At 61.3% G+C, this 42,287-nt stretch carries 51 protein-coding genes (1 of these 51 running past the window's edge); 28 read left to right on the plus strand and 23 right to left on the minus strand.

Annotated features, from left to right (window positions below):
* Positions 1-87: the 5' end (the start) of a KpsE/RkpR family capsule polysaccharide export protein gene (locus tag M3P21_RS07670; protein WP_249708374.1), read on the minus strand. Its footprint begins 1,503 nt before the window's first position; 87 of the gene's 1,590 nt are visible here — the first part of the coding sequence; it begins with the start codon at positions 85-87; its stop codon lies beyond the left edge, outside the window.
* Positions 65-724, minus strand: coding sequence for an ABC transporter ATP-binding protein (locus tag M3P21_RS07675; RefSeq protein ID WP_249708375.1), 660 nt, complete (start codon positions 722-724; stop codon positions 65-67). The genes M3P21_RS07670 and M3P21_RS07675 overlap by 23 nt, the downstream gene beginning before the upstream one ends.
* Positions 725-953: 229 nt before the next feature.
* On the opposite strand from M3P21_RS07675, the gene M3P21_RS07680 reads away from it, so the two are divergent.
* Positions 954-1,556, plus strand: coding sequence for a uracil-DNA glycosylase family protein (locus M3P21_RS07680; protein WP_249708377.1), 603 nt, complete (start codon positions 954-956; stop codon positions 1,554-1,556).
* The gene (locus M3P21_RS07685) at positions 1,549-2,337 is read left to right on the plus strand and encodes an SseB family protein (RefSeq protein ID WP_249708391.1); all 789 of its coding nucleotides are present in this window, start codon (positions 1,549-1,551) and stop codon (positions 2,335-2,337) included. Before M3P21_RS07680 ends, M3P21_RS07685 begins: the two co-directional genes overlap by 8 nt.
* 54 nt (positions 2,338-2,391) lie before the next feature.
* Here the strand turns inward: M3P21_RS07685 and yghU are convergent, their stop codons facing one another.
* Positions 2,392-3,270, minus strand: a complete 879-nt coding sequence (yghU, locus tag M3P21_RS07690) for a glutathione-dependent disulfide-bond oxidoreductase (protein ID WP_249708393.1) — start codon at positions 3,268-3,270, stop codon at positions 2,392-2,394.
* Between the two features lie 258 nt (positions 3,271-3,528).
* Here yghU and M3P21_RS07695 point away from each other — a divergent pair, with 258 nt between their 5' ends.
* Both M3P21_RS07695 and M3P21_RS07700 read left to right on the plus strand, forming a co-directional pair.
* Positions 3,529-4,050, plus strand: coding sequence for a YHS domain-containing (seleno)protein (locus M3P21_RS07695; protein WP_249708395.1), 522 nt, complete (start codon positions 3,529-3,531; stop codon positions 4,048-4,050).
* Positions 4,051-4,264: 214 nt separating this feature from the next.
* A complete protein-coding gene (locus M3P21_RS07700) occupies positions 4,265-5,242 on the plus strand; it encodes a Hint domain-containing protein (RefSeq protein WP_249708405.1) in 978 nt (325 codons plus the stop codon).
* An 81-nt stretch (positions 5,243-5,323) separates the two neighbouring features.
* Here the strand turns inward: M3P21_RS07700 and M3P21_RS07705 are convergent, their stop codons facing one another.
* Positions 5,324-5,896, minus strand: coding sequence for a GcrA family cell cycle regulator (locus M3P21_RS07705; protein WP_249708407.1), 573 nt, complete (start codon positions 5,894-5,896; stop codon positions 5,324-5,326).
* A 126-nt stretch (positions 5,897-6,022) separates the two neighbouring features.
* Between M3P21_RS07705 and M3P21_RS07710 the strand changes: the two genes are divergently transcribed.
* On the plus strand, positions 6,023-6,826 hold the full coding sequence (locus tag M3P21_RS07710) for an ABC transporter permease (protein WP_249708409.1): 804 nt from the start codon (positions 6,023-6,025) through the stop codon (positions 6,824-6,826).
* A gap of 6 nt (positions 6,827-6,832) precedes the next feature.
* Here M3P21_RS07710 and M3P21_RS07715 read toward each other — a convergent pair whose 3' ends face one another.
* A complete protein-coding gene (locus M3P21_RS07715; protein WP_249708411.1) occupies positions 6,833-7,717 on the minus strand; it encodes a DMT family transporter in 885 nt (294 codons plus the stop codon).
* 311 nt (positions 7,718-8,028) lie between these two features.
* On the opposite strand from M3P21_RS07715, the gene M3P21_RS07720 reads away from it, so the two are divergent.
* The 4 genes from M3P21_RS07720 to M3P21_RS07735 all read left to right on the plus strand — a co-directional run bounded on the left by M3P21_RS07720 (position 8,029) and on the right by M3P21_RS07735 (position 11,219).
* Positions 8,029-9,216 (plus strand): aspartate aminotransferase family protein, encoded by a 1,188-nt coding sequence (locus M3P21_RS07720; RefSeq protein WP_249708421.1) that lies wholly within the window; start codon positions 8,029-8,031, stop codon positions 9,214-9,216.
* Positions 9,217-9,294: 78 nt separating this feature from the next.
* Positions 9,295-10,221: an ornithine carbamoyltransferase gene (gene argF / locus M3P21_RS07725; protein ID WP_249708423.1), complete on the plus strand. Its 927-nt coding sequence runs from the start codon at positions 9,295-9,297 to the stop codon at positions 10,219-10,221.
* Positions 10,222-10,353: 132 nt separating this feature from the next.
* The gene (locus M3P21_RS07730) at positions 10,354-10,692 is read left to right on the plus strand and encodes a hypothetical protein (RefSeq protein WP_249708425.1); all 339 of its coding nucleotides are present in this window, start codon (positions 10,354-10,356) and stop codon (positions 10,690-10,692) included.
* A 44-nt stretch (positions 10,693-10,736) separates the two neighbouring features.
* Positions 10,737-11,219, plus strand: a complete 483-nt coding sequence (locus tag M3P21_RS07735) for a copper chaperone PCu(A)C (protein ID WP_249708427.1) — start codon at positions 10,737-10,739, stop codon at positions 11,217-11,219.
* A 73-nt stretch (positions 11,220-11,292) separates the two neighbouring features.
* Here the strand turns inward: M3P21_RS07735 and M3P21_RS07740 are convergent, their stop codons facing one another.
* Positions 11,293-11,991 (minus strand): NAD-dependent deacylase, encoded by a 699-nt coding sequence (locus tag M3P21_RS07740; RefSeq protein WP_249708443.1) that lies wholly within the window; start codon positions 11,989-11,991, stop codon positions 11,293-11,295.
* Between the two features lie 45 nt (positions 11,992-12,036).
* On the opposite strand from M3P21_RS07740, the gene M3P21_RS07745 reads away from it, so the two are divergent.
* On the plus strand, positions 12,037-12,483 hold the full coding sequence (locus M3P21_RS07745; protein WP_249708445.1) for a low molecular weight protein-tyrosine-phosphatase: 447 nt from the start codon (positions 12,037-12,039) through the stop codon (positions 12,481-12,483).
* On the opposite strand, the gene M3P21_RS07750 is transcribed toward M3P21_RS07745, so the two are convergent.
* From M3P21_RS07750 to M3P21_RS07765, 4 genes are all read right to left on the minus strand, one after another.
* Positions 12,484-13,104, minus strand: a complete 621-nt coding sequence (locus M3P21_RS07750; RefSeq protein ID WP_249708447.1) for a class I SAM-dependent methyltransferase — start codon at positions 13,102-13,104, stop codon at positions 12,484-12,486.
* Positions 13,101-14,066 carry a LysR family transcriptional regulator gene (locus M3P21_RS07755; protein ID WP_249708449.1) on the minus strand — a complete coding sequence of 322 codons (966 nt, stop codon included), beginning with the start codon at positions 14,064-14,066 and terminating at the stop codon, positions 13,101-13,103. The genes M3P21_RS07750 and M3P21_RS07755 overlap by 4 nt, the downstream gene beginning before the upstream one ends.
* A gap of 148 nt (positions 14,067-14,214) precedes the next feature.
* Positions 14,215-14,526: a hypothetical protein gene (locus M3P21_RS07760; protein ID WP_249708451.1), complete on the minus strand. Its 312-nt coding sequence runs from the start codon at positions 14,524-14,526 to the stop codon at positions 14,215-14,217.
* A 152-nt stretch (positions 14,527-14,678) separates the two neighbouring features.
* A complete protein-coding gene (locus M3P21_RS07765) occupies positions 14,679-14,957 on the minus strand; it encodes an acylphosphatase (RefSeq protein WP_249708453.1) in 279 nt (92 codons plus the stop codon).
* Positions 14,958-15,207: 250 nt separating this feature from the next.
* Between M3P21_RS07765 and lepA the strand changes: the two genes are divergently transcribed.
* From lepA to M3P21_RS07790, 5 genes are all read left to right on the plus strand, one after another.
* Positions 15,208-17,007, plus strand: coding sequence for a translation elongation factor 4 (gene lepA / locus M3P21_RS07770; RefSeq protein WP_249708468.1), 1,800 nt, complete (start codon positions 15,208-15,210; stop codon positions 17,005-17,007).
* A complete protein-coding gene (socA, locus tag M3P21_RS07775) occupies positions 17,000-17,596 on the plus strand; it encodes a type VI toxin-antitoxin system SocA family antitoxin (RefSeq protein WP_249708470.1) in 597 nt (198 codons plus the stop codon). The genes lepA and socA overlap by 8 nt, the downstream gene beginning before the upstream one ends.
* Positions 17,559-18,293 (plus strand): type VI toxin-antitoxin system SocB family DNA replication inhibitor toxin, encoded by a 735-nt coding sequence (socB, locus tag M3P21_RS07780; protein WP_249708472.1) that lies wholly within the window; start codon positions 17,559-17,561, stop codon positions 18,291-18,293. Before socA ends, socB begins: the two co-directional genes overlap by 38 nt.
* A gap of 235 nt (positions 18,294-18,528) precedes the next feature.
* Positions 18,529-18,843: a hypothetical protein gene (locus tag M3P21_RS07785; protein ID WP_249708474.1), complete on the plus strand. Its 315-nt coding sequence runs from the start codon at positions 18,529-18,531 to the stop codon at positions 18,841-18,843.
* 116 nt (positions 18,844-18,959) lie between these two features.
* The gene (locus M3P21_RS07790) at positions 18,960-19,409 is read left to right on the plus strand and encodes a hypothetical protein (protein ID WP_249708476.1); all 450 of its coding nucleotides are present in this window, start codon (positions 18,960-18,962) and stop codon (positions 19,407-19,409) included.
* A 1,079-nt stretch (positions 19,410-20,488) separates the two neighbouring features.
* Here the strand turns inward: M3P21_RS07790 and M3P21_RS07795 are convergent.
* Complete coding sequence (locus M3P21_RS07795) at positions 20,489-20,638, minus strand: entericidin A/B family lipoprotein (RefSeq protein WP_308445927.1); 150 nt, start codon at positions 20,636-20,638, stop codon at positions 20,489-20,491.
* 318 nt (positions 20,639-20,956) lie between these two features.
* Here M3P21_RS07795 and M3P21_RS07800 point away from each other — a divergent pair, with 318 nt between their 5' ends.
* From M3P21_RS07800 to M3P21_RS07825, 6 genes are all read left to right on the plus strand, one after another.
* Complete coding sequence (locus tag M3P21_RS07800; protein WP_249708478.1) at positions 20,957-21,589, plus strand: ATP-dependent Clp protease proteolytic subunit; 633 nt, start codon at positions 20,957-20,959, stop codon at positions 21,587-21,589.
* A 117-nt stretch (positions 21,590-21,706) separates the two neighbouring features.
* Entirely contained in the window at positions 21,707-22,975 is a 1,269-nt protein-coding gene (clpX, locus tag M3P21_RS07805) for an ATP-dependent Clp protease ATP-binding subunit ClpX (RefSeq protein WP_249708479.1), read from the plus strand.
* A 65-nt stretch (positions 22,976-23,040) separates the two neighbouring features.
* On the plus strand, positions 23,041-23,412 hold the full coding sequence (locus M3P21_RS07810) for a Rid family hydrolase (protein ID WP_249708509.1): 372 nt from the start codon (positions 23,041-23,043) through the stop codon (positions 23,410-23,412).
* Between the two features lie 77 nt (positions 23,413-23,489).
* Positions 23,490-23,873, plus strand: coding sequence for an NADH:ubiquinone oxidoreductase subunit NDUFA12 (locus M3P21_RS07815; RefSeq protein ID WP_249708593.1), 384 nt, complete (start codon positions 23,490-23,492; stop codon positions 23,871-23,873).
* Positions 23,874-23,885: 12 nt separating this feature from the next.
* Complete coding sequence (gene mlaD / locus M3P21_RS07820) at positions 23,886-24,341, plus strand: outer membrane lipid asymmetry maintenance protein MlaD (protein WP_249708511.1); 456 nt, start codon at positions 23,886-23,888, stop codon at positions 24,339-24,341.
* Positions 24,338-24,697 carry a DUF2155 domain-containing protein gene (locus tag M3P21_RS07825; RefSeq protein WP_249708513.1) on the plus strand — a complete coding sequence of 120 codons (360 nt, stop codon included), beginning with the start codon at positions 24,338-24,340 and terminating at the stop codon, positions 24,695-24,697. The genes mlaD and M3P21_RS07825 overlap by 4 nt, the downstream gene beginning before the upstream one ends.
* On the opposite strand, the gene aat is transcribed toward M3P21_RS07825, so the two are convergent.
* The 10 genes from aat to M3P21_RS07875 form a co-directional block, all read right to left on the minus strand.
* On the minus strand, positions 24,661-25,293 hold the full coding sequence (gene aat, locus M3P21_RS07830; protein ID WP_249708515.1) for a leucyl/phenylalanyl-tRNA--protein transferase: 633 nt from the start codon (positions 25,291-25,293) through the stop codon (positions 24,661-24,663). The genes M3P21_RS07825 and aat overlap by 37 nt on opposite strands.
* Positions 25,294-25,308: 15 nt before the next feature.
* On the minus strand, positions 25,309-26,658 hold the full coding sequence (accC, locus tag M3P21_RS07835; protein WP_249708517.1) for an acetyl-CoA carboxylase biotin carboxylase subunit: 1,350 nt from the start codon (positions 26,656-26,658) through the stop codon (positions 25,309-25,311).
* Between the two features lie 9 nt (positions 26,659-26,667).
* Positions 26,668-27,150: an acetyl-CoA carboxylase biotin carboxyl carrier protein gene (gene accB / locus M3P21_RS07840; RefSeq protein WP_249708519.1), complete on the minus strand. Its 483-nt coding sequence runs from the start codon at positions 27,148-27,150 to the stop codon at positions 26,668-26,670.
* A gap of 147 nt (positions 27,151-27,297) precedes the next feature.
* The gene (locus M3P21_RS07845) at positions 27,298-27,834 is read right to left on the minus strand and encodes a helix-turn-helix domain-containing protein (RefSeq protein WP_249708521.1); all 537 of its coding nucleotides are present in this window, start codon (positions 27,832-27,834) and stop codon (positions 27,298-27,300) included.
* Positions 27,835-27,962: 128 nt separating this feature from the next.
* Complete coding sequence (locus M3P21_RS07850; RefSeq protein WP_373319974.1) at positions 27,963-28,808, minus strand: glycosyltransferase family protein; 846 nt, start codon at positions 28,806-28,808, stop codon at positions 27,963-27,965.
* A gap of 86 nt (positions 28,809-28,894) precedes the next feature.
* Positions 28,895-29,650, minus strand: a complete 756-nt coding sequence (locus M3P21_RS07855) for an ABC transporter ATP-binding protein (protein ID WP_249708526.1) — start codon at positions 29,648-29,650, stop codon at positions 28,895-28,897.
* Between the two features lie 69 nt (positions 29,651-29,719).
* Positions 29,720-30,475 carry an ABC transporter ATP-binding protein gene (locus tag M3P21_RS07860; RefSeq protein WP_249708528.1) on the minus strand — a complete coding sequence of 252 codons (756 nt, stop codon included), beginning with the start codon at positions 30,473-30,475 and terminating at the stop codon, positions 29,720-29,722.
* 12 nt (positions 30,476-30,487) lie between these two features.
* Entirely contained in the window at positions 30,488-31,687 is a 1,200-nt protein-coding gene (locus M3P21_RS07865; protein ID WP_249708531.1) for a branched-chain amino acid ABC transporter permease, read from the minus strand.
* 3 nt (positions 31,688-31,690) lie between these two features.
* Positions 31,691-32,722 (minus strand): branched-chain amino acid ABC transporter permease, encoded by a 1,032-nt coding sequence (locus tag M3P21_RS07870; RefSeq protein ID WP_249708533.1) that lies wholly within the window; start codon positions 32,720-32,722, stop codon positions 31,691-31,693.
* A 98-nt stretch (positions 32,723-32,820) separates the two neighbouring features.
* The gene (locus tag M3P21_RS07875; protein ID WP_249708535.1) at positions 32,821-34,167 is read right to left on the minus strand and encodes an ABC transporter substrate-binding protein; all 1,347 of its coding nucleotides are present in this window, start codon (positions 34,165-34,167) and stop codon (positions 32,821-32,823) included.
* Positions 34,168-34,395: 228 nt separating this feature from the next.
* On the opposite strand from M3P21_RS07875, the gene M3P21_RS07880 reads away from it, so the two are divergent.
* The 5 genes from M3P21_RS07880 to M3P21_RS22640 all read left to right on the plus strand — a co-directional run bounded on the left by M3P21_RS07880 (position 34,396) and on the right by M3P21_RS22640 (position 40,310).
* Positions 34,396-35,697, plus strand: a complete 1,302-nt coding sequence (locus M3P21_RS07880; protein WP_249708614.1) for a helix-turn-helix domain-containing protein — start codon at positions 34,396-34,398, stop codon at positions 35,695-35,697.
* A gap of 86 nt (positions 35,698-35,783) precedes the next feature.
* Positions 35,784-36,164, plus strand: a complete 381-nt coding sequence (locus tag M3P21_RS07885) for a response regulator transcription factor (RefSeq protein ID WP_249708537.1) — start codon at positions 35,784-35,786, stop codon at positions 36,162-36,164.
* Complete coding sequence (locus tag M3P21_RS07890) at positions 36,161-36,466, plus strand: hypothetical protein (RefSeq protein ID WP_249708539.1); 306 nt, start codon at positions 36,161-36,163, stop codon at positions 36,464-36,466. Before M3P21_RS07885 ends, M3P21_RS07890 begins: the two co-directional genes overlap by 4 nt.
* Positions 36,466-39,141 (plus strand): sensor histidine kinase, encoded by a 2,676-nt coding sequence (locus M3P21_RS07895; protein ID WP_249708548.1) that lies wholly within the window; start codon positions 36,466-36,468, stop codon positions 39,139-39,141. Before M3P21_RS07890 ends, M3P21_RS07895 begins: the two co-directional genes overlap by 1 nt.
* Positions 39,142-39,215: 74 nt before the next feature.
* Positions 39,216-40,310 (plus strand): FliM/FliN family flagellar motor C-terminal domain-containing protein, encoded by a 1,095-nt coding sequence (locus tag M3P21_RS22640; RefSeq protein WP_249708566.1) that lies wholly within the window; start codon positions 39,216-39,218, stop codon positions 40,308-40,310.
* A gap of 17 nt (positions 40,311-40,327) precedes the next feature.
* On the opposite strand, the gene M3P21_RS07905 is transcribed toward M3P21_RS22640, so the two are convergent.
* Positions 40,328-40,768, minus strand: a complete 441-nt coding sequence (locus M3P21_RS07905) for a protein tyrosine phosphatase family protein (protein WP_249708577.1) — start codon at positions 40,766-40,768, stop codon at positions 40,328-40,330.
* 308 nt (positions 40,769-41,076) lie between these two features.
* On the opposite strand from M3P21_RS07905, the gene M3P21_RS07910 reads away from it, so the two are divergent.
* Positions 41,077-41,292: a hypothetical protein gene (locus M3P21_RS07910; protein ID WP_249708579.1), complete on the plus strand. Its 216-nt coding sequence runs from the start codon at positions 41,077-41,079 to the stop codon at positions 41,290-41,292.
* A gap of 23 nt (positions 41,293-41,315) precedes the next feature.
* Here M3P21_RS07910 and M3P21_RS07915 read toward each other — a convergent pair whose 3' ends face one another.
* A complete protein-coding gene (locus M3P21_RS07915; protein WP_249708581.1) occupies positions 41,316-41,534 on the minus strand; it encodes a hypothetical protein in 219 nt (72 codons plus the stop codon).
* A 155-nt stretch (positions 41,535-41,689) separates the two neighbouring features.
* On the opposite strand from M3P21_RS07915, the gene M3P21_RS07920 reads away from it, so the two are divergent.
* Positions 41,690-41,950 carry a DUF2312 domain-containing protein gene (locus M3P21_RS07920; RefSeq protein ID WP_249708583.1) on the plus strand — a complete coding sequence of 87 codons (261 nt, stop codon included), beginning with the start codon at positions 41,690-41,692 and terminating at the stop codon, positions 41,948-41,950.
* The last annotated feature ends 337 nt before the right edge of the window (positions 41,951-42,287 follow it).

Consider the following 42,287-nt stretch of genomic DNA (forward strand, 5'->3'; position numbering starts at 1 on the left):
ACCGGCGGCCTCCGGTGCCTCGGGCTTTGCGCTGCCGGTTGCGGTGCGCCGGATGCGGAATTTTCTAGCCTTGGGTTTCGTAGTCATAGAGCTGCTTCGCTTCTTCCAAGGTGTCGAACATATAAAGTTGGCCATCCAACAGGACAGCGGCCTGCCGGGCGAATTTTTCAAGCACGGACGGGCTGTGCGAGACGATCACGATCGTGGTGGTGCGCAAACGCTCCTCCAGAATGGCACCGGCTTTGCGGTTGAACTCCACATCGGTGGAGCCGGGCATCCCCTCATCGATCAGATACATGTCGAAGTCCAGCGCAAGCATCAGGGCAAAGGAAAACCGCGCCCGCATTCCCGACGAATAAGTGCCCAGAGGCTGGTCGAAATACTCCCCCAGATCACAGAGCCAGCGGCAATACGCCTCGACATAGTCGGGATCCATCCCATAGAGCCGCGCGATATATCGGGAATTCTCCATCGCAGAGACGCGCGAGACGACCCCACCCATGAAACCCAGCGGAAACGAGATGTTGCATTCGCGACGGATCGTCCCGTCATCGGGCTTTTCCAGCCCGGCGATCATGTTGATGAGGGTGGTCTTTCCGGTGCCGTTGGGGGCCAGCACGCCCAGCGATTTGCCGACCTCGACCCGGAACGACACCCGGTCGAGGATCACCTTGCGCTGCGATCCCGTCCAGAAGGACTTGCTGACAGTGTCAAATTCAAGCATCGGTGGTCTGCTTCGGCCTGCGTCACTCATCCGGGAACGCGGTTGCGGCCCCTGTTGCACTCCCGTTTTCGGGTTTGTTCCAGCCTATGGGCTGATATGGGCCACATTATGTCGAAATATGAAACAAATAATCAACGCGAAACCGTCTGCCGTCGCAGATGTGAACAGCAGCGAGGTGGATTCGGCTTTATGATAGGCCGCACTTCGACTTCCCCACCTGAAAGATTTCATGAGCACATCTGACCCGACCCACCTGAGCGCAGAGATACGGGCCTGCCGTCTTTGCGCCGACCGATTTGCCGCCACCCACACGGCCCACGAACCGCGCCCGGTAGTCTGGTTCCGTCCCGGCGCGCGGGTGCTGATTGCCGGGCAGGCACCCGGTGCGCGGGTGCATGCCTCGGGGCGGCCATTCACCGATCCGTCAGGCGACCGGCTGCGCGACTGGTTGGGGTTGGACGAGGTCCAATTCTATGACCGTGACCGCGTCGCCATCGTGCCCATGGCGTTCTGTTTTCCCGGCTATGATGCGCGCAAGGCGGATTTGCCGCCGCCACCGATCTGTGGCGAGACCTGGCATCATCGTGTGATGGACGCACTGGGTGATGTGCCGCTCACCGTGCTGGTCGGCGGGCATGCGCATAAATACCATCTGGGTGTCAGGACCGGTGTGACCGAAACGGTCGCGGCGTGGCGCGATCGGGCGCCGTCGGTTTTCACCTTGCCCCACCCGTCCTGGCGCAATACGGCTTGGCTCAGGAAAAACCCCTGGTTCGAGGGCGATCTGCTGCCGGTTCTGCGGCAGCGTGTGCAGGACGTGATACATGACTGACGTAACAGCGCTGGATGCCGCCCACACGGCGATGGAGCGGGACGGCGCAGACGATGCCGCCCGGCTGAGGTTCTTTGAACGGCTTGCCGATAGCGAGCTGTTCCTGCTGCTGACACAGGAGGCGCAGGGCGAAGAGGTCTCGCCCGAGTTGTTTGATGTGGCAGACGGCCGCTTCGTCCTCGTATTCGACCAAGAAGAAAGGCTGGCCCGTTTTGCCGGGCGTCCCGCGCCTTATGCCGCGCTTTCGGGCCGGGTGCTGGCGGGGATGCTGGCGGGGCAGGGGATCGGGCTTGGACTCAATCTGGATGTGGCCCCCTCGGCCCAGTTGATCCCTTCCGAGGCGGTGGACTGGCTGCTGGACACATTGGGTCAGGTGCCCGATCAGGTCGAGGACCATTTCGCCGAACTGCACGCGCCTGTGGGATTGCCGGATCGCCTGCTGACGGCGCTTGACGCCAAGCTGGCCACTGCCGCAGGCCTGGCTCAGGCAGCCTATCTGGTCGGTGTGACCTATCAGGGCGGCGGGCGGGGTCACCTTCTGGCGTTCGTAGAAGCCCATGACGGCGCGCGCGATGCGCTGGCCAAGGCGGTCTCAGAGGCGCTGACCTTTTCCGGCATCGAAGCCGGGTCGATGGATGTGGGGTTCTTTGCCGCAACTGATCCCATGGCGGCAAAGCTGGCCCGGCACGGGTTGCGCTTTGATTTGCCGCAGCCAGAACCGCTGACGGCACCTCCCGCAGCGCCGGGTATGGACCCGGAAAAGCCGCCAGTGTTGAAATAGGAAATACGCTCTCACCGCAGGCGCGACCGGTCAGGGCCGCGCCAAGGGGGCAGATTATTCTGCCGCCGGTTCCAGTTTGTCCTGCGTGCGATGCTCGAAATCGCTGGCGTCATGGCGCTCGTGCAACTGCCTATGCGGCTCGCCAAAGGCCCGGTTGACCATCCGACCACGGCTGACCGCTGGGCGCGCGTCGATCTTCCTGGCCCAACGCAGCACGTTTTCATAGCTTTCCACATCCAGGAATTCCGCCGCATCATAGAGACGCCCGAGCACCAACTGCCCGTACCACGGCCAGATCGCCATGTCGGCGATGGTATAGTCATCGCCCGCAATAAAGTCCTTGTCGGCCAGTTCACGCTCCAAAACATCGAGCTGACGCTTGGCCTCCATCGCGAAGCGGTTGATCGGGTATTCCCACTTCTCGGGCGCATAGGCATAAAAATGGCCAAAGCCGCCGCCCAGATACGGCGCGCTGCCCATCTGCCAGAACACCCAGTTCATCACCTCGGTCCTTGCCGGGCCATCCTTTGGCAGGAATTCTCCGAACTTCTCGGCCAGGTGAAACAGGATCGAGGCGCTTTCGAACACCCGCAGTTCGTCCTTGTCCGAGCGATCCAGAAGGGCGGGAATTTTTGAGTTCGGATTGACCCCGACAAAGCCGCTGGAGAACTGGTCGCCTTCGCCGATATCGATCAGCCAGGCATTATATTCGGCACCGGAATGACCCAGCGCCAGCAACTCCTCCAGCATGACCGTGACCTTCACGCCGTTTGGCGTCGCCAGCGAATAAAGCTGCATCGGGTGATCTCCGACCGGCAGGTCCTTGTCATGGGTCGCACCGGCGATGGGCCGGTTGATGCTGGCAAAGCGGCCGCCGCTTTCGGCATCCCAGGTCCAGGTCTTCGGAGGGGTATAGGTCGATTGATCGGTCATCAGCAGGTCATCCGTTTCTTGCCGGGCATAACCTGCCCGAGACCCGCAGCTAATACCGCGATGGCCAAAGTCCAACCCCCGGCTGTCGCATAACCCGCCATATTGAAACATTTCGGCGGATGGCGCTCACGAATTCTCGTGCCATGTCACAGCGCCGCGAGCGGGGCTTCGCAGGGGCCGCAAAGGTACTATTGTCGGTGTCACGCCGGTGATGTGCCGGCATCTGATCGAGACACAGCCCCTCAGAGGACCCGCCACATGAAACGTTTTGCCCTTGCTCTTGCGACCGCCGCCACCACCGCTCTGACCCTTCCCGCCTTTGCCGGACCGCAATTTATAGACGACACAGGCTTTGCTGTATCCGGCTACGATGTCGTGGCCTATCGCGCCCTGCCGCAGGGAAATGTCGGCGAGGCACAGCCCGAAGGCGTCAAGGGCAGCACCGAATTCACCGCCGAATACAACGGCGCGACCTTCGCCTTTGCCAATTTGGAAAATCGCGACAAGTTTCAGGCCAACCCGGCCTATTACGCGCCGCAATATGATGGGCATTGCGCCTATGGCGTCTCGCGCGGCGGCAAAGTGCCGGGCAATCCGAACCTGTGGCGGATCGTGGATGACAAGCTGTTTCTGAATATCACGCCGAACGTTGTTATGTTCTGGGAAGAGGACATTCCCGGCAATATCGACCTGGCACAAACCAACTGGCCCGGCATCGAAGCGGACACCGCATCAACCAACCCGATTCCAAACTTCGAGTCAGCGGCCCCGGTCAAATAGCAGACTTGTCGTTTCCCAGGCGACCTCGCAAGCGCCCGGTTCGCGACCGGGCGCTTTTTTGTGGTTTGGCAACACTGCTTGCACCTGGTGGCAGGTCCCGATTGTGCGTTTGCGATAAGAGTGTAGTCTGCACGGAGGGGTCAGAAGGTTTTACCGTTTGGCCATAAAGACCGGGTAACGTTATCTTCCAGCAACACTCCAATGGGTGGCGGACATGAAGAAGCTAACCATATACGAGTTGGACGGTGATCCGCTCAGCAACACCAATGTCACGGTGCTGAACGCGTTTCAGGTCGATATCATCGATACGGATGACTTTCTTCAAAACCCCGACGCGGATGGCAACCCGCAATTGGATGTAAGCGGCGTTCCCGGATTCATCGGGAATACAACGTCGTTCCAGGTTTTCGAGACCTATAGCGGCGATGTCGGTGGGAATCCGGTGACTTTCACGCTTCTGCAGTGGCAGGGCACGCAATATATGATCCTGACCGCAGGTTCGGTGGACGTTGGCGAGACGATCGCGAACACCAACAACAACATCGATCCGGCGGGGCCCTCCGAATATGATACGCTGCCGGATTTCGTGTGTTTCGTCGCGGGCTCGCTGATTCTGACCCCGGAGGGGGAGCGCCGGATCGAGACACTGAAACCCGGTGACGCGGTCATAACCGCCGACGGTTCCGCCAAGCAGGTTCGTTGGGTAGGCAGGCGGCGACTGACCGCTGCGGATTTGCGGCGCAATCCGCATCTCAGACCAGTGCGAATCAAAGCGGGCGCGTTCGGGCCGGGATGCCCGGTGCGTGACCTGAAGGTCTCGCCGCAGCACCGCCTGTTGGTCACTGCCGCCGAGCTGGAAATCTGTTTCGGAGCGCCTGTCATGCTTGCCCCCGCCAAGGCAATGGTCGACGGAGTGCGGGTCAGTCATGACCCTGCTGAGGCCGGAGTGGATTATGTTCACATCCTCTTCGACCAGCATGAATTGGTGCAGGTCGAAGGGATTTGGTCGGAATCGCTCTATCCCGGGGATTGCACAATCGACGCCATGCCGGAGCAGTCTCTGCGCGAACTTGATGCGCTTTTTCCCGATCTCAGGGCGACCGCCGGATCGGTGGTCTTTCCGGTTCTGAAACCGTTCGAGGCCAATATCTTCAAGACCAAATTGCGGGTGTGCGAGCCTCGGGTTCGCTGACGCGCGGCACGGTCCCGCGAAACGCAAACAGCCCGCGCAGGGTCGGGCACGGGCTGTTCGGCGTATTTCTGCGGTAGCGTCTCAGCGGCGGCGGTCGCGACGGGCGCTCATCGGCTGGAAGGCCACGCCCACATGCGCCTCGCAATAGGGTTTGCCCTGCTGGACCGGCAGGCCGCAGAACCAGAAATCCTCGGTGGCGGGGTCGCCCACGGGCCATTTGCAGGTGCGCTCGGTCAGTTCCATCAGGCTGATCTTCTTGGCTTTTTTCTCGACTTCATTGACCTTGGCCAGCGCCTCGGGGCTGATTTCATTGGCCGAAGGTTGCGGCGGCAGCGGCTGGCCGGCCGGAATGATCTGCTTGCGCGGCGGCAGCGGTTTGACCTCGGCGGCGGCGGCAGGTTCGGGGGCCGGGCGCGCCGGTTCGGTCTTGGGTGCCGGTTTCGGCTTGGCCTCGGCCTTGGGCGCGGGCTTTTCCTTTGGCTCGGCTTTGGCGGGGGCGGCCCCGCCGGTGCGGTTGGACAGGCCCAGACGATGCACCTTGCCGATCACGGCATTGCGCGTGACACCACCCAGTTCCTTGGCGATCTGACTGGCCGACTGACCCTCGCCCCACATTTTCTTGAGCAGTTCCACACGCTCGTCTGTCCAGGACATGGCTTGCCTTTCAAAGCGGGAAAGCGGCCCCTGACGGCGCCGCCTTCGAAATATTACCTGACGCCCTATTCTAATCACTGCCGCCTGAGTTACAAGGCAGATCGGCATCAGATTCGGAGCCAGACCATGCACGACCCTTCAGCACTTGGCGAACGCCGCTTCGGGCGGGTGAACTGGCTGGGCCTCTATACGCTGGCACAGCGCGAGACGATCCGCTTTCTGTCGGTCTGGACGCAGACCATTCTTGCGCCGCTGGTGACGGCGGGGCTGTTCATGCTGATCTTCTCGATCGCCATCGGACCGGGGCGACCCGATGTGATGGGTGTGCCGTTCCTGACCTTTCTGGCGCCGGGCATTCTGACCATGACGGTGATCCAGAACGCCTTTGCCAACACGTCATCCTCGGTGATGATTTCCAAGGTGCAGGGCAATATCGTGGATACGCTGATGCCGCCGCTGTCGGCGACCGAGACCTTGTTGGGTTACCTGGCGGGCGGCATGGCGCGCGGTGTGCTGGTGGCGCTTGCCATCGCAAGCGGCATGGCGCTGGTACTGGGCGTGGTCCCGCATCACCCACTGCTGGCGCTGGTTTTCATTGCGCTGGGCTCGGTCTTCATGGGCGCGCTGGGGCTGGTTGCGGCGATCTTTGCCACCAAGTTCGACCAGATGGCGGCGATCACCAATTTCATCGTTACGCCCCTGGCGTTTCTGTCTGGCACTTTCTATTCGGTCCAGGCTCTGCCTCCGGTGCTGAACGTGATCACCCATATCAATCCGGTTTTCTATCTGATTGATGGCGTGCGGTTCAGCGTGATCGGCGTCTCTGACAGCTCTCCTTTGCTGGGTCTTGCGATCTGTCTGCTGGCGGCACTGGCGGTCTGCACCCTTGTCTGGCGGATGCTGCACAGCGGATACCGCCTCAAGGCGTGAGGGCGGTCAGGCCCGCGCCAGCCGCGCCTCGCGCAGGGCCAGCAGCAGCGCGCCCGCGACAATGATCGCCGCGCCGGTCAGGCTGACTGCATCGGGGATCACGCCGAACACCGCAAAGTCGATCAGGGCGACAAAAACCAGCGTGGCATAGCTGAACGGTGCCACGAAAGACGCATCTGCCCGCGCCATTCCATTCACAAAGCAGAACTGCGCGCAGGCCATCAGCCCACCCAGGCTGGCAAGGGCCGCCCATTGCGCGCTGTTTGGGGACTCCCAGACCGGCAGCACCGCGACCGAGGCAATGGTCAGCCCGATGCAGTTATTGACCAGCAACACCTGAATGGGCCGTTCGCGCCCCGAAAGCGCCTTGATGAAGATCAGTTCCAAACCGATCACCACCGCCGCCGCCAGGGCGAGCAATGCGGCGGGCTGAAAACTGGACGGTGCCGGGCGCAGCAGCACCAGCGCACCCACCAGCGCAATGCAGGCCGCCAGCCAGCGAACCGGTCCGACCCGCTCGCCCAACAGCGGAATGGCCAGCAACATGCCAAAGACCGGATTGAGGAACGAGATCGCGGTGGCGTCGGTAACCGGAATATAGGCCACAGCTGCAAAGATCAGCGTGATGCCAACCCAGCCACAGCTGGTCCGGCCCAGATGCAGCCGCCAATGCACCCGGCTCAAGCGGGGCCGCGTCGTCAGCACCACGCTGGCGACCAGCAGGAACGCAAACAGGAACCGCCCGTGGCTGACCTGCATCGGATGCAGCGCCGGGCCAAGCGCGTCCGTCCCAAGCGCCTTGGCCAGCAGGGTCGTGCCCGCCAGAAAGACCGAAGCGGCGACGATCAGCAGGGCCGCAAGGGCCGGGTTCTGGCGGGGGACATGGATCATGCGCAAGCCGTGCGGCAAGCGGCAGCCCGGCGCAAGCGGAAAATACCCCCGCATCTGGGGCACACCAGTTCAGGGGCAAAAGACCAAAAGGGGTTTCCAAACCCGCTTTGCTTCGTTATGCAGCGCGACATGTTCAAACGCACCCATATCCGCTTGCAGCGACGCCGACGCCTGACCGCGTGATCCGGCCCGTTTGAACCTGCGCCCTGTTTGGCGCACCCTTTCACCAAATCAGTTGACGAACCCGGCCCCGGTGTATCACTCATGTGTTTCACGCGCCTGGGCCTACCTTAGATGAAAAGGATGATCCGATGATCCCGTCCGTTCTGCCGACCTATAACCGTGCTCCGCTTGAGTTTGTGAAGGGCGAAGGCGCCTGGCTGATCGAAGCGGATGGCCGACGTTTCCTTGATCTGGGGGCGGGGATCGCCGTGAACGCACTGGGCCACGCCCATCCGGCGCTGGTCATGGCGCTGACCGGGCAGGCGCAGAACCTGTGGCATGTCTCGAACCTCTACCAGATCCCGCAGCAACAGGCCCTGGCCGACAAACTGGTGGACGCCACCTTTGCCGATACCGTCTTTTTCACCAATTCCGGCACCGAGGCCTGCGAATTGGCGGTCAAGATGGCGCGCAAGCATTTCCACGACAAGGGCCAGCCCGAGAAGGTCGAGATCATCACCTTCGACGGCTCGTTCCACGGCCGTTCTTCGGCGGGTATCGCGGCGGCGGGGTCAGAGAAAATGACCAGGGGCTTCGGCCCCCTGCTGCCGGGTTTCGTGCATCTGAGTTTCGGAGATCTGGACGGCGTCACCAACGCCATCACCGACACAACCGCCGCGATTTTGATCGAACCGGTTCAGGGCGAAGGCGGCATCCGCCCGGTGCCTGATGCCGAGATGAAAGCCCTGCGCCAGATTTGTAACGAAAACGGCCTGCTGCTGATCCTCGACGAGGTGCAATGTGGCGTCGGTCGGACCGGCAAGCTCTTTGCCCATGAATGGGCGGGGATCACCCCGGACATCATGATGGTGGCCAAGGGCATCGGCGGCGGCTTTCCCCTGGGCGCGGTGCTGGCCACGGAAGAGGCGGCATCGGGTATGACCGCAGGCACCCATGGTTCAACCTATGGTGGCAACCCGCTAGGCTGCGCGGTGGGTTGCGCGGTGATTGACCATGTCGCCGACCCCGAATTCCTTGCCGAGGTGAACCGCAAGGCGGGTCTGCTGCGTCAAAAACTCGAAGGGCTGGTCGCCGATCACCCCGAGGTTTTCGACGAGGTCCGCGGCACCGGCCTGATGCTGGGCATCAAATGCAAGGCGACCAATATTGACGTGGTGAATGCAGGCTATGACAATCAGGTCATCACTGTCCCCGCCGCCGACAACGTGATCCGGCTGCTGCCACCGCTGACCCTGAGCGAGGACGACATCGCCGAGGCGCTCACCCGTCTCGACAAGGCTGCGCTGCAGGTCGAAGCCAGCCTCGCATCCGCCTGACCCTTCTTCTGTTCCAAAATACCTCGGGGGTGTGGGGGCTGGCCCCCACCTGCCGTCACCAGCCAAAAGCGAAACGCAATGAACCACTTTCTTGACATCCACAAAACCGACTCCGCGGCCCTGCGGGCCATGATCGATCAGGCCGGGGCGATGAAAACGGCCCGCATGGGTCAGCCCAAGGCCGCGCTGGATGCAGACCAGCCGCTCAAGGACCAGATGGTCGCGCTGATCTTCGAAAAGCCCTCGACCCGCACGCGCGTGTCCTTCGACGTCGGCGTGCGCCAGATGGGCGGCCAGACCATGGTGCTGTCGGGCAAGGACATGCAACTGGGTCATGGCGAGACCATCGCCGACACTGCCCGCGTGCTCAGCCGTTATGTGGACATGATCATGATCCGCACCTTTGATGAAACCATTCTGACAGAGATGGCTGAATATGCCGATGTGCCGGTGATCAACGGGCTGACCGACCGCACCCATCCCTGCCAGATCATGGCCGACGTTCTGACCTTCGAGGAACATCGTGGGCCGATCGCGGGCAAAAAGGTGGTCTGGACCGGCGACGGCAACAATGTCTGCGCCTCGTTCCTGCACGCGGCAGGACAGTTCGGTTTCGATTTCACCTTCACCGGCCCGGCCCAGTTTGATCCGGAAGAGGAATTTATTGGCTTCGCCCGCCAGAAGGGCTCGAAAGTTGTGACCGAGCGCGATGCGTTCAAGGCAGTCGAGGGGGCCGATCTGGTGGTGGCCGACACCTGGGTCTCGATGCATGATGCGCAATCGGCCAAGGAACGCCGCCACAACATGCTGCGGCCCTATCAGGTCAATGCCGAGCTGATGTCCCACGCCAAGCCCGACGCGCTGTTCATGCATTGCCTGCCCGCGCATCGCGAAGAAGAAGCGACATCCGAGGTGATGGATGGCCCGCATTCGGTGATCTTTGACGAGGCCGAAAACCGGCTGCACGCGCAAAAGGCGATCATGCGCTGGTGCCTCGGCCTCTGACGCGGTCCCGGGGCTGACCCGCCCCCCGACAGTCAGTGGGGGCGGGTCAGTGCGGCGGATTGTTTCAAGGCCGGGATTCGGCTTGCGCGGGCGCGATTGCCCTTTCATACCGGGCTGCGAATGGGACACCCTGTGCGCATATCTCTTGCCTTTGTGATCTCGGCGCTTCTGGCGCTGACCGGGCAGGGGCTTGCCATGTCGCGAGGGGTCTCGGCTTCGGTGGGACAGATGGTGATCTGCACCGGAACCGGGCCGGTCATGGTCTATGTCGATGAGGACGGCCAGCCCACCCGACCGCCACATTATTGCCCCGACCACGCGCTGTCGTTGCTTGGAGCGCTTGGGTTGACCGAAATGGCACCCGGTGTGGATTCGGTCCCCGCCTCTGATCGATTGCGTATTTCCAAGGCGTTGGAGGTGCAATCCCGGATGCGGACGACGCTGGCGCGGGCGCCACCTGCCGTGATCTGACACCCCATCCTCAGATATCAGATTTCAAAACAAGGAGAGACGACATGTCTTTCAAATCTCTGCTCCTGTCCGTTCCTGCAATTGTTGCCATGACCGGCACCGCGATCGCGGGTGGTATCAGCGTCGAAGATGCTTACGCCCGGTCGTCGGGTAAAAGCGCCAAAGCCGGCGCGGCCTTTATGGTGATCGTGAATGAGACCGATCAGGATGATCGCTTGATCGGCGTTGCCGCTGACATTTCGTCGCGCGCCGAGTTGCACACCCATCGCGAAAGCGGTGATGGCGTGATGCAGATGATCCATGTGGAAGAGGGCTTTGAGATACCGGCGGGTGAGAGCCACGCTTTGCAGCGGGGCGGCGATCACGTGATGTTCATGGGGCTGACCCAGCCGATGGAACACGGCGATACGGTTCCTGTGACGCTGATTTTCGAGCGGGCGGGAGAGGTGCAGGTTGACATCCCTGTCGATCTGGAACGCAAACCCGAACATGGCGGCATGAAGCACCAGACCCACAGCGGCGGTTGAACCGGGGACGCGCGGGCTCGGGCCGCGCTGCGGCCGTCGCCCGCACGTCGGTCCGGGGCCTTGCCCGGACCGGTCAGCGCCCTTTGGTCAGTAACCTGTCCACCCAAGCGGGGACTGCCCTGGTCGCGGGACCGGTCAGTACCTGATCGAAGGCCGAGGCTCCGTCCGAGGGGGCGAGGTTGATTTCTACCGTTGCGGCACCGGCGCGGCGGGCTTCCTGAACGAAGCCTGCCGCCGGATAGACCTGACCCGAGGTGCCGATTGCGGCAAAGAGATCGGCGCTTTCCAGGTGATCGAATATCTCGTCCATGAAATAGGGCATCTCGCCGAACCAGACCACATCAGGCCGCCCGGCGGTGGCCTGGCAGACCGGGCAGGGCTGTCCGCTTTGCATCTCGGGCTGGGCTTGCCAGCGGTGATCGCATTCAGCGCAGAGCGCGCCCGCCAGCGTGCCGTGCATGTGGATCACGCGCTGGGATCCGGCGGCTTCGTGCAGGCTGTCCACGTTCTGCGTGACGATCACCACGTCGCCCGGCCAGTCTCGTTGCAACCGTGCCAGCGCTTCATGCGCCGCATTTGGTCTGGCTGTGGCCGCCTGCACCCGGCGCGCGTTGTAAAAGGCGTGTACGAGTTCGGGATTGCGCGCGAACCCTTCGGGTGTGGCCACATCCTCGATCCGGTGCCGCGCCCAGAGGCCATCTTCGTCGCGAAACGTGCCCAGCCCGCTTTCTGCGGAAATTCCTGCCCCGGTGAGGATCACCATCTTTTCCATGTCGGTCTTTCTGGTCTATTTCTGTCCGGCAAAGGAGCCGTGCCCATGACCCATCGTATCCTGTTTGTCTGTCTTGGAAACATCTGCCGTTCGCCCGCCGCCGAAGCCGTGTTTCGAGCGTTGATGCCCGAGGCCCATACCGATAGTGCCGGAACATCGGATTGGCACGTGGGCAAGCCACCCTATGCGCCGATGCAGGCGGCGGCCAGGGCGCGCGGGATCGACATGTCGGATTTGCGGGGACGCCAGTTCTCGGGCGCGGATTTCAAACGGTTCGACCTGATCATTGCCATGGATGCAAACAACCTGGCCGATATCGAGGCGCAGCGCCCTGTGGGACACGCGACGCCGGTGCACTTGCTGACCGATTTTGCCCCCGAAACCGGTATGGATCACGTACCCGATCCCTACTACACGCGCGATTTCGATCAGGCGCTTGATCTGATTGAGCGGGGCGCGCGGGGTCTGCAACACTCCCTGCGAGGGGGATAATCAACCCCGCTTTTGCGCCAGCAGCACGGTCATTCCATAGCACTCGGGGTCCTGCCGGGTGAAGGCCACGATCTGCAGACCTTGCTCTGCGAGAATGTCGGCATATTCCCGTGGCGACAGGCTTGCGTGATACACCGGGTCATTCCCGACTTTACCGGCAACCTCGCCCGCTTCGGGCCCCACCGTCAGCAACAGCGCACCGTCTGTGCGCAGGTGACGGGCCAGGCGCGGAAGCACGTCCCGTTGTTCAGCCTGCGTCAGGTGGAAAAAGCTGTTCCAGCCGATGATCCCGTCAAACTGCCCGGCCAGATTCAGCGTCCGCATGTCACCTAGCAGCCAGTCCCCTTCAGGGTGCCGTTGCCGGGCGATGCGGATCATGGCATTCGAGGCATCGATCCCGACGACACGGTGCCCCAGCCCCAGGAAATAGGTCGCGATGGGCTCGCCGGATCCGCAGCCAAGATCCAGGATGTCGGCCCGATCGGGCAGCAGCGCGCCGAACCGGTCGAGCCAGGGCCTTTCCTCCAGTGTCCGGGGGCGCGCGCGCACAAACCTTTCGGCATTGCGTTCATAGACCTGCTGCGTCCGCCGCGCGAGATCCGAGAGCGCCTTGCCACTCATCCCGCGATGACCTTGAATTGATCGCCCAGCCACGGCATCTGCGCCACCGCCGGGTCGATCATCTGGCTTTGCACCAGCCGCCGCATCATCTGCGCCACATCGCGCGGCACGGTATCGGCCCAATCGGCCCCGGCGAAGAGCGAGATGGTTCGGGCAAAAGGCGCGTCCGGCAGGGGGAAGGCCTCGATCTGATCATGGAACCGGCCCGCCCGCATGAAGCCCAGCGGCGTGGTCACCGCCCAGCCCAGACGCCGCCCGGCCATGGCCATCAGCGCCAGATGCGAGCCGATCTCGAAACGATGTTCGAAATGCAGGTTCTGGCGGGACAGATAGCCCTCGATCTGATGGCAGATCAGCTGCTCGTCAGTATAGCGCAGCAAGGGCAGGTCACGCAGCTGGTCGAACACAGACATATCGTCCGAGATCATGCCCCTGGGTGCCACCACCATGAACGGGTCGCGGACCAGCGGGTATTCTGTGACACCCTCAAGCGGCTCGCCGGGGCTGGCGGCCACCGCGATATGCAGGTCCTGTGCACGCATCGCCGCGCTGATCTCGCGGCTGGGTGCCGTGATCAGCTTGAACCGGCATTGCGTCAGGCTGTTGGCCAGCATGGTGGCCAGGCGTGGGGTCAGGTCGTTGTCGAAATCGTCGATCAACCCGATAGACAGCGTGGTCAGATGGCTCAGGTCCATCACCGTCAATTCGCTCTGCGCCAGCCGCAGCTCACCCAGCGCTGCCTCGGTGCGCGACAGATAGGACCGCCCCGCCGGGGTCAGCCGCATGGGGCGCTTGCCGTGATCCACCAGATCGACGCCCAGCGCTGTTTCCAGATTGCGCAGTTGCTGGCTGACGGCGGGCTGGCTCAGCCCGGTGGCCTCGGCGGCCTGCGCCACCGATCCGGTCCGCGCCAGCGCCTCGAATACTTCGAGGCCGCGCAATGTCACGCCTTTGGTCAGCATGTTCTCTTCGCCCACAGTTTCCGGTTTTCTTAACCTTTGGCGCGCACCCGTCAAGAAAATCCGGCGGGTGGGCGCCGAGTGTATAAGTTTTGCGAAATCAGATCGGCAATCAGGGAAAAGGCCTCGCCCTGTCCACCCTCAGCCCCGGTCAGCGGCAGGAATTCTGCGCTCGCGCGCCAAAGGCCTTGTAGCGCCGCCAGAGCCGCTCATCACTGCTGCGGTCCGACATGCGGATTTCCTGCGCCTCATGCGGGTCCGAGAACCATTTGGCCACTTTGCGCCGCTCCGACGCGCTGAGCGACTGGTTCGCCACCCGCTGGATGCAGTTGCACAACCGCGTATTGGCGGCAGGCCGGTCAGAGGCCCGGCACGCCTTGCTGATCGCCCCGGCTTCCGCAGGCAATGGTGCCATCGCGACCAGACTGCCCGCACATAGTATGACTGTCAGAAATTTCTTCATCTCGCACCTCAAACTTCACGACGGAGTTTGCCCCCATTCGAATTAACAAAGAGTATGTCGCAAAGTGATTCGCCGATCAACGCCCTTGTCGCCGCAGGGGTGTCATCTTGGCGACAGGAAGCGGCCCTGTAACGTGCAACGACCCGGGCAGTTCACCGCAAAACAACAAACCCTTGTGTCGTCGGAGCGGATGAAGCTCGAACCTCTACCGCATCGACCCGCGCCGCAGGCGGCCTTTTGTGCAAGAGTGCCACCATCTCGCTGACTCGCTCTGCAGGCCCGGACAGGCAGGCCATAACCGACCCTTCAACCTCATTGCGGACCCACCCCTCCAGCCCCAGCCGCAGCGCTTCCTGCCGGGTCCAACCCCGAAACCAGACGCCTTGAACACGCCCGGTGACTGTTGCGGTGACGGTACGGGTGATGGTCATTGCAATTGTCCCTATCAGGCTCTTGCTAACAGTAGCAGCCTATCCCGGCGGGGGGCCACATCGGTGTAACGCGGCTTGATCCCAGATTTCCAACGCGTCGTCCCGAGGGCAGTTTCACAGACCATCCTGAAAAACCCTGATGCGGCCCGAGCGCGCATCAGCAATCTTCATCGTATCATCTTATGCGCCCTTGTTCCCAAGGCCCGATCCCGCTTGACCAGCCTCGCGTTCCCCTCCATATCCCCAACCCATGACAGACCTCGCCCATATCCGCAATTTCTCCATCGTCGCGCATATCGACCATGGCAAATCCACCCTTGCCGACCGGCTCATCCAAGAGACCGGGACCGTCAAGGATCGCGACATGAAGGAACAGCTGCTCGACAGCATGGATATCGAGCGCGAGCGTGGCATCACCATCAAGGCCAACACCGTCCGCATCGACTATACCGCCGACAATGGTGAGCATTACGTGCTGAACCTGATCGACACCCCCGGACACGTGGACTTCGCCTACGAGGTCTCGCGGTCCATGCGCGCGGTCGAGGGGTCGCTGCTGGTCGTCGACTCCACCCAGGGGGTCGAGGCGCAGACGCTGGCGAATGTCTACCAGGCCATCGAGGCCGATCACGAGATCGTGCCGGTGCTCAACAAGATCGACCTGCCCGCCTCCGATTGTGACCGCGTCGCCGAACAGATCGAGGATGTGATCGGCATCGACGCCACCGATGCCATTCAGGTCAGCGCCAAAACCGGGCAGGGCATCCATGCGACGCTGGAATCCATCGTCACCCATCTGCCCGCGCCCAAAGGCAATCTGGACGCGCCGCTCAAGGCGATGCTGGTGGATTCGTGGTACGACGCCTATCTCGGCGTCATCGTTCTGGTCCGCATCATGGATGGCACGCTGAAAAGGGGCATGCGGGTCAAGTTCATGTCCAACAACACCCTGCACCATGTCGACCGCGTCGGCGTCTTCCGCCCCGAGATGGAGATGGTCGACAGCCTTGGCCCCGGCGAGATCGGCTTTCTCACCGCCTCGATCAAACAGGTCCGCGACACTCGCGTCGGCGACACCATCACCAATGACCGCAACGGCACAGAGGTGGCGCTGGACGGCTTCAAACCGGCGCAGCCGGTGGTGTTCTGCGGCCTCTTCCCGGTCGACAGCTCGGAATTCGAGGACCTGCGCGATGCGATCGACAAGCTGGCACTCAACGACGCCAGCTTCAGCTTTGAAATGGAAACCTCGGCCGCGCTGGGCTTTGGCTTCCGCTGCGGCTTTCTGGGTCTCTTGCATCTTGAGGTCATCCGCGACCGGATCGAGCGCGAATATGATATCGAGCTGATCACCACCGCCCCGTCGGTGGTCTATCACATCTTCATGCGCGACGGCGCCATGACCGAGTTGCACAACCCCGCCGACATGCCCGACATGACGCTGGTGGATCATCTGGAAGAGCCGCGCATCAAGGCCACCATTCTGGTGCCGGATGAATACCTGGGCGACGTGCTGAAACTGTGTCAGGACCGGCGCGGCATCCAGGAAGACCTGACCTATGCCGGCACGCGCGCCATGGTGGTCTATGACCTGCCGCTGAACGAGGTGGTGTTCGACTTCTACGACCGGCTGAAATCGGTGACCAAGGGTTATGCCAGCTTTGACTATCACATGACCGGATATCGCGAGGACAATCTGGTCAAGATGTCGATCCTGGTGAATGACGAGCCGGTGGATGCGCTGTCGATGATGGTGCACCGCGACCGGGCCGAGATGCGGGGCCGTGCCATGTGCGAAAAGCTCAAGGACCTGATCCCGCGCCACATGTTCAAGATCCCGATCCAGGCGGCCATCGGCGGCAAGGTCATCGCGCGCGAGACGCTGTCGGCGCTTCGCAAGGACGTGACCGCGAAATGCTACGGAGGCGACGCCACGCGCAAACGCAAACTGCTGGACAAGCAGAAGGCTGGGAAAAAGAAGATGCGCCAGTTCGGGAAGGTTGATATACCTCAAGAAGCATTTATTAGCGCACTGAAGATGGATGGCTGAGCGAAATAATGATCCAAGGGTTGTCGCCAACTTCATTTTGAAGACGCGAAAACACCTCGGCTTGGATACAACCAACTTAGAGTTGCAGAAGATTCTGTTCTTTTGCCACAGCAACTATTTGCTGGCACGAAGAGAACGTCTCATGTCGGGTCACTTCGAAGCATGGGACTATGGACCGGTCCATCCAATCGTCTACCGAGCATTCAAGGGCTTCGGGGGTAATCCAATTCAACACGAAGCTGAGGGTCGTGATCCGTTTACAAAACAGCCGGTGTATTTGGATGGTATTGCCGATTTCCAACAAAGGCAGATCATAACGGCTACCGTTGCAGACCTATCCAAAATGAATGCGTTCCAGCTAGTGGAGCTTTCACACAAGAAAGGCGGCGCTTGGGCGTCAACCGTTTCCCAAGCAAAGGCTGGTGGCGCGCTTGGAATGCGTATTACCGACGAAATGATCGTCTCTTGTGCTACGAGAACAAAACTAGTACCTTACGACTCTAAGGCAAGAAAAACTAATAACTTTTCGGCAGAAGATGAGGTAAGGTACTATGTCGAAGCGCCAATTGCCGGTTACGGATCTGGCTAACTCTGCGACGCTCCCCGTGGAAGCTCGCTGGAGTATGCTTGAACGGAAGCAAGATTTCGTTCCGCCACATTCTTTAGAACCTACGCGACGCAACATCGCGATGTTGCTTGGCGTTACCGATCCTTTGTTTCCGGATCATCCGAGACCGTCAAAAGACGAAATCATAGCTACGTTTGAACAGACGTTGCCAAAGGGTGGTAAGAGGGCTCAACGCGACAGAGAACAAAACCTTCTCAGGGCTCGGGCACTTCTGGATTTTGGCGAGACTTCCGTCGCCCGTGCTGCGATTGAGCACCACAAATCGTTTGCGGTGGCAGAAAACACCTATATTCGTACTGCCGATCCTTTGGTTTTGGAAGTTGACGGGCGACCTTGCATCCCTTCTACAGATTTTAGGAAGTCTGGGGCGCTCACGCGACGCGGTTTGGATTTTGTATTCTCACTGAACTTCCATATGATAGTGGACTATGATCCTGCGTTCTCTGACTTCGATTTAGTGCACTTAAATTATTGGCAGGATAAAGAGGGTGCCGTGGGCATCACCCCTGAGTTTCATGCTGGCGAGCCAGTTTTTTCTTATGATGATCTCAATACTATGATTAGAGAAACCCTTGATATCTGGGATGCGATTGTTGCTGGTCGCCGAAAGAAGTCAAAAGACGAGGACGACGGTTTCTGGTTCGGGGAAACGGCTTGATGGCAAACTCGAGATCGGTTTCGGCGGTAGTTTGAGTCGATAGACAATCCACCCGCCCGGCGACACCACCGGGCCGGGTCCACCCGCCCCTAAAGGTCGGCGCGGCCCTCAGTTCTGCTGGACAGCCGTTAGCGCCCCTATGCACCACCCATCTGCGGTTGTGACCCACATTACAGCCAAGCCTCGTCCCCTTTGCTACGCTTGACCCTACGTAACCAGTCAGCGAGGTGCCGAGATGTCCATGATCCCTGTCATCGCCCTCGGCTCGGCTGGTCTCTATGCCCTTGCCATGATCGGTATGAAACTGTGGTGGAGTGCACCCGGTCCGGGCATCGCCCTGCTGATCATCGCGGCGATCATGGTGGGCGCGCTGCTGGAAATGACGGCGCTGCGCAGTGAACGGCTGGGCCTCATCTATGTCTCCATTCTGGGTGCCGAGGTGATCCTGATCGCCGGGGCCTCGCTGCTCTATTTCGGAGAGAGCTTCTCGACCCGCGAAGTGGCGGGGATCGGGTTTGTTCTGCTGGGCGCGGCGCTGGCCTGGACGTGACGCGCCCGGCATGAAGGCCGGGTTAAGATCCGTTCATATCGACATCCACAGATTGCAAACGCCGCCGCCCCTCCCAACCTTGAATACTGACAGACGCCAAGGAAGAGGAGGAAACCATGACACGGATCAAAGCCATAGGTGCGGCAGCCCTTGCCGGAACGCTCGCAATGGCCACCAGCGCCTTTGCCAGCGACACCCCGGATCTGCGCGGCACCTGGAGCGGCAGCCACACGGTTGCGGCCCTGCCCAATGAGCGCAGCGATGGTGCGCCGCGGTTCAACGAATCCGAGTGGGTGATGGAGATCAGGGAGCAGCAGGACAACGTGTTCTGGGGCACCAGCAAGTGGAGCCGCACCAGTTCGGATCAGTGGAACGAAGGTCAGATGACCGGCACGATCAGTCTGGACAGCTCGGGCAATATCGCAATGGTGGAAAGCCTGCCCGGACAAGATCGCGAAGTGAACGGTCTGATCGACGCGACCTATGAGGACGGCAAGATCTATGCCGATTTCCGGAGCCTGCGCAGTGGCATCACATATAGCACGGTTCTTGAACGGGTGAATTGATGCGTCAGACCCTGGCGGGGATGTCATTCCCGGATCTTTAGCGGGACCCTCGCCAAGGCAGCACCCAGGGGTCCCGGTTCAAACCGGGGCAGGGGCGGAGGCGGCAGGCGGACCTTTAGCGAGTTTGGGGGTTAGCGTCGCGATACCCGGTTCGTTATTCATCGGAACGGATATTCGGCAAGTTCTCCGCTTATGATCGGCTCCGCCCCACCATCTTCTTTCAGCCGAATGCTCCCGGCACAGTCCGGTGCAACATGGGCAGCCGCGAATCTCTGTTCTGTAAATCGGGTGGAAATGGGGGCATAGCCGGTTGAGTCGGGGCGCACCGGATTTGAATGGCCTGTGCAGGTGCAGAAAACGTTCGAAATTCACCGACCTGTGCCGGTTTTTTGTTTTCCCCTCGCAAGGTGATTTGCGCGGCGCGGTTTTTGGAGTTTTCCACATGTCTGTCCCGGCGGATATCTACAGGTTATCCCCGTCTAAATGTCATGCTGCAGTGCTATTTTCTTGCCCGATCGAGCGGGTTTTGTAACAGTTTCCTTACTGCAGCGGACCTTCGGGAACGAAGCAGGGCGCAGCGGCCAGGGGGTCATGGCGGGTCAGAATAGGGCTTCGGTTTTACTCTGATATGTCAGCGGCTTACCGGGAGTGCGCCAGTCGCGAAGGGTCTCAGGACCTGGGGCGGAGGGCGTGCTTTTCAAACAGTCGGTGTGCGTCGGGCGAAGCCTTCGGGCGGTGTCCGACAGCGGCGGCTCTTCGGGGCGGTCGTGACTGGTTCGGACGCGGCCCTCGGGTTGCCATGGATCGGCAAGGCGTCAGGGGCGTCCGCAAGGGCGCATGCAAGGACCGCGTCTGAGCACCTGGCGCCTTTTCTAATTCCTCAACGAAAACAAGAAACGGGGCCTGCCTGGGTGATCCAAGCAAGCCCCGTCGTCAGTTGATGCGTACCGCGTCTATGCACCTGTACCTGTCAGATATCGGTTCGGTGCGCCAAAATCAACAATATCTTGTGTGATATCGCCTTTTGTATCGGTGTTGCGGCAGGGCCCCTGCTATATGTTGTGATCGGATCGCCCCGGTCAGAGGTTTTCCTGAACATCGGTTGCGGTGTTCGTGATCGCATCACCGGCCTTTTCAATATCACGTCCAGCGCCTTTGGCGGTTTCGCAGGCGGCCAGGGTCAGGGTCATCAGCCCAATTACCAATACTCGGGTCATCATCGTCTCCATTTCTGCTCAATTGCCCTATCTTTAAGCGCTTCCGTCTTTGCAATGCAAGGCGCTCAACGGGCGCGCGGCGGCGGGCGGAATCCCCAACATTCAAAGACCACACAGGTTGCCATTCGGGGTTCGATCATCATGGCCAATAAATCCGGGATCCGGCGCGCAGTTCCAAACCGACTCTGCGGGTTGATCGCCGGGCAGGGGCGGCAAGGCGCGATCAATCGGGCCGCCACCCCTTGCAGCCCCCCGGCGCCGACACTAAGACTCGGGTAACCCGGCCCCGGTATCGTTCCGGCGCACCCTTCAAGAGCAGGCAGGTCTTCCATGTTCGATCCCGTTGATACTTACGCCAATACCCTTGTGCCCATGGTCGTTGAACAGACCAGCCGGGGCGAACGGGCATACGACATCTTTTCGCGCCTGTTGAAGGAGCGGATCATTTTCATCAACGGGCCGATTCATGACGGGATGAGCCATCTGGTGGTCGCCCAACTGCTGCACCTTGAGGCCGAGAACCCGAACAAGGAAATCTCGATCTACATCAATTCGCCCGGTGGTGTGGTGACCAGTGGCCTCTCGATCTACGACACGATGCAGTATATCCGGCCGAAATGTTCGACGCTGGTGATCGGTCAGGCGGCCTCGATGGGATCGCTGCTGCTGGTCGGCGGTGAAACGGGGATGCGGTTCTCGTTGCCCAACAGCCGGATCATGGTGCACCAGCCCTCGGGCGGGTATCAGGGACAGGCCAGCGACATCATGATCCATGCGGCCGAAACCCAGAAGCTGAAGGACCGGCTGCACGAGATTTATGTCAAGCACACCGGTCAGTCCAAGAAAGTGGTTGAAAAGGCGCTGGACCGTGACAATTTCATGAGCCCGGAAGAGGCCAAGGATTGGGGTCATATCGATGAAATCGTCGACAGCCGGGCCAAGGTTGGCGACGACGAGGCGTAAGGCTGCGCGCGGCAAGAGAAGGCCGTGAGCGGAAGCAAATTGCGATTGTGAAGGCCGGTGCGCTGGCCTAAGCTGCTGCGACAAGTGGCGGCGAAGACGGAGCCCGAAAGGTAAAGCATGGCGACGAATTCAGGCGGTGACAGCAAGAACACGCTCTATTGCAGCTTCTGCGGCAAGAGCCAGCACGAAGTGCGCAAGCTGATCGCGGGGCCCACCGTGTTCATCTGCGATGAGTGCGTCGAGCTGTGCATGGACATCATCCGCGAGGAAACCAAGGCCAGCGGCCTGAAATCCAGCGACGGTGTGCCGACACCGAAAGACATCTGTGGGGTGCTTGATGATTATGTGATCGGTCAGGCCACCGCCAAGCGGGTTCTGTCGGTTGCGGTGCACAATCACTATAAACGATTGAACCACGCCCAGAAGGCGGGCGGCGATATCGAACTGGCCAAGTCCAACATCCTGCTGATCGGCCCCACCGGTTGCGGCAAAACGCTGTTGGCGCAGACGCTGGCGCGGATTCTGGATGTGCCCTTTACCATGGCCGACGCCACCACCCTGACCGAGGCCGGTTATGTGGGCGAGGATGTGGAGAACATCATCCTCAAGCTGTTGCAGGCGTCCGAGTACAATGTCGAGCGCGCACAGCGCGGCATCGTCTATATCGACGAGGTCGACAAGATCACCCGCAAGTCGGAAAACCCCTCGATCACCCGCGATGTCTCGGGCGAAGGGGTGCAGCAGGCGCTGCTGAAACTGATGGAAGGCACCGTTGCAAGTGTGCCGCCTCAGGGCGGGCGCAAACATCCGCAGCAGGAATTCCTGCAGGTGGACACCACCAACATCCTGTTCATCTGCGGCGGGGCGTTCGCTGGCCTCGACAAGATCATCGCTCAGCGCGGCAAAGGTTCGGCCATGGGCTTTGGTGCCGATGTGCGCGACAATGATGACCGTGGCGTGGGCGAGATTTTCCAGGAGCTGGAGCCCGAAGACCTGCTGAAATTCGGGTTGATCCCGGAGTTCGTCGGGCGTCTGCCGGTGCTGGCGACGCTGGAGGATCTGGATCAGGACGCGCTGGTGACCATCCTGACCCAACCCAAGAACGCGCTGGTCAAGCAGTATCAGCGCCTGTTCGAGCTGGAAGATACCGAGTTGGATTTCACCGACGATGCACTCAAGTCGATCGCCAAGCGGGCCATCGAACGCAAGACCGGTGCGCGCGGGTTGCGCTCGATCCTCGAGGACATTCTGCTCGATACCATGTTCGATCTGCCGGGGATGGAGCATGTGACAAAGGTGGTGGTCAACGAAGAGGCCGTGACCTCGGAGGCGCAGCCGCTGATGATCTATGCCGACGCGGACAAGGAACCGGCGACGGCAGGCTGAACTAAAACGGTATGATAATCACGGCGCGGCATTGACCGCGCCGTTTTTTTATCTGGAGGCGTTACATGATCAGACGAATTCATTCGGGTGGAGAGTTCGAGAAAAAGGTCGGCTACTGTCGCGCCGTTGTGGCAAACGGCTTTGTCTTTGTCGCCGGAACATGCGCCCAGGGCGATGACGTGCCCAAAGACATTGTCGGCCAGTGCAAATCCTCCCTGGCCGCAATCAGAGAGGCCCTGGCCGAGGCCGGGGCGAGCTTTGCCGATGTGGTCCGGGTGAATTATTATCTGCCGGACATGACGGAATTTGAACTCTGCTGGCCGCTGCTGGTAGAGGCTTTTGGTGACAATCCGCCTGCGGCAACGGTCATCGAATGCAATCTGATCACACCAATGGACCGAATTGAGATCGAGGTCACCGCAGCGCTGCCGCAATAAGCGCTTAACCCCGGTTCCACTGGACCTCAGTCCGCCTTTGGTCCATATCTGCGGAGACAGCAATGCCGGAGGCACGTATGGGAATCCTGAACACTCTGCTGAGCGCGGTCACCTGGTGGAACGGGTCGACCCTGAACACCCGTATCTATACGTCGCGCAAGGGCATCCGGGTGGGCGAGGATGACGAAGGCAATGTGTTCTATCACAACGCCGATGACAGTCAGCGCTGGGTGATCTTCAACGGCGAGGCCGAGGCCAGCCGGATTGATCCGAACTGGCATGGCTGGCTTCATCGCACCTGGGATGAGCCTCCGACCGACAAACCCCTCAACCACAAGACCTGGGAAAAGCCGCATCGGGAGAACCTGACCGGCACGCCGCTGGCCTATGCGCCAGCAGGCTCGCTGCGCCGGACGGACCTGGTCGAGCGGCGCGATTACGAGGCCTGGACCCCCGAATAGGCGGATTTTTTCATGAGTACCCACAACACCACAGAGATCGTGGTCGGCGGCGCCGTGCTGGCTGCGGCCATCGCATTTGGCGTCTATGCCACCCAGGCCACGGGCCTGTCGAATTCCAGCGCGGGCTATGAGCTTGGCGCGTCCTTTAGGTCGTTGGAGGGCGTGACGGTGGGCACCGATGTGCGTCTGGCGGGTGTCAAGATCGGCACCGTGACCGGCGTTGACCTGAACCCCGAGAGTTATCGGGCTGACACCACGTTCACAGTCGCCAACAAGATCCAGGTGCCCGATGACAGCGCCGCAGTGATCTCGTCAGAGGGGCTGCTGGGCGGCAATTTCGTCGAGATCATGCCGGGCGGCTCGCCCTTCTATTTTGAGGCAGGCGATCAGATCGAAGATACCCAGGGTGCGGTCAGCCTGATCTCGCTTCTGGTTAAATTCGTCGCCGGTGACGGGAGCGGCGGGTGATCCGCGCGGCGGCTCTTGCGCTGGGTCTGCTGACGCAGGGCGCGATGGCACAGGATGCCGTGACCTCGGGCACCGGCGGGGTGCTGCGCGGGCTGGACAAGGTGAACGGTCAGACCGTGGACGTGGACATCCGCAATGGCGAGACCGGTCAGCTCTTCGGTCTTGATGTGGCCTTGGGGGATTGCAGGTTTCCGGTTGAAAACCCCACTGGCGATGCATTTGCCTATCTCACGATCTGGGAAACCGGCAAGTCCGAGGCACTATTTGATGGCTGGATGATCGCCAGTTCACCGGCGCTGAACGCGCTGGATCATGCCCGTTACGACGTCTGGGTGATCCGCTGTATGACGCCCTGAGGGGACTGGTCGAGTGGCACGCAGAACTCTGCCTGCGACGTGACCGCGTTTGCCAGCATTGCATGATAATCTGATCGCGGAATCTCGATCGCGCCCAGTGAGGCAAGGTGCGGGGTCAGGAATTGCGTGTCGAACAGTTGAAACCCGGTCTGCACCAGGCGATCCGTCAGATAGGCCAGCGCGAGTTTTGACGCATCACGGCGGCGCGAGAACATGCTTTCCCCAAAAAACGCCGCCCCCAGAACCACGCCATAGACCCCCCCGATCAGCTGGTGCCCGTCCCACACCTCGAGCGAGTGGGCGTCGCCGCGCTGATGCAGTGTCAGGTAGTGGGACCGAAGTTCGGCATTGATCCAGGTCTCGCTTCGGTCGGCGCAGCCATCGACGACCGCCTCGAAGGCGCGGTTGATGGTGATGCGGTAATCCTGTCGTCGCAGGCGGCGCGCCAGTGAGCGCGAGATGTGGAATCCGTCCAGTGGAAAGACACCGCGCAGTTTCGGGTCGACCCAGAAAATTTCCGGGTCTTCCCTGTGTTCGGCCATCGGAAAAATCCCGATGGAATAGCCATGCAGCAGCAGTTCAGGCGACAGGGTCATGACCGGGTGTCCCGGTCACGCGCCCAGATTGGTCTCAAGCCAATGTTCCAGCCAGTGAATGTTGTAGTCACCGCTAAGGATGTCGGGTTCCTGCAGCAGCGCGTCGAACAGCGGTACCGTGGTGTCGACCCCGTCAACGATCAACTCACCCAGAGCCCGGTGCAGACGCGCCAGCGCTTCGGGCCGGTCGCGGCCTTGTACGATCAGCTTGCCGATCAGCGAGTCGTAATAGGGGGGGATCGAGTAACCATTATAGAGCGCGGAATCCATCCGCACTCCCAGGCCCCCGGGCGCGTGAAAAGCGGTGATCTTGCCGGGGCAGGGGGCGAAATTAGGCAGCCGTTCGGCGTTGATGCGCACCTCGATAGCGTGGCCGTTGATCCGCAGATCGTCTTGGCCAAAGGACATCGGCTCACCGGCGGCGACAAGGATCTGTTCGCGCACCAGATCGACGCCGAAGATGCCTTCGGTCACCGGGTGTTCCACCTGCAGGCGGGTGTTCATCTCGATGAAATAGAACTCGCCCTTCTCGTAGAGGAACTCGATCGTGCCGGCACCGATATAGTTGATCTTGGCCACCGCGTCGGCGCAGACCTTGCCGATCCTGGCGCGTTCTTCGGGGGTGATGCAGGGGCCGGGGGCCTCTTCGAACACCTTCTGGTGGCGACGCTGCAACGAGCAGTCACGTTCGCCCAAATGCACCGCCTTGCCCTTGCCATCGCCAAAGACCTGTATTTCGATATGGCGCGGCGTGGTCAGGTATTTCTCGATATAGACCTCATCATTGCCAAAGGCGGCCTTGCCCTCGGCTCGCGCGGTGCGGAACGCGGTTTCCATATCCTCGGCGGTCTGCGCAACTTTCATGCCGCGCCCGCCGCCACCGGCCGTTGCCTTGATGATGACGGGATAGCCGATTTCGGCGCCGATTCTCTGGGCGGCTTCCAGATCGGGCACGCCGCCGTCGGAACCGGGGACGCAGGGCACGCCCAGATCCTTCATCGTGTCCTTGGCGGTGATCTTGTCGCCCATGACGCGGATATGCTCGGCGGTGGGGCCGATGAAGGTGATGCCGTGATCTTCGACGATCTGCACGAAGGCCGCGTTTTCAGACAGAAACCCATAACCGGGGTGGATCGCCTGCGCGCCGGTGATCTCGCAGGCAGAAATAATCGCAGGCACCGAAAGGTAGCTTTGCGGGCTGGGTGCGGGGCCGATGCAGACCGACTCGTCGGCCATGCGCACATGCATGGCGTCACTGTCGGCGGTGGAATGCACGGCAACCGTGCCGATCCCCATCTCTTGGGCCGCGCGGATCACGCGCAGGGCGATCTCGCCGCGATTGGCAATCAGGATCTTGTCGAACATGGGACCGCCTTACTCGATGATGACCAGAGGGGTTCCGAATTCCACGGCGGCGCCGTCCTCGACCAGAATCCGTTTGACGATTCCGGCCTTGGGCGCGCTGATCTGGTTCATGGTCTTCATCGCCTCGACGATCAGCAATGTGTCGCCTTCACTGACAGTGGCACCGACGGTAATAAACGACGGAGCGCCGGGCTCGGCCTGCATATAGACGGTGCCCACCATGGGCGAGGTCACGGCGCCGGGATGGCTGGCGGGGTCTTCGGCAGCGGCAGGGGCTTCGGGTGTTGCGGCGGCCGCAACGGGGGCCGCAGGGGCGGCAACCTGGACAGGCGCAGCGGCCACGGCCGGACCCATGCGGCTGACGCGGACGTTCAGGCTGTCCTCGTCGCCATAATCGCGTTTGACCTGCAATTCGGTCAGGTCATTGTCGCGCAGCAACTCGGCCAGTGCCTTGATGAATGCCACGTCCGCTTCGTGTTTGTTGTCTGTCATACGAGTCCTCGACGTTCCCCTTGGTCCTTGTTGTGCTTGGGACCTCAACTTTACGCGGCGTTATAGGCCAAGCCGTCGGCCATGAAAAGCGCCCTGTCCCCGCGCTAGATGGGGCTTGATACAATGTATTGCGAGGGGAAAGTGCCATCACAGCGGCATCCCGGACAATTTGGCCACAAGTTCGGGCAGTTTGCGGGCGCCGAATTTCTCAAGCAGGCGCGCGCGATGTGCTTCGATGGTGCGATAGCTCAGGCCCAGTTCCGCGCCGACCTCTTTCGCCGACAGCCCGCGACAGGACAGAATGGCCACATCCCGCTCGCGCGGGGTCAGTTCAACCAGCGGGCGATCCTCGGAAATGTCCGAGAAACTCCAGATCCCGTGGCGGAACGGGTCATCAGGTGTCAGCGATTTGCCGCGCGCCCGGCACCAGAACAGATCGCCGTCGCGGCGGCGCATGATGCGTTCGTCCGAGTAATAGCCGGTCTCGCGCATCACCGTCAGGCTGCGCGCGCCGATGCGCTCGAAATCTGCCTGGCTGGGGTAGAGATGCAAAAGAGGCATATCGCGATAGTCCTCTTCCTCGCCGCCGAACATCTTGGCGAAATACAGGTTGCAGCGCCGGATCACGCGGTTTTCCAATTCCACGAGGCCGATGGGGGCATATTCGAAGGCGGGGTCGCTCATGGTCTCATGGTGACCGGTATTGCTGCGGAATTGAAGAGAAATGCGCGTCGGAGCCAGGATGAGGGCGGAAATTCAGGTCGATAAAGCGAGGGCATGAGGCTCTAGGTCGGTCATGACCCGGTCGCAGATCAGGCCGACCTGAACCAGCCGGGCAGGTCAGTGGCCAGATTGAGCGCGACGTCGCGCACCCGGATTACCCCGGTGTGGCGTTCCCGTTCGGGTTCGGCGCTGATTTGCGCGAAGGCCTGCGGTTCGGCCTCGTCCCAGTCGGTCACCGGCAGGTTGCGGACACGGTCGTGGAACCGGCGATTGCGGGTGTCTGGATCACGCCAGGACTGACCGGGCGTGCCGCGCCCCAGCTCGGATGCGACCTGCATCCTGTGCGTGTCACTCTCGGCCAGCGCCTGCCCGTTGGCGAATTTGAGGTGCACCAGATAGGCGCCGCGCGGAACCGAGAAGGGATAGGCGTCGATAAAGCGTGGCCGGATCTCGACTCCGTGCCGACGCAACCCGATCCGACCACGCACCGCCCAGGCCTTGCTGTAATGGGTCGAAAACAGCGCCCGGCGCCGGTGCTGCAACGCCAGCATTCCGGGCATAAATTTGGGGTCGTCGGGCAGCTCGGCCAGATTGAGTCCCAGCGAAAACTGGGCACGGTCCGGGTTTTGGGCGAAGAAATCGGCGAACCCCTGATAGCGGTCCGGATCGAGGCAGATCAATTCGTCCACATCAGTGCGGATGACCCAGTCATAGACTTCGTCCAACCCGACCTGAAATCCATTCAGCAGGCGGCCCCGCGACAGATCGAAATAGGTGAACTTGTCGCGCGGGACGGTGATGACGCTGGCGCCGGGGCAAAGCTCGTGGATCTTGGGATCGGCCCCATGCGCCACTACAAACAGGTTCTCGGGGTCCAGATGCCGGCTGTAATGCGCGTACCACTGGGACAGGGCCCAGTAATCGCGATACACCATCGTCAAAGCGCAGATCTTCATGGGGCCATTTACGATGGGATTTGAAGTCGCGGCAACCGGGTGATCCGAAAAATCCGTGGCCTGTGTCAGATCGCCAGATACTCTGCGCGCATCTCTTCGCTTTCCAGCACTTCCGCAGCGGTGCCGTCAAAGGCGATGCTGCCGGTGTCCAGAATGACCGCCCGATCCGCCAGTTCCAGCGCTCGCACCGCGTTCTGTTCGACGATGATCGTGGTCATGCCCTGTTCCTTGATATGCATGAGCGTCTTTTCGATCTCATCCACGATCACCGGGGCCAACCCCTCATAGGGTTCGTCCAGCAGCAAGACCTTGAGGTCGCGGGCCAGCGCGCGGGCAATGGCCAGCATCTGCTGTTCACCGCCCGACAGCGTTACGCCTTCCTGTTTGCGGCGCTCTCCCAGTCGCGGGAACAATTCATAAAGCCGCTCTAACGACCAGCCGACCGGCGGTGCGATCTGGGCCAGTTGCAGGTTTTCCTCGACCGTCAGGCCGGGGATGATCCGGCGGTCTTCGGGGACGAGGCCCAGCCCGGAGGCAGCAGCCTCGTGACTGGCCATCTTGTGCAGCGGTTTGTGATCAAGCCAGATTTCGCCATGCCTGACCTCGGGATCGCCCAACCGTGCAATGGACCTGAGCGTCGAGGTCTTGCCCGCACCGTTACGACCCAGCAGCGCCAGAATCTCGCCCTCATGCACGTTGAAGGAAATGCCCTGCACGATATAGCTTTCGCCGTAATAGGAATGCATGTCCCAGACCGACAGAAAGGCGGGGGCGGTTCTGGCCTGATTGGCATGTTTCGAGAAATCGGGTTTGGTGTTCATCGCTCGTTCCTTTCTCACTCAACTTGTCCGAAAACCGGTTCCCACTTTTCGGGTCGAGTGACGTATCCCTTACGCGCTTTCGCCCAGATAGGCTTCACGAACCTTGGGGTTGCCGCGAATGTTCTCGGGGCTGTCCTCGACCAGGGGGGTGCCCTGCGCCAGCACGGTGATCCTGTCGGCGAGGCTGAACACCACATGCATGTCATGCTCGATGATGGCGATGGTGATGTCGCGCTCGTCGCGGATCTGTTTCAGCAGGTCGATGGTGTTGTTGGTATCGGCCCGCGCCATGCCCGCCGTCGGCTCGTCCAGCAGCAAAAGACGCGGCTGCTGGCTGAGGCACATGCCGATCTCGAGCCGCCTTTTGTCGCCCCGCGACAGCGAGGCGGAATGCATCTCGCGTTTGTCGGCCATGTTCATCTCTTCCAGCATTTCCTCTGCCGCCTCGACCACCTGCTTTTCGCTCTGCACGCTTTCATAGGCATGCATGCGAAACGCCCCGTCGCGTTTGGCGAAAATCGGGATCAGCATGTTTTCCATCACCGTGAGTTCGCCAAATATCTCGGGTGTCTGAAACACCCGGCTGATGCCCATCTGGTTGATCTCGAACGGGGCGCGGCCCAGCACTGACTGCCCGTCGAACATGACGCTGCCCGTATCGGGGATCAGCTTGCCCACAAGACAGTTGAGCAGCGTGGACTTGCCCGCGCCATTTGGTCCGATGATGGCATGGACCGAGTTCTCCTGCACGCTGAGGTTCACATCCCCTAGCGCTTGCAACCCGCCGAACCGTTTGTTGACGCCTTTGACCTCGAGAATACCCATTCTAGCGTCCCCTTATTCCGCCGGCTCGGTTTTGCCGCTGGTGTTTTCCGTCTTGGGCTTGCCGCGCACCCAGTTCCGCAGGCGCTGACCGCCCTCGACCAACCCACCGGGCAGGAAGATCACCACCAGCATGAACAGCAGGCCCAGCGTCAGGTGCCAGCCCTTGCCGATGAAGGGATGGATGATGGCAACCACGAAATCCTCCATCCCGTCGGGCAGAAAGGCGAACCAGCCATGCAGCACATTGTCGTTGATCTTCGAGAAGATGTTCTCGAAATACTTGATGAAACCAGCACCCAGAACCGGCCCGATCAGGGTGCCGGTGCCGCCAAGGATGGTCATCAGAACCACTTCACCCGACGCGGTCCACTGCATCCGTTCGGCGCCCGCCAGCGGGTCCATCGCCGCCATCAAGCCACCGGCCAGCCCGGCATACATGCCCGAGATCACAAAGGCCGCCAGCGTGTAGGGGCGCGAATTGAGTCCGGTATAGTTCATCCGCTGCTGGTTCGATTTCACCGCCCGCAGCATCATGCCGAAAGGCGAGCGGAAGATGCGGATCGCCAGATAGAAGACCACCATCAGCACCACAGCGCACAGGTAATAGCCCGCGTTGAAATCAAAACTCCACGCACCCAGATCCAAGCGATAGGTGGACCGCATCGACAGGCCAAAGAGATGCGGCAGGTCCGGCAGCCCGTCGCGATGGAACCATTGCGGGTCGTCGGCATAGACCTGCAACCCGGTCTCTCCGTTGGTCAGGTTGAAGCGCGGGTTCGACAGCACCGAATAGGCCAGCGCAAAGCTCATCTGCGCAAAGGCCAGCGTCAGGATCGAGAAATAAATGCCCGAGCGGCGCAGGCTGACAAAGCCGATCAGCAGCGAGAACAGCCCCGCGACCACCACGCTCAATGCAATGGCGGGGAGGACGTTGTAGGTGAACAGCTTGAAAATCCAAACGGCGGAATAAGATCCGACCCCCAGAAAGGCGGCGTGGCCGAAGCTCAGATAGCCGGTGAGGCCGAAAAGGATGTTGAAGCCGATGGCAAAGATGCCAAAGATCACGAAGCGCTGCATCAGGTCCGGGTAGCCCGCGTTGAACTGCGCCATGGCGCTGCCCTCGGGGAACGGGTTCAGGATGAAGGGCGCGAGCAGCGTCAGCGCCGCCACGACCAGCAGCAGGGAGGTGTCTTTCTTGTTCAGTCCCAGCATGGCTTAATCCTCCATCACGCCTTTGCGGCCCATCAGCCCGCGCGGGCGGGTGAGCAGCACGATGATCGCAACCAGATAGATGATGATCTGGTTGATGCCCGGGATCGTGGTGGTGGCCCAGGTGGTCGAGGCGAAGCTTTCGAGGATACCCAGCAGGAACCCCGCCAGCACCGCGCCGGGCAGCGAGCCCATGCCGCCGACAACGACGACAACAAAGCTGAGCACAAGGAAATCCATCCCCATATGGTAATTCGGCGGGTTGAGCGGCCCGTACATCACGCCCGCCAGCCCCGCCACGGCGGCGGCGATGCCGAACATGATGGTGAAACGCCGGTCGATATTGATACCCAGCAGGCCCACGGTTTCCCGGTCCGCCATACCGGCGCGCACCACCATGCCGAAGGTGGTGAATTGCAGAAACGCAAAGACGCCGCCGATGATCAGCACGGAAAAGGCGAAATATATCAGCCGCCAGATCGGGTAGATGATGGCATTGGGGTCGAAACCCACCATGACCCCCAGATCCAGCGAGCCCTGCAGCACATCGGGCGGCGGGGTCTGGATCGGGTTGGCGCCGTAAAAGGCTTTCACCACTTCCTGCAGCACGATGGCGAGGCCAAAGGTGACGAGGATCTGATCGGCATGGGGACGCTTGTAGAAATGCTTGATCAGCCCGCGTTCCATCACATAGCCAACCGCCAGCATCAGCGGAATGGTGAAGAGAATGGCCAGCGGCACCGCCCAGTCGATGATCGCCGCCCCGGTCTCGGGGCCGAACCAGGCCTCGACATAAGGCGTCTTCACCTTGAGCGGGTTGCCCAGGAAATCCTTCTGGGCCTCGTCGATCGTCACAAAACTCAGGTTCAGCACCCGCTGCAGCGTCACCGCGCAGAAGGCTCCGATCATGAACAGAGCGCCATGGGCGAAATTCACAACCCCCAAAGTGCCGAAGATCAGCGTCAGCCCCAGCGCGATCAGCGCATAAGCCGAGCCCTTGTCGAGCCCGTTCAGGATTTGCAGCAGAATGGCGTCCATCTGTCCCCACCTCTGGATGTGCCGGAAACGCCGTCTGGGCGTCCTCGTTCAATGACCGGCCGCGATTGCCCGCGACCGGTCCTGGTTTTTGTGAGTGGTTAGGCTCCGGGGTTGCACTGACCCAGATCGCCGCCAGCGAAATCCGGGTGATCCACGGCGTATTCCACCTGCGCGCGCGGGGTGACCTCGACGATTTCCAGCAGGTCGAACTCGCTGGTCGGGTTTTCCTTGCCCTTCACGACCAGCACGTCCTTGAAGCACTGGTGGTCCTCGGCGCGATACAGTGTTGGGCCATTGCCCAGCCCGTCGAAGTCGAACCCTTCCAGCGCTTCAGCGACGCCGCATGGGTTGAAGGTACCGGCCCGTTCCACCGCATCCGCATAGAGCAAGGTCTGCACATAGCAGGTATGGGCGGCCTGGCTGGGCGGGAAGCCATATTTCTCGCCAAAGGACTTCACGAAGGCCTGCGAGCCTGCGTCCGACAGCGACCAATGCCAGTTGGTCGAGCCAAAGATGCCCTTGACGTTCTCGCCCGCACCGCGCGCCATCAGACGCGAGTAGAGCGGCACGATGATCTCGAAGTTCCGGCCCTCGACCTGCTTGTCCCGCAACCCGAACTGTACGGCGTTGGTCAGCGAGTTCACCATGTTGCCGCCATAGTGGTTCAGCACCAGCACATCCGCGCCCGAGTTCAGAACCGGTGCGATGTAGGACGAGAAATCGGTGGTGGCTAGCGGCGTCTTGACCGCGTTCACGGTCTCCCAGCCCAAGGCCTCGGTATAGTTGCGGATTGAGTTCTCCTGGCTCCATCCCCAAGTGTAATCCGCCGTCAGGTGGTAGGCGCGGCGATCCTTGCCATAGTTGGCCTCGAGGATGGGTGCCAGCGCCGAACCGGACATCTCGGTGTTGAAGAAATGCCGGAAACCATTTGCTTTCTTGTCCTTGCCGGTGGTGTCGTTGGAATGGGTGAGACCGGCCATGAAGATCACGCCCGCATCCTGACAGAGACCCTGAACCGCGATCGCCACGCCCGAGGACGACCCGCCAGTGATCATTACCGCGCCATCTTTCTCGATCATCGACTTGGCCGATGCGCGTGCCGCGTCCGATTTGGTCTGGGTGTCGCCGGTAACAAATTCCACCTTCTTGCCCAGAATGCCGTTCCCCTTCAGCGCCTTGGAGCTGAAAGTGTTCATCATGCCGCCATCGCCGCCACCATTGAGGTGCTCGACCGCCAGCTCATAGGCGCGCAACTCGTCTGCGCCCTCATCGGCGTAGGCGTTGGTCTGCGGGACGTTGAAGCCGAGCTTGACCGAGCTTCCGGTGGGTTCATTGGTGAAAGCGCGCACGGATTGCGCGGTGAAGATTGTCGGCAGCGCCAGACCGGCCCCCGCCACGGCACCCGTTTTCAGCACCCTGCGACGGGTGACATCATTGTTGGACATTCGTTCCTCCCATTACGTTTTGCGCTTCGCGGCTCCTCCTCCGCTGGGCGCATGCACTTATCTGTGCAAAGCAAGTATGGAAGGCGTTAAGAAAATTGCGCAACAAACCCTTTGAAATGAATATTTATTCTGTAAATTATTCAACAGATGCCAGGGCATCTTGTAAATTTCCTTATGTCGCGGCGCAGAATGCCGTTGATATGAGGCAGAAAAGCAGGGGATCGAACCATCGCACGGGACACGCTGACAGGTAGCCGCATCCGAGAACGACGGATGATCAGCGGGTTCCGGCAGGCCGACCTTGCCCGCAAAGTGGGTATTTCCGCCTCATACCTCAACCTGATCGAACATAACCGGCGCAGAATCGGCGGCAAGCTGCTGGTTGATATCGCGAGCGAGTTGCAGGTCGAACCATCAATGTTGACCGAAGGGGCCGAGGCGGCGCTCATCGCGGCGCTGGGCGAGGCGGCGGCAGAGGCGGGACCGGCAAGAGCCGAGACCGACCGGGTTGATGAATTTGCCGGGCGCTTCCCCGGCTGGGCCGAGATCATCGCACGCCAGCACCGGCGGATCACCACGCTGGAACGCACCGTTGTGACCCTTTCTGACCGGTTGACCCATGATCCGCTCCTGGCGGCCTCGCTGCACGAGTTGCTGTCTACCGCCGCCGCGATCCGCTCGACCGCCTCGATCCTGGCCGAACCCGGCGATCTGGAACCGGAATGGCGCGACCGGTTCCACCGCAACCTCAATCAGGATGCCGAACGTCTGGCCGAAAGCTCCAAGGCGCTGGTGGGCTATCTCGACGAGACCGACAGCAGCAGCGCCGACCGGCGTGGCATGCCGCTGGAACAGGTCGAGGCCTTTGTCGCATCACGCGGCCATCACTTCCCCGAAATCGAAACGACAGGAGACGTTCCGACCGACGTGCTTCAGGGGCTGGAAAGCGGTGCGGCGCGGGCGGTAGGGGCAGGCATTCTGGCGCTTTACGCCGCCGATGTGCGCGCGATGCCGCTGCCTGACGTTCTGAAGGAGTTGAACGTGCTGGGCCTTGATCCGCTTGGCCTTGCGCGGCGCTTTGAGGTGGACCTGCCGGCGGTGTTCCGGCGTCTGGCAACCCTGCCCGAAGGCGCGCTGGCCCATGAGGTGGGTCTGGTGCAATGTGACGCCTCGGGCAGCATCGTGTTTCGCAAGGCGATCTCGGGCTTTGCGCTGCCACGCCACGGGGAATCCTGCCCGCTCTGGCCGCTGTTCACCGCGCTCAACCGGCCGTTGGTGCCGATCCGCCGCCGGGTGTCACAGCTGGGACGCAGCGCGGCCGAGTTCGATTGCCTCGCCGTCGCCTGGCCGCAGGAGGTTCCCGGGTTCGACGTGGACCCGGTCTATCATTCGATCATGCTGATTCTGCCTGTTCCCAGTGATGAGCAGGGCCGCACCGACGCTTTGCCGGTGGGCAGTTCTTGCCGGGTCTGCCCGCGCCGGTCCTGCGTGGCCCGGCGTGAACCGTCGATCCTGTCGGAAGAGTTTTGACAGTTCCGTGACAGCGGGTCTAATCTGAGCCACGCAGACCAGACGGGCGCAGGCCCGATTGCCTTTTTTGGGGAGGAAGGGCCGGAATGAACCGACGTGTTCTTCTGATTGAAGATGAACCGAACATCACCGAAGCGATCCGCTTCCTGCTCAGCCGCGAAGGCTGGCAGGTGCAGACCCATGCGGATGGGGCTGACGCGGTGGATGTCATCACCGCCGCAGCACCTGACCTGCTGATTCTGGATGTCATGTTGCCGGGCAAGAGCGGCATGGACATCCTCAAGGAGCTGCGCGCGCTGGACGGGATGCAGGATCTGCCGGTGCTGATGCTGACCGCGCGCGGGCAGGCCCGCGACCGGGACATGGCGGAAAAGGCCGGGGTCAGTCGTTTCATGACCAAGCCGTTTTCCAACGCCGAGGTGCTGACGGCGGTGCGCGATCTTCACGCGCAGGCCAGCCGCCCATGAGCATCGGGCCGGAGAATGAGACCGGCCCGGTCCAGGCACCACCTGTGTTTCTGGAAAAACAAAGCTATCGCCGCCGCCGCCTGAGCGATGCCGCGCGCCTGCTGCCAATCTTCGGCGCGCTGCTCTTTGCCGTTCCGCTGCTTTGGCCTGACGGATCGGGCGATGGCGATCCGGTGCCGATGTCAGTGGCGATCACCTATATCTTCGGCATCTGGGTCCTTCTCATTGTTGTTGGCGGGCTCTTTGGTCTGGCCGCGCGCAGATGGAGTGGGCCGGACCCCGGCAGGTCGGAGCGCGGCTGATGGCGTCCCTGAACGTGCTCATTCTGGTGTGTCTGGGCTATGTGGTGTTCCTGTTCGGCGTGGCCTTTGCCTCGGACCGGTTGGCGGCGACCGGGCGTATCCGCTGGCTGCGCTCGCCGCTGATCTATACTCTGTCGCTCTCGATCTACTGCACCGCCTGGACGTTTTATGGCGCCGTTGGCTATGCGGCGCGCAGCGGGCTGGAGTTTGTGACCATCTATCTTGGACCCACGCTGGTGATGATCGGCTGGTGGTGGGGATTGCGCAAGCTGGTGCGGGTGGGGCGCAGCCAGCGGGTGACCTCGATCGCCGACCTGATCTCGTCGCGCTTTGGCAAATCCAACGTGCTGGCGATCTGCGTCACGGTTTTGGCGGTGATCGCGGTGACGCCTTACATCGCGCTGCAACTGCAATCGATCACCTTGTCTTTCTCGATCTTTGCCGAAGGCGATCCCGACGGGTTCTATCGCGAAGGCTCGAGCGCGTTCTGGGTGGCGGCGGGGCTTGCGGTCTTTGCGATCCTGTTCGGCACCCGCAATCTGGATGCCAATGAACGCCACCACGGGGTTGTCACGGCCATTGCCATCGAGGCGGTGGTCAAGCTGGTCGCGCTGCTGGCGGTGGGGGCCTTTGTGGTTTGGGGCATCGGCGGCGGGATCGAGCCGATGCTGCAGCGCATCGACCAGTCCGAGATCGGCGCATGGACGATCGACAAAAGCCGCTGGGCCACGATCACCTTCCTGGCGGCGGCGGCCTTTGTCTGCCTGCCGCGCATGTTTCAGGTCATGGTGGTCGAAAACGATGATGAACGGCACCTGCGTACGGCGGCCTGGGCCTTTCCGCTTTACCTGCTGCTGATGAGCCTTTTTGTGGTGCCCATTGCGGTGGTGGGGCTGGATCTGATGCCCGAGGGCGCGAACCCCGACCTGTTCGTGCTAACGATTCCGCTGGCGCAGGGCGAGGGCGGTCTGGCCATGCTGGCGTTTCTGGGTGGGTTCTCTTCGGCTACGTCGATGGTGATCGTGGCGGCGATGGCGCTGTCGACCATGGTTTCGAACCACATCGTGATGCCGATCTGGCTCTATTCGCAGGGCGGCGGCGCGTCGGTCTCGGGAGATGTGCGTAACATCGTGCTGTTCTCGCGCCGGGTGTCCATCGCGGTGATCATGGGGCTGGGGTATTTCTATTTTCGGTTCACCGGCGGCGGCGCGCTGGCCTCGATCGGTCTGATCGCCTTTGCCGGGATCGCCCAGATCCTGCCGGCGCTGGTCGGCGGGTTGTTCTGGCGCGGCGCGACGCGTACCGGCGCATTGGTGGGCCTCAGCATCGGGTTCCTGCTGTGGCTCTATACGTTGCTGTTGCCCGGTATCGGCAGCGGGCTGCTGTCCGAGAGCGTGATGACCAACGGCCTCTTTGGCTGGCACTGGCTGCGGCCCGACGCGCTTTTCGGCATCACCGGCCTGGACCCGACCGTGCATTCGGTGATGTGGTCGCTGTCGCTTAACACGGTGGCCTTTTGTTTCGTGTCGCTGCTCAGTTTTCCCAGCCCGCTGGAGCGGCTGCAAGGGGCGCAATTCGTCAATGTCTTCGACCATTCCGCTGGCCCGCGCGGCTGGACCGGATCGGTGGCCCAGAGCGAAGACCTGATGATCATGTCCCAGCGTATTCTGGGTGCCCGCGAGGCACAGGAGTTCTTTCACACCGAGGCCCTGCAGCAGGGCGGGCGCGGTGTCCTGCCCGACCCGACACCCGCCTTTCTGGAACGGCTTGAGCGTGAACTTGGCGGCTCGGTCGGCGCGGCGGCGGCCCATGCGATGATCGGGCAGATTGTTGGCGGCTCGTCGGTATCCGTGCAGGACCTGCTGGCCGTGGCCGACGAATCGGCGCAGTTGATGGAATATTCCAGCCAGCTCGAGGCCAAATCTTCGGAACTCAGCCGTACCGCGCGCAAGCTGCAGGAAGCCAACGAGAAGCTGACCCAGATATCGCTGCAGAAGGACGCCTTCCTCAGCCAGGTCAGCCATGAATTGCGCACGCCGATGACCTCGATCCGGGCCTTTTCCGAAATCTTGCGGGATACCGATGGGCTGCTGCCCGAGGACAAGACCCACTATGCCACGATCATCCATGACGAGGCGCTGCGTCTGACGCGGCTTCTCGACGATCTGCTGGATCTCAGCGTGCTGGAAAGTGGTCAGGTCAGCCTGAACCTGCGCGACGGGCGGCTGGATGCTGTGCTGGATCGGGCGCTCGATTCGGCGCTGGCCGGGTCCACCCGCAAGCTGCTGGTGAAACGCCAGAAATCAACCGAGCGTATCGCGTTGCGGTCGGATTTGGATCGGTTGGGGCAGGTCTTTATCAACCTGATCGCAAATGCGCAGAAATATTGCGATGCGCGCCATCCGATACTGACGATCTCGGTTCATGACGTGGGTGGTCAGGTGGTGGTGGATTTCATCGACAATGGCAGCGGCATCCCGGCAGAGGCGCAATCAATGGTGTTCGAAAAGTTTGCCCGTGTCAGCTCCGAGAAAGCAGGCGGCGCGGGGTTGGGTCTGGCGATCTGCCGCGAGATCATGCAGCGGCTGGGCGGCAACGTGACTTATCTGGCCGGGCAGGGTGGTGCCGGGTTCCGCGTCAGTCTGGCGACCAATCAGGAAATGGCCGCCGAATAGGGCCCGCGTAAGGGTTTGGTAAGGCGTTTTGCGTAAACCGATGTCATGGCACAGTCGGACAGGCAGACGATTCCGTGAACTCAGATTCCCGCAATGTGGACACCGTATTGGCGCGCAAGATCGCGCAGGCAGGACAGAGCGCGGTGCAGACCACCCGTCCGCTGCTGCGCGCGCTGCGCCGGGGGCTGGCGCAGGCGTCAGCGGGCGTTTCGGGGCCCGCGATGGCGGTGATCGGCGCGACCGAGAACAGTCTTCCACGCGACTCGCTGTCCGCGCATCTGCAGGATCAGCGCCTGATGCTGGTGCTGGGCGAACCCGGTGGGTTGAATGCGGCGTTTTGTGTCGACCGCATCGCAACCGCCGCGATGATCCGCCATCAGACCATGGGCGAGGTCAGCACGCAGCCACCCGATGACCGGCCCTTCACCGACACCGATGCCGCCCTGCTGGCACCGCTGGCCGAACGGCTGCTGACAGAAGCCGCCGATCTGCTGGGCGAGGCCGAAGATTGGCTGTGCATGCGCAGCTACAGGTTCGAAAACCGGCAGAAGAAACTCTCGGATCTGATCCTGATCTTGGGGCAGGAGCGCTATCGGCTCTGTGATCTGGTGGTCGATATCGGGCATGGCGTCTGCCAGGGGCAGATCACCGTGATATTGCCGGATCGCCCGCCCGAGCAGGTTGCCGAGCCGGAAGATGTTGCGACTGAACCCGTCGGGCTGGAGCGTAATTTCGGGCTCATGCGGACCGAATTGCAGGTTGTGCTAACCCGGTTGCAAGTGCCGCTTTCCACCCTGTCCGGGCTGAAACCCGGAGACGCGCTGCCGCTGGACTCCTGCCAGTTGGACGAGGCCGAACTGCTGACCATCGACGGGCGGGCGGTGGCGAGGGCGCGTCTGGGCCAGTGCCGGGGAATGCGCGCATTGCGATTGAACGAAACGCCGCCCGACCTGCCTTCCGAACCGGATGATGCTGGGGGGTTCGACGATCTGTCCGGGCCTGCGCAGAACGTGCCTGCGGCGGCGGCAATTGCACCACCCTCAGCAGCGCAAGACGCAAGCGGCACCAACGGTCCGACTATGCAAGAGGAACCACATCCGGGCACCGAAATCGCTCCAATGATCCAAGCGCCGTCAAGTGCGGGAAACGGGATCGCGCCCCGCTCCTGAAGGCCACCAATCAGAGTTTAGCTGGTTTCGGAGGTCGCTTCGCAAAGCGCCTCAAGCGTCGGGCGCAACCCGTCAAGTTGGTAACCGGCGTTTTGGGTCTGCGCCAAAATCTCGTCCGGCGTCCGCGACGTGCACTGCCCCAATGCCCAGACCACAGAACAACGCGTACCCGAGGCGCAATAGGCCAGAACCGGGCCGGTGCTGGCCTCGGCCAGTGCCATCTGTTGCGCGATGTTTTCCGGTGTCATGGTCTGATGGGTCAGTTCCAGAACCTCGAATTCCAACCCCGCCGCGCGCACGGCTTCGGCGATGGCGTCGGCCTGATGGCTGGGTGGAACCTCGGCATTGGGGCGGTTGCAGATGACGCGGGTAAAGCCCGCCTCGGCGATGGCTGGCACATCCTCGACCGAAATCTGTGGCGAGACGGCATAGCGCGGTGTGATCGGTCGAATATCCATGGCCTGTTCCTATGCCGCAGTGACCCGTCTGTCCAGCCGATGAGCACCGTGACCTCACGCCGCGCCCGCTCGAAATTGCCTGAGAATTATGTTTTTTAAGCGTCGGTAAACAAGGTGATTCACCTTTTTTGATCACAATCAAGGCGCGTCCTGACCAAAGATGCCAGAATCCAGGGCGTAACGGCGAAAAACTGCCGGTTTCTTTGGCTATGCGGGACGTTTTGTGTAAATTCCGGCCAAAACGCCTTCGGTTTTTCTTCCCGTTGTTACAATTCTGGGTAGAATGTTGATCTCAGGGAGGACCGAAAATGACTGCTCAAGAGCTGATACTGGAAGCGGAACGTCTCGAAAAGAAAATCGCCAGAGAATCCTTTGATGGCCGCCTGCGTCTGCAGCCCGCGCTGCATGCGGTGATCCGTCGGCTTGGCGAAGAAGGAGCAAATGTGCCCAAGCGCCTGCGCCGCCTTGATGCGCATTTATGCGATGAACTGATCGAAGCCCGTTTCGACAATATGCCCGTCTGACCCGATTGGCCCTGGTCCGGCGTTCAGCCCAGCGAAATGCCGACGATAACTGCCATCAGACCCAAAACTGACAGAAACAGCGCGCCGAGGTTCCAGGGTAATACCGCCTGAACCGCGGCGCGCAAGTCTTCGTCGCTCAGCCCAGACCGGCGCGCCTTGTGGACGCGCAGAATGCACCAGACGAGGCCAGCCAACCCGGCCAGCGAAAGGGCCGTGCCGGCCCAAACGATAATATCGAACATGGTTGCCTCGTGCGTGTCGCTTCTGGCGGCAGGAGTTAGCGGATCAGGGCATGGGGCGCAACCGCGCGGGCAGACACCAAAGGGTGCTTGCGGCAGAAGCGCCGCCGCGCTATCCCGCCCCTCGCACTTCAATTGCATCCCGACGGAGAGATACTATGGACGAGTCCCAGGCCGAAGCCAATTATCGCGTAACCGCAGGCGAACTGCGCCAGTTCGTCGAACGGCTAGAACGGCTGGAAGCCGAAAAGAAGGACATCGCCGAGCAGCAGAAAGAGGTCATGGCCGAAGCAAAGGCGCGGGGCTACGACACCAAGGTGATGCGCAAGGTGATTGCTCTGCGCAAGCGCGACAAGGATGACATTGCCGAAGAAGAGGCGGTGCTGGAGATGTACAAAGAAATTCTTGGCATGACATAAGACCGTTTCATAGGCGCGGTGCCATTGAAATGGTACGATGGCCTGCTGAGCAGTCGAGTGGAGTATCGCTACCCAAGAATCGAAACGCAGTGCGGCCAGGCTGGGCGAAGACTTCAAATATCGTAGCCCTGGCTGGCCGCGCGGGGTGTTCTGGTTCGAACGCAACATGGGTAGGATATGTGAGAGGCGAGTGGGCTTGCGGGATAGATAGGGTTGGGTTTCGTCTTCCTTAACCATGTTCCTCGAATAGCATACGCATATGATTAAATAGTCTTCCTTGCTGAACCTCGTATGCGAGCGCTGTTTCCTTGAACCAGCTTTGGTCTTCTTTCAGCTT

Source organism: Ruegeria spongiae, from assembly GCF_023502395.1.
Taxonomy (GTDB): Bacteria; Pseudomonadota; Alphaproteobacteria; order Rhodobacterales; family Rhodobacteraceae; genus Ruegeria_C; species Ruegeria_C spongiae.

What these genes read in the sequence shown, in the direction of transcription:
- M3P21_RS07675 (WP_249708375.1), bottom strand. Translation starts at nt 724, where the DNA reads ATGCTTGAATTTGACACTGTCAGCAAGTCCTTCTGGACGGGATCGCAG.
- M3P21_RS07680 (WP_249708377.1), top strand. Translation starts at nt 954, where the DNA reads ATGAGCACATCTGACCCGACCCACCTGAGCGCAGAGATACGGGCCTGC.
- M3P21_RS07685 (WP_249708391.1), top strand. Translation starts at nt 1,549, where the DNA reads ATGACTGACGTAACAGCGCTGGATGCCGCCCACACGGCGATGGAGCGG.
- yghU (WP_249708393.1), bottom strand. Translation starts at nt 3,270, where the DNA reads ATGACCGATCAATCGACCTATACCCCTCCGAAGACCTGGACCTGGGAT.
- M3P21_RS07695 (WP_249708395.1), top strand. Translation starts at nt 3,529, where the DNA reads ATGAAACGTTTTGCCCTTGCTCTTGCGACCGCCGCCACCACCGCTCTG.
- M3P21_RS07700 (WP_249708405.1), top strand. Translation starts at nt 4,265, where the DNA reads ATGAAGAAGCTAACCATATACGAGTTGGACGGTGATCCGCTCAGCAAC.
- M3P21_RS07705 (WP_249708407.1), bottom strand. Translation starts at nt 5,896, where the DNA reads ATGTCCTGGACAGACGAGCGTGTGGAACTGCTCAAGAAAATGTGGGGC.
- M3P21_RS07710 (WP_249708409.1), top strand. Translation starts at nt 6,023, where the DNA reads ATGCACGACCCTTCAGCACTTGGCGAACGCCGCTTCGGGCGGGTGAAC.
- M3P21_RS07715 (WP_249708411.1), bottom strand. Translation starts at nt 7,717, where the DNA reads ATGATCCATGTCCCCCGCCAGAACCCGGCCCTTGCGGCCCTGCTGATC.
- M3P21_RS07720 (WP_249708421.1), top strand. Translation starts at nt 8,029, where the DNA reads ATGATCCCGTCCGTTCTGCCGACCTATAACCGTGCTCCGCTTGAGTTT.
- argF (WP_249708423.1), top strand. Translation starts at nt 9,295, where the DNA reads ATGAACCACTTTCTTGACATCCACAAAACCGACTCCGCGGCCCTGCGG.
- M3P21_RS07735 (WP_249708427.1), top strand. Translation starts at nt 10,737, where the DNA reads ATGTCTTTCAAATCTCTGCTCCTGTCCGTTCCTGCAATTGTTGCCATG.
- M3P21_RS07740 (WP_249708443.1), bottom strand. Translation starts at nt 11,991, where the DNA reads ATGGAAAAGATGGTGATCCTCACCGGGGCAGGAATTTCCGCAGAAAGC.
- M3P21_RS07745 (WP_249708445.1), top strand. Translation starts at nt 12,037, where the DNA reads ATGACCCATCGTATCCTGTTTGTCTGTCTTGGAAACATCTGCCGTTCG.
- M3P21_RS07750 (WP_249708447.1), bottom strand. Translation starts at nt 13,104, where the DNA reads ATGAGTGGCAAGGCGCTCTCGGATCTCGCGCGGCGGACGCAGCAGGTC.
- M3P21_RS07755 (WP_249708449.1), bottom strand. Translation starts at nt 14,066, where the DNA reads ATGCTGACCAAAGGCGTGACATTGCGCGGCCTCGAAGTATTCGAGGCG.
- M3P21_RS07760 (WP_249708451.1), bottom strand. Translation starts at nt 14,526, where the DNA reads ATGAAGAAATTTCTGACAGTCATACTATGTGCGGGCAGTCTGGTCGCG.
- M3P21_RS07765 (WP_249708453.1), bottom strand. Translation starts at nt 14,957, where the DNA reads ATGACCATCACCCGTACCGTCACCGCAACAGTCACCGGGCGTGTTCAA.
- lepA (WP_249708468.1), top strand. Translation starts at nt 15,208, where the DNA reads ATGACAGACCTCGCCCATATCCGCAATTTCTCCATCGTCGCGCATATC.
- socA (WP_249708470.1), top strand. Translation starts at nt 17,000, where the DNA reads ATGGCTGAGCGAAATAATGATCCAAGGGTTGTCGCCAACTTCATTTTG.
- socB (WP_249708472.1), top strand. Translation starts at nt 17,559, where the DNA reads ATGTCGAAGCGCCAATTGCCGGTTACGGATCTGGCTAACTCTGCGACG.
- M3P21_RS07785 (WP_249708474.1), top strand. Translation starts at nt 18,529, where the DNA reads ATGTCCATGATCCCTGTCATCGCCCTCGGCTCGGCTGGTCTCTATGCC.
- M3P21_RS07790 (WP_249708476.1), top strand. Translation starts at nt 18,960, where the DNA reads ATGACACGGATCAAAGCCATAGGTGCGGCAGCCCTTGCCGGAACGCTC.
- M3P21_RS07795 (WP_308445927.1), bottom strand. Translation starts at nt 20,638, where the DNA reads ATGGAGACGATGATGACCCGAGTATTGGTAATTGGGCTGATGACCCTG.
- M3P21_RS07800 (WP_249708478.1), top strand. Translation starts at nt 20,957, where the DNA reads ATGTTCGATCCCGTTGATACTTACGCCAATACCCTTGTGCCCATGGTC.
- clpX (WP_249708479.1), top strand. Translation starts at nt 21,707, where the DNA reads ATGGCGACGAATTCAGGCGGTGACAGCAAGAACACGCTCTATTGCAGC.
- M3P21_RS07810 (WP_249708509.1), top strand. Translation starts at nt 23,041, where the DNA reads ATGATCAGACGAATTCATTCGGGTGGAGAGTTCGAGAAAAAGGTCGGC.
- M3P21_RS07815 (WP_249708593.1), top strand. Translation starts at nt 23,490, where the DNA reads ATGGGAATCCTGAACACTCTGCTGAGCGCGGTCACCTGGTGGAACGGG.
- mlaD (WP_249708511.1), top strand. Translation starts at nt 23,886, where the DNA reads ATGAGTACCCACAACACCACAGAGATCGTGGTCGGCGGCGCCGTGCTG.
- aat (WP_249708515.1), bottom strand. Translation starts at nt 25,293, where the DNA reads ATGACCCTGTCGCCTGAACTGCTGCTGCATGGCTATTCCATCGGGATT.
- accC (WP_249708517.1), bottom strand. Translation starts at nt 26,658, where the DNA reads ATGTTCGACAAGATCCTGATTGCCAATCGCGGCGAGATCGCCCTGCGC.
- accB (WP_249708519.1), bottom strand. Translation starts at nt 27,150, where the DNA reads ATGACAGACAACAAACACGAAGCGGACGTGGCATTCATCAAGGCACTG.
- M3P21_RS07845 (WP_249708521.1), bottom strand. Translation starts at nt 27,834, where the DNA reads ATGAGCGACCCCGCCTTCGAATATGCCCCCATCGGCCTCGTGGAATTG.
- M3P21_RS07850 (WP_373319974.1), bottom strand. Translation starts at nt 28,808, where the DNA reads ATGGTGTATCGCGATTACTGGGCCCTGTCCCAGTGGTACGCGCATTAC.
- M3P21_RS07855 (WP_249708526.1), bottom strand. Translation starts at nt 29,650, where the DNA reads ATGAACACCAAACCCGATTTCTCGAAACATGCCAATCAGGCCAGAACC.
- M3P21_RS07860 (WP_249708528.1), bottom strand. Translation starts at nt 30,475, where the DNA reads ATGGGTATTCTCGAGGTCAAAGGCGTCAACAAACGGTTCGGCGGGTTG.
- M3P21_RS07865 (WP_249708531.1), bottom strand. Translation starts at nt 31,687, where the DNA reads ATGCTGGGACTGAACAAGAAAGACACCTCCCTGCTGCTGGTCGTGGCG.
- M3P21_RS07870 (WP_249708533.1), bottom strand. Translation starts at nt 32,722, where the DNA reads ATGGACGCCATTCTGCTGCAAATCCTGAACGGGCTCGACAAGGGCTCG.
- M3P21_RS07875 (WP_249708535.1), bottom strand. Translation starts at nt 34,167, where the DNA reads ATGTCCAACAATGATGTCACCCGTCGCAGGGTGCTGAAAACGGGTGCC.
- M3P21_RS07885 (WP_249708537.1), top strand. Translation starts at nt 35,784, where the DNA reads ATGAACCGACGTGTTCTTCTGATTGAAGATGAACCGAACATCACCGAA.
- M3P21_RS07890 (WP_249708539.1), top strand. Translation starts at nt 36,161, where the DNA reads ATGAGCATCGGGCCGGAGAATGAGACCGGCCCGGTCCAGGCACCACCT.
- M3P21_RS07895 (WP_249708548.1), top strand. Translation starts at nt 36,466, where the DNA reads ATGGCGTCCCTGAACGTGCTCATTCTGGTGTGTCTGGGCTATGTGGTG.
- M3P21_RS07905 (WP_249708577.1), bottom strand. Translation starts at nt 40,768, where the DNA reads ATGGATATTCGACCGATCACACCGCGCTATGCCGTCTCGCCACAGATT.
- M3P21_RS07910 (WP_249708579.1), top strand. Translation starts at nt 41,077, where the DNA reads ATGACTGCTCAAGAGCTGATACTGGAAGCGGAACGTCTCGAAAAGAAA.
- M3P21_RS07915 (WP_249708581.1), bottom strand. Translation starts at nt 41,534, where the DNA reads ATGTTCGATATTATCGTTTGGGCCGGCACGGCCCTTTCGCTGGCCGGG.
- M3P21_RS07920 (WP_249708583.1), top strand. Translation starts at nt 41,690, where the DNA reads ATGGACGAGTCCCAGGCCGAAGCCAATTATCGCGTAACCGCAGGCGAA.